This window comes from Nocardia sp. NPDC055053, from assembly GCF_053608285.1.
The window spans coordinates 73,586-130,469 of record NZ_JBSGVD010000003.1 but is presented as its reverse complement, the minus strand read 5'-3'; the positions used below and the strand labels follow the sequence as shown (position 1 = coordinate 130,469).

Genomic DNA, 56,884 nt, shown 5'->3' with positions numbered 1-56,884 from the left:
GAAGCCGCCACCGCGGTCTGAACACGGAAGACATCACACTATGTCGACAGCACGTTTCGAAACCCTCTGTGCCGCATTCCAGTACAACGCCACCATTGATCCCGACGCTGTCGCATTGCGCACCCCGGGTGACGCGCAAACCCTGACCTGGCGCGAATACGCCGCCGGCGTCCGAGACGCCGCGGCCGGTCTCGCGGCACTCGGCGTGCGGCGCGGCGACACCGTCGCGTTGATGATGAGCAACCGCGTCGAGTTCTACCCCATCGAGGTGGGTGCCCAGCATGTGGGCGCGACGTCGTTCTCCGTCTACAACACCCTGTCCGCCGAGCAGCTCGCGCATGTTCTGGGCAATGCTGGTGCGCGCGTGGTGATCTGCGAGGCGCAGTATGTGCGGCGGCTTCGTGACAGCGGAGTCCCGCTGGATCACATCGTCTGCATCGACGACGCCGTCGAGGGGACGGTGCCGGTGGCGGAGATGATCGCCGGTGGCGCACCCGATTTCGATTTCGACGCCGCCTGGCGTGCGGTCGAACCGGGCGATGTGGCGACCCTGATCTACACCTCGGGCACCACCGGAAACCCCAAGGGCGTCGAGACGACCCATGCGAACCTGATGTTCCAGGCCTACGGCCTCGGCGAGGTGCTCGGCTTCGAGTTCGGTGACTCCATCACCTCGTTCATGCCCAGCGCCCACATCGCCGACCGGCTCACCGCGCTCTACCTTCAGGAAGTGTTCGGCACGCAGGTCACCGCGGTGCCGGATCCGAAGCTGATCGCCGCCGCGCTGGCGGACCTGCGGCCGACCATCTGGGGCGCGGTGCCGCGGGTGTGGGAAAAGCTGAAGGCCGCCATCGAATTCGTCGTCGCGAACGAACCCGACGAGACGCGCAGGCAGGGCATGCAGTGGGCGTTGTCGGTGGGCGCCAAGCGCAGTGAATACCAGCTGGCCGGGCAGCCGATCCCCGGCGAGGTGGCCGCCGAATGGGCCAAGGCCGACGAACTGGTGCTGTCGAAGCTGCGGGCCAAGCTCGGTTTCGACCGTCTGCGCTTCGCGCTGTCGGGCGCCGCGCCGATCCCGCCGCAGACCCTCGGCTTCTTCGCCGGGCTCGGTGTGCCGATCTCGGAGATCTGGGGCATGTCGGAACTGTCGTGCATCTGCAGCGTCAGCCATCCGAGCGACACCCGCCTCGGCACGGTCGGGCGACTGCTGGCCGGTATGGAGTCGCGGATCGCCGAGGACGGTGAACTGCTGGTCAAGGGCCCGCTGGTGATGAAGGGCTACCGCGGCGAGCCGGAGAAGACGGCCGAGGCCGTCGACGCCGAGGGCTGGCTGAGCACCGGCGACGTGGTGACCGTCGACGACGACGGCTACCTGCGGGTGGTCGACCGCAAGAAAGAACTCATCATCAACGCGGCGGGCAAGAACATGTCGCCGACAACGATCGAACACGCCATCAAGGCAGCGACCCCACTGATCGGCGCCATGGCCACGATCGGCGACGCCCTGCCCTACAACACCGCCCTGATCGTGCTCGATGCCGACGGCGCGGAACCGTATGCGGCCCAGCACAATCTGCCCGACGCCTCGGCCGCCGCGCTTGCCGTGAACCCCGAGGTGATCAAACAGATCGCCGCGGGCATCGCCACGGGCAACGCGAAACTCTCGCGGGTCGAACAGGTCAAGCGATTCCGGATCCTCCCGGTGTTCTGGGAAGCCGGTGGCGACGAGGTCACGCTGACCATGAAGCTCAAGCGGAAGGTGATTGCCGACAAGTACGCGGCCGAGATCGCCGAACTATACGCCGACAACCCGGCCGACCACGTCCAGGAGCCGGTCTGATCGACGCTGTCGTGGCGGGCAACGGGATCGTCATGTGGCTCTCGCGGTCAGAGGGGTAAGCGCCCGGCAGCGACACACTCACCGAGTGGGCGCGTGGGACAAGCGAGTGCATCGGGCCGCGGTTGTCCGCCGGCGAAACATGCGGCGGCGCAGCGGGTCCGGGGTGGTGACGAGAGGAGTTCGATCTCGTGGAGGAAATTCTTCGGCCGGTGACAGTCGTGTTCGTGACGATCGCGATCACGATGTCGGCGGGTCTGCTGTTCGACAGGCTGCTGCGCTACAGCGCGCGTCGTCGGCCCGGTACCCATTTGCCGATGGAATTGCGTCGTGTGCAACTGCCGCTTCAGGTGTTGCTCGGTGCGGTGGCACTGCACACCACCTATCCGCTGGCGGAGCTGGAGCTACGCCACGATGCCGTGATACGCAACATCCTTGCCGCGGCGGCGATCTTGGCGGCGGCGTGGCTGGTCGCGCGTGCTGCCGACGCGGTCGCCGAGAACCTGCTGCGCCGTTATGCCGAGCGCACCAGCGAGATTTCGCGGGTGCGGCAGTTGCGCACGCAGTTGGGACTCGTGCGCCGTGTCGTCACCTCTGTGCTGGTGGTGACGACCGCGGCGGCGGCCATCCTGTTGTTGTTCCCGAGTTTGCGCACGCTGGGAACCTCGCTGCTGGCCTCCGCGGGAGTGATCGGCATCATCGCGGGTGTCGCCGCGCAATCGACGCTGAGCAATCTCGTGGCGGGGCTGCAGATCGCTTTCGGGGATTCGGTGAAAATCGGCGACACCGTAGTGGTGGAGGGCGAATGGGGGACCGTGGAGGAAATCACCCTCGCCTTCTTGACGGTGCGGATCTGGGACGACCGCAGGCTCACCATGCCGGTGTCCTACTTCAACAGCAAGCCGTACGAGAACTGGTCGAGGGGCGGCCCGCAGGTCACCGGCACAGTGTTGCTGCATCTCGACCACAGCACACCGGTGCCGCTGCTGCGAGAGCACTTGCACGACTTCCTGCGGGGCCGATCGGAGTGGGACGGGCGCAGCTGGAACCTCCTGGTCACCGACTGCACGCCGACCAATATCGTGGTGCGGGCGGCGATGTCGACGTCGAATGCCGACGACGCGTGGGATCTGCGGTGCGCGGTCCGGGAGGAGCTCCTGGACTGGCTCGGCCGGCATCACCCGAGTGCCCTGCCGAAGATTCCCGCCTCGATCGTCTAGCTAATCACCGGCAGCGTGCGACTGGGTGGTCGAGGCGATGGTGGACGCGGTCGCCACGCGTTCGAGCGCCGCGAGATCCTCCTTGATGACGCCGAACAGCAAATAGGCGATGACGAAGCAGATGATGCCGCCGACGCACAGTATGCGGACCGCCCAGACAATGGAATCGATCTCGGTGCCGGGCAGGAAGGTGATACCGGTGACGCCCAGCATCGGTACCGCGGCCGCCACCGTGAGGTAGAAACCGGTGCGAGCGCCGAGCCTGCGCACGTGTTCGACATCGGCGGCGTCGGACCGTCCGTGCACAAGGAAAACGGGGTACAGGTACCGCACCACATACCAGGTGATCGCGAAGTTGGGATACGCCACCGCGATCGCGCCGCACACGGCCACCGACAGAATGAAATGGGCATAGGTGCCACCCGGAACCCCGCCGGCGATCAGATTCAGCAGCAACGGAAAGGTGATGCCGCCGAGAGCCCAGAAGGTGAAAGCGATCCCCGCCACCCGGTTGCCGAGGCGTAGCGCATCGATCCGGGCCCTGGCGAGAGTCTCCTCGGGAAATTTTCGTCCCATGTGCAAGCCGATGAGTACCAGAATGAGGCGGCGCGCGACGTAGAGAATCAATACCGTGGCAACCGCGATGGCGAGTGGATACAGAATCGCGGCGACATAGTTGAACGAATATTGGGCCTCGGTCGTGAGCGTACTGACGATGAGGGTTTTGTTGTAGTAGTAGTTGTATCCGGCCGCCACGACGTTCGGCACTCCGATCGCGATCACCAGGATCGGTATCGGCCACAGTGGCCCGGACGGCCGGTGGCTGCGCTGCGGCGGGTCGACCAGATCCCGGGCACGCGGGTCCAGGCACAGCTCGAATTGCTGAGCCAGCTCCGCGCCATGGGCCCACCGATCCTCCCGTTTCGGCGACATGCACGTCAGCAGCACCCGGCGCAGCGAGGCCGGGCAGTCGGCGGGGAGGTCGTCCAGGAATTCTTGCTCGATCGGGCGGCGACGCAGCTCCAGGAGCTGTTCGACGGCTGCCTGCGAATCCTTCGCATCGATCCGGGGAAAGGGCCGCCGCCCGGTCAGCAGTTCCCACAGCATGACGCCGAGGGCGTAGATGTCGCTGCGCGTGTCCAGGTCGTCGACCGTGCCGGGCAGGCCCGGGTGGCTCGCCTCGAGGTGCTCCGGAGACATGTAGGCGAGGGATCCGCCGAAGTACGCCACCGGATTGCTGCCCGCGAGATGATCGCTGAAGCTGATGTTGAAATCGGCCAGCTTCGGCACACCGTCGGCGGAGAGCAGCACATTGGCCGGCTTGATGTCGCGGTGCAGCACACCACGACCCTCGGCATAGTCCACCGCCTCGGCGAGCCGGCGACCCAGCCAGGCCACCGTCTCCGGCCACGACAGGGCGGCGATCTCGTCCCGCACCCGGGCGTCCGAGGTACGGATCTCGCCCTTGTCCGCCAGCGCTTCGTCGACGGCGTCCAGCAGGAGTTGTCCGCCGCGTTGTTCCGGAGCGGTCTCGCGGACCCGTTCCAGCACCGATGCCAGCGTTCCGCCCGGTAGGTACTGCATGTACAGCAGCTTCAGCGCGTGGTGGGGGAGCAGACGCTGGTCGTAGACCCGGACGATGTACTCGTGTTCCAGCCGGGCGAGGGTCTGGGGTTCGGTGCCGTGGTCGGCGGAGATCTTCACCGCCACCAGTCGCTGCATCGAGCGTTGCCGCGCCAGGAATACCCTGGCGAACGCGCCGTGGCCCAGCTCGAGCAGCAGGTCGAAGTCGTCGATCCGGTCCCCGGGTTCGAGTTCCTCGCCGGCGGCCGACGCCATCGCCCCCGGATCGACAGCGGCTGTGGCGTCCTCTGCCGGTTCGGTCATCGCACGTCACTCCGAGGCGAACTCCGAGACATGCTCAATGCTATCGCGGAGCCCCACCAGCACAGCGGTGGCGACCGGGGAGTCCCGGTCGCCACCCTCTGTGTGTCGAGGTAGAGGGGTTAGAACCCGGCGTCGGGGCGCGGGATGTCGCCGCGCCATGCGCCGGTTTCGAGGCCCTCGCTCTCGATGAAGTGCTTGAAGCGGTTCATGTCACCGTGCACGCGGTGCTTCAGCACGCCGAGCTTGTCGGCGGCGGTTTCGACGAACCCTTCCGGGTCGACCTCCATCTGCGCGGTGATCCGGGTATGGGTGTCGTCGAGTCGGTGAAAGGTGATGACTCCGGCGTGCTCGGGTCCACTGTCGGATTTCCACGCGACGCGCTCGTCCGGGTGCTGCTCGGTGATGGTCGCGTCGAACTCGCGCGTCGACGGGCCGACGTGGATGCGCCAGTGCGTGTGCCGGTCGTCGAGCTGACTGACCTGCTCGACTCCCTCCATGAACTGCGGAAATGTCTCGAACTGGGTCCACTGGTTGTAGGCGGTCCGGATCGGGACATCCACATCGACAGTTGCGGCTACCGTGCTCACTGGTACTCCTTCCCCAGCCCGGCCGCGTCGCCGCGACGGGCTGGATTCGGTTTCTCGTACAGTGCGGCCCATACCCGGCGCCGCACAGCGCAAACGAGAGTGCCTCGGCGGCGCACGGTTCGGGGACCGCGCATTGGTAGCGTGGCGGACGGGCGTGTGAGCACAAGGATGGACAGAAACTGGTAGCGGGCCGGAAGCTCCGCTGCGTTGGTCGATGTGGAATCGGTGTCCCCCCGGCGAGAGGCATCTTCGATGCGCGCGCAGATCAGTTTGACCATCGACGGACAGAACCGGACGGTCACCGTCGACACCAGAGCCACCCTGCTGGACGTCCTGCGTGAACAGCTGGGCGTGACGACCCCGAAGAAGGGGTGTGATCACGGGCAGTGCGGGTCGTGCACCGTTCTGCTGGACGGGCGCAGGGCCACCCTCTGCCTTGCCCTGGCCGTGGCCAACGACGGCGCGACGATCGTCACCGCCGACGGGCTCGCCGACGGTGACGAGCTGCATCCGGTCCAGCAGGCGTTCCTCGCGCACGACGGCTTCCAGTGCGGGTACTGCACGCCGGGCCAGATCTGCTCGGCGGTCGGCATGCTCGACGAGATGAAGGCGGGCGCGCCGAGCCTGGTGACCGCCGACGCGACCGCCGGGATCGCACTGAGCGCCGAGGAGATCCGCGAGCGGATGAGCGGCAATCTGTGCCGCTGCGGTGCCTATCCGAACATCGTCGCGGCGATCCTGGAGGCCGGGCGATGAGGGAGTTCGCCTACGAGCGCGCCGACGACGCGGCGGGGGCGGTCGCCGCGGTTCTCGCCCAGCCCGATGCCGTATTCCTCGGCGCGGGAACCAATCTCGTCGATCATCTCAAGCTCGGGATCATCGCTCCCGGCCGGTTGGTCGATGTCAGCAGGCTGCCGTTCGACGAGGTGACCGAGCGTCCAGGGGGGAGCGTGCGCATCGGCGCGGCCGTGCGCAATGCCGATCTGGCCGCCCACCCGATCATCCGGGCGCGCTATCCGATGCTGTCGTCGGCGCTGCTGGCCGGCGCGTCGGCGCAGCTGCGCAACCTGGCCACCACCGGCGGCAACCTGCTGCAACGCACCCGGTGTCCCTACTTCCAGGATCCGGCCACGCCGTGCAACAAACGGGAACCGGGCAGCGGTTGCTCGGCGATCGGCGGATTCGATCGGGAACATGCCATCTTCGGCGCGTCCGGCGACTGCATCGCCACCCATCCGTCGGACATGGCGGTGGCGCTGGCCGCGCTGGACGCGGTGGTGCGGGTGCTCGGCGCGAACGGCGAACGCGAAATCCCCGTCGTCGACCTGCATCGGCTGCCCGGTGCCGAACCCGAGCGCGACACCGTGCTCGAACACGGCGACCTGATCACCGCTGTCGACGTGCCCGCGCTGGACTGGGCAACCAGGTCCACCTACCGCAAGGTGCGCGATCGCGCGTCCTTCGCGTTCGCGCTGGTGTCGGTGGCGGCGGCGCTCGATATCGCCGACGGTGTCGTGCGCGACGCGCGGATCGCGTTCGGCGGGGTCGCGCACAAGCCGTGGCGAGCCCGCGCCGCCGAGGACGCGCTGCGCGGCACCGCTGCCACCGAGCGGAACTTCGCCGCCGCCGCGGACGCCGAGCTCGCCGCCGCGCGGCCACAGCGCCAGAACGCGTTCAAGATCCCGTTGGCACGCAATGTCCTCGTCGCGACGCTGCGCGCACTGACAGAGCAGGAGGCGCGATGAGCTCTCCGATTCGTCCACGGGCGATGGGTACTTCGCCCACCCGGATCGACGGCCCGGCGAAGCTGCGCGGTCGTGCGCCCTACGCGATGGAACATCCACAGCGGGACCCGCTGCACGGTTATCCGATCCAGGCGACCATCATCCGTGGCCGGGTGCGGGAGATCGACACGAGCGCGGCCGAGCGCATCGACGGCGTCGTCGCCGTGCTCACCCGGCACAATGCCGCGCGGTTGGCCGACGACGACGACAACGAGCTGTTCATCCTGCAGAACGACGACGTGGCCTTCCGCGGTCAGCTGATCGGCGCGGTCGTCGCGACCAGCCCCGAGGTCGCCCGTGAAGCGGCGGCGCAGGTGCGGGTGACCTACGACGAGAGCCCCGGCGATGTCATCCTGAGCGCGGACCGGGACGACCTCTACGCGCCTGACGACGTCAGCGGAGGCTTCGCCACCGATACCTCCATCGGCGACGTTGACACCGCGCTCGAGCTCGCACCGGTGACGATCGACCACACCTACACGACCTCGATGGTCCACAACAATGCGATGGAGCCACACGCCACCGTCGCGCGGTGGACCGGCGACACGCTGGTCCTGTTCGACTCCACCCAGGGCCCGCATGTCGTGCGGTCCACGATCGCGTCGTTGTTCGGGCTGGACCCCGAGCAGGTCCAGGTCATCGCGCCCTACGTCGGTGGCGGCTTCGGTTCCAAGGGCGAACCGCACGCCAATATCGTGCTCGCGGCGATGGCGGCGAAACTCGTCGACGGCCGACCGGTGAAGCTGCCGTTGACCAGGCAGCAGCTGTTCTCGCTCACCGGCTACCGCACGCCGACCATCCAGCGGGTCCGGCTCGGCGCGCATCGGGACGGCACCCTGACCGCGATCGCCCACGATGTGGTCGAACTGACCTCCACGGTCAAGGAATTCGCCGAGCAGTCCGCTGTCGCCTCCCGGATGATGTACTCGGCCACCAACCGTTCGACCTCCCATCGCCTCGCGGCATTGGATGTGCCCGTCACGTCGTGGATGCGCGCGCCGGGGCACTGTCCTGGCATGTATGCCGCCGAGACGGCGATCGACGAACTCGCGGTCGCCCTCGGGATGGACCCGATCGCGTTGCGCCTCCACAACGAACCCGAGGTCGACCCGGAGTCGGGGCGCCCGTTCTCGAGCCGCGGGCTGGTCGAATGCCTCCGCGCGGGAGCCGAGCGCTTCGGCTGGGCGGATCGCGATCCCGCACCGAGGTCGCGGCGTGCGGGGCGATGTCTGGTCGGGTCCGGGGTCGCGGCGGCGACCTATCCGGCCGATGTGGCCGGCGGAAACAGTGCCAGGGTGCGGTGGACCGGCGAGCGATACGAAGTCGCCATCGACGCCGTTGACCTCGGCACCGGCACCTGGACGACCCTCGGTCAGATCGCCGCCGACGCCCTCGGTATCGACCAGCACCGGATCGATCTGCGCATCGGCGATTCCCGCCTGCCCGCCGGATCGGTCGCGGGTGGGTCGAGCGGCATGGCGTCCTGGGGCTCTGCCGTGGTGGCGGCCGCGACGGCCTTCCGGGATCGATACGGGACCGAACCCGCCGACGGTGCCGAGATCACCTTGGCAGCTCCCAAAGATCCCGCGCGCGAGGACTATTCGACGCACGCTTTCGGCGCACACTTCGTCGAGGTCCGGGTGGACATCGACACCGCCGAGATCCGGGTGCCGCGCGTGGTCAGCGTGTTCGCCGCCGGCCGCATCATCAATCCGCTGACGGCGCGTTCGCAATTCATCGGCGGCATCACCATGGGAGTGTCGATGGCGCTGCTCGAACAGAGCCAATTCGACGAGCGTTTCGGGCAGGTGGTCAACCACGACCTCGCCGGCTACCACCTCCCGGCCAACGCCGATGTCGGCGACATCGACGTGAGCTGGATCGACGAATACGATCCGCACGTCAACCCCATGGGCTCCAAGGGAATCGGCGAGATCGGCATCGTCGGCTCGGCCGCGGCGGTGGGCAACGCGATCTATCACGCCACCGGTGTGCGTATCCGTGACCTGCCGATCCGTCTCGAAGACCTGCTCGGGGTGATGTGACACGGCCGCCCTGATCAGGCGCCGGACCTGGCCCGTTCGACTATCTTGAGTCCGATGTGCACCCCCGAGATCGTTCGTCTCGCCCACGACGGTGCGCCACGACCCAGCCGGCGAGCTCTGCTGGGCCTGGCGGGGCTCACCGCACTGGCCGCGGTGGCACCCGCGCCTGCCCTTGCCGCGCCCCGCTCCGGCGTCGTCGTCGATCTGACCCACACGCTGACACCCGAACTGCCGGTCTGGCCGGGAAATCCGCCGATGGTCAAGATCCCGGTGGCCTGGCACTCCTCGGGTGGGTTCGGCCAGTTCGCGCTCGGCTACTGGGAGCACACCGGCACCCACCTCGACGCTCCGGCGCATCGAATCCCCGGCGCCACCACCACCGATGCCCTCGCGGTCGACGACCTCGTCGCGCCGCTCGTCGTCATCGACATCAGTGCCGAGGCCGCCGCCGACGCCGACGCGATGGTGACTGTGGCCGACATCGACAGGTGGCGCTCGCAGCACGGGGAAATCCCGGAGCGCGCCTTCGTCGCGATGTATTCCGGCTGGGAAGGCCGCATCGCCCACCCGTCGACCTTCCTCAATCTCGACGAGCGAGGGAAGCCGCACGCGCCGGGATTCTCCGCCGAAGCCGCGGACTACCTTGTCGCGCACTGCGGAATCGTCGGTGCCGGCGTCGACACACTCAGCCTGGATTCCGGTGCCGACCCCGAATTCGGCGCGCACACAGCTATTCTCGGCGCCGGCCGCTACGGCGTGGAGATGCTCGCCAACCTCGCCGCGGTACCGGTGACGGGTGCGACGGTCGTCGTCGGCGCACCGAAACACGCGGGCGGCACCGGCGGACCGTGCCGGGTCCTCGCCCTCACCTGACCGGTGTCACCGGTCGGGGCAGCGTTCACCGATCGAAGCCGCGGAAGACTCCGTCGTCGTCGACGCTGCCCGCGTAGTCCTCGAAGTCCATGTTGGAGAGGGCGAAGTTGACCTCGACCTCTGCCATCGCGATCGGCGCGAGCCGGAAAACCGCGTCGCCGGCATCCTCGTCGCTGGTGTCGACCGCCAGCAGTGGATGCTCGGGATCGGTCATCGTGGTGGTGTCGGCGAGGAATACGTAGGTCTGGCCGTCGAGCAGATCACCCAGGTCGGCGGGGGTCAGTCCGTCGAAGGCCACGTCGTCGACGGGTGTCAGCTCGGTTGTCGTGTCTTCGTCGTAGGACGCCATGACCGCGGCGAGGGTGTGGGCCCAGGCCGCGTCGTCGGTGAAGTCCGTACGTACCAGAAGCGATTCGCCCTGGGGCAGAGATCGTGCCATAGGCCCGATTGTGCACTACGGCAGCCGAACCCGAGCAACCCGCGTGCACGTCACCAGTCCGGTCGGCCGATCGAAAGACTGTGCTGGAAGACATTTCTCGGGTCGACGGCCTGTTTGATCCGGAGCAGTCGCGGATAGTTGTCGCCGTAGTAGAAGGCGTGCCACGGTAGGCCGGAGGTGTTCCACGCGGCGTCGGCCAGATCGGGGTCGGGATAGTTGATGTAGCTGCCGCCGTAGATGTCGTTCGGTATCGGAACGCCGCCGGTTCCGGAGTGGACGTCGCGGTACATCTCGCGGGCCCAGCGCAGGTACCGGTCGTCGTCGAAGGCGAAGCGCCAGGATGCGTGGATCAGCATTGTCATGAACGAGTTCCGCGCGGGCATGGCGGTCGCGTCGGCGGGGACGGCATTGATCGCGCCGCCGAACGGGAGGAATTCGAGCTGGGATTCGCCGAGGAAGCGGAGGTCGGTGAGGTAGCGGTAGAAGATCCGGAGTTGATCGGGGGAATAGGACTTGCGCAGGTAGGCGGCTTTTACTTTGACTCGCGTGGTGTTCAGGCTCTTCGCGTAGTACACCTGGTTCACCGTGTCCGCGTAGGAGAGTTCGGTGACCGGGGTGACGAAAGGTGGGGGAAATACGCCGTCGCTCACCATGGCGACGAAATCGTCGAAACGGATTCGCGCATCCGGGGTTTCGGCATCGAACAGGATCAGCATCTCGGCCGCGCCGGTGCCGGTCGTCCTGATCATCAGTGGCGCGTAGAGGCCCGCGAATGCAGTGCCGGGTGCGCTGTGACGTTCGAAGAAGCCGAGGTAGTTGCCGAGGAAACGGACGAACGAATCCTCCGTGGCGATGGGCAGGATCAACCGCGCGTTGAGCATGGTGCCCGGGGGTTTCGGCAGCGTGTTCGCCGGGTCGGAGCCGGCGGAGCCGGGGGATCGGAGCAGGAACCGGGTCACCACACCGAAATTTCCGCCGCCACCACCGGTGTGCGCCCACCACAGGTCGTGGTCGGGCCCGTTCCTGGTCGCGACAACGACTTTCGCGCCGCCGTCGTCGTCGACCGTGACGACCTCCACCCCGGCCAGATGGTCGGCGACGAGCCCGAATTTCCGTGACAGCGGACCATAGCCACCACCGCAGATATGACCGCCCATCCCGACGCCGAGGCAGATCCCACCCGGCACCGTCACGCCCCAGCGGTGCAACGCGTTGTATACCGTGCCGATATCGGCGCCCGCGTCGACCGAGAAGGCGCGGTGGTGCTCGTCCCAGTACACCGCGTCGAGCCCGCCGAGGTCGATGATCGAGCGGGTCTGCGCGTTGTCGACGAAGTCGTCGAAGCAGTGCCCGCCCGAGCGCGCCGCGATCCTCGAGTCCTCGGCGACCGCCCTGGCGACCGCGCTCCGCACCTCTTCGGTACTGGTTGGCGCGTAGATCTTCGCCGGTTGGGCCTGGAATCGCCGGTTGTAGCCGCGCGCGGCGAGCGAGGCGAACTCTCCCGCACCGAGAACAGGATCCTGCGCGTGGCCGACCGGCATTCCGAGCGCGGCGAGCGATCCGCCGACCGCGGCCGCGGTGATCAACTGTCGACGCGAGAGCGACATCGGCTTCCTTCCGACCGGCGCCATGCGAGGCGGATCTGCTCGGACACTAGCGGAACCGGCGATCCATCGGTGTCGCGGCGAGAAACACAGTCGACGCGTGTCCGCGACCTTGTTATCGTCGACACCGTGCATTTGTACTTTCTCTGAGAGCTTCGGGCCCGCGTCCGCACCGACGGACAGCTGACGGCCCCGCCATCGATGTTTCCTCGCGCACGCTGTGCGCGTTCATCGACCACGGCACATCCCGTACCCCCCGCAGTGGGTGACGAGTGCCCGGAGGAAGACATGACCAACCGAATTCGGCTTGCCCGTGCGCGGGCACAACTGGCCTGCCGGCACATTCGTGTCCAGCGCGGTGAGCGCACCGTGCTCGACGGCGTCGACATGACGGTGTCACCGGGATCACGGTGGGGGATCGTCGGCGAGAACGGGCGCGGCAAGTCCACGCTGCTGCACGTCCTCGCAGGGCTGCTCACCCCCGACGACGGCGCGGTGCGGCGCGTCGGCACGCTGGCGCTGGCCACCCAGGAGATGCCCGACCACGACGAACGCACCGTCGGCGCCGTCATCGACGAGCACCTGGCCGCCGCCCGCGCCGCGATGCGGCGCCTCGACGAGGCGACCGAGGCCATGGCCGCGGGCCGTCCCGGCGCCGACCAGGACTACAGCGAGGCGCTCGACCTCGCGCAGCTGCTCGACGCCTGGGACGCCGACCGACGCGTCGACATCGCCCTCGACGGGCTCGGCGCCGTCACAGGCCGCACCCGTCCGCTGTCCACGCTGTCGGTGGGGCAGCGCTACCGGGTGCGGTTGGCGGTGCTACTCGCCGCCGGGGACGACTTCCTGCTGCTGGACGAGCCGACCAACCATCTCGACCGAGCCGCGCTCGACTTCCTGACCGCCCGGTTACGGGCATTCCCGGGTGGCGTGATCGTGGTGAGCCACGACCGTGCCCTGCTCTCGGATGTGGCGCAGACCTTCCTCGATCTCGATCCCACCCGCGACGGCCGTCCGCGCGTCTACGGCGGTGGCTACGCGGGATATCGCGACGGGCGCCGGGCCGAGCGGGAACGCTGGGCCGAGGAGTACGAGCAGCAGCAGGGCGAACGGTCCCGGCTGGCGCAGGATCTGTCGGCGGCCCAGAACCGCCTGATCACCGGCTGGCGACCGGACAAGGGCACCGGCAAACACCAACGGGCGACGCGGGCAGGCTCGGTGGCGCGCGCCGTGCACCGCCGCCAGGACGAACTGGAACGGCACCGCATCACCGCACCGGTGCCACCGCAGTGGTTCGCCATGCCCGAACTGCCTGCCCGAGCCGGGGTCACGCTGGTGCGCGCCGAGCAGGTGACGGTCGCGGGTCGATTGACCGCACCGGTGGAGCTGTCGCTGGATTCGGGGGACCGGCTCGTGATCAGCGGCGCCAACGGCGCGGGCAAGTCCACCCTGCTGAGCGTGTTGACCGGATCGCTCGCACCGACCACCGGGCAGCTGCACCGCGCCCGCAAGGCGCGAATCCGCTTGCTGCGGCAGGAATCTCGATGGCCGCTGCGACGCAGGGCCCGCGAGGTCTACGAGGCGCACACCGCCGAGCTGGTCACCGCGGGACTACTCGCCGAGAGCGAGCGGGTCGCTCTCAGCTCGCTGGGCTTGCTGTCCTCGCACGAGGCGAACAAGCCGATCGGCGACCTGTCGATGGGCCAGCAACGCCGCCTCGATCTCGCCTGCGCCCTGGCCGCCCGCCCGCACCTCCTGCTGCTCGACGAGCCGACCAACCACCTGTCCGGCACGCTGGTCGACGAGCTCACCGAGGCCTTGCGGGCCACCACGGCCGCCGTCGTCGTGGCCACCCACGACCGGCAACTGGGGCGTGATCTGCGGGACTGGCGTCGGCTGGACCTCCAGGTCCCCGCGGCGCACTGCGGATGAGGGCCGTCACGACTCCGTGCGCGCGCCCCAGCTGGCCGCGCGTGCGGAGATCGCCGGATCGGTCAGGCGCCGGGTGTCGGTGCCGTCGCCGCAAGGGCAAGGACACGCCCTACGTGCGGGGCGCCGGTCGGCGTTTCCTGGGTCGTAGGCTTGTCCCATGGCATCCGATACCGACCCGTCGATCGACATCAAGCCGCGCTCCCGCGATGTCACCGACGGACTCGAGAAAACCGCTGCCCGAGGCATGCTGCGCGCTGTCGGCATGGGCGACGAGGACTGGGCCAAACCGCAGATCGGTGTCGCGTCCAGCTGGAACGAGATCACCCCCTGCAATCTCTCGCTCGACCGTCTGGCCGACGCGGTGAAGGAAGGTGTCCACGCGGCGGGTGGTTATCCGCTCGAGTTCGGCACGATCTCGGTGTCCGACGGGATCTCGATGGGCCACGAGGGCATGCACTTCTCGCTGGTCAGCCGCGAGATCATCGCCGACTCCGTCGAGACCGTCATGATGGCAGAGCGCCTCGACGGGTCGGTGCTGCTCGCCGGGTGTGACAAGAGCCTGCCCGGCATGCTGATGGCGGCCGCGCGGCTGGACCTGGCCAGTGTCTTCCTCTACGCGGGCTCGACCCTGCCGGGCAATGTCGACGGCAAGGACGTCACCATCATCGACGCGTTCGAGGCCGTCGGCGCCTGCATCAAGGGCCTGATCACCCGGGACGAGGTCGACCGCATCGAGCGGGCGATCTGTCCCGGCGAAGGCGCCTGCGGCGGAATGTACACGGCCAACACCATGGCCTCGGCCGCCGAGGCACTCGGCATGAGCCTGCCCGGATCGGCCGCCCCGCCCGCTCCCGACCGTCGCCGTGACGACTACGCCCGCAAGTCCGGTGCGGCCGTCGTCGAGTTGCTGCGGCGTGGCATCACCGCGCGCGACATCATGACATTGGAGGCGTTCGAAAACGCCATCACGGTCGTCATGGCACTGGGCGGGTCAACCAATGCCGTGCTGCATCTGCTGGCCATCGCCCGCGAGGCCGGGGTCGACCTGACCCTCGCCGACTTCAACCGGGTCGGCGACAAGGTGCCGCACCTGGGCGACCTCAAACCGTTCGGCCGCTACGTCATGAACGACGTCGACCGGGTCGGCGGCATCCCCGTCGTGATGAAGGCCCTGCTCGACGCGGGCCTCATGCACGGCGACGTCATGACCGTCACCGGCAAGACCATGGCCGAGAACCTCGCGCACCTCGAGCTGGGCCTCGACGGCGAGGTCATCCGGCGGCTCGATCGGCCGATCCACAAGTCCGGCGGGCTCACCATCCTGCACGGCTCACTGGCACCCGAAGGTGCCGTGGTGAAGAGCGCGGGCTTCGACTCCGACGTCTTCCGCGGGACAGCGCGGGTATTCGACGGCGAGCGCGCCGCGATGGACGCGCTCGAGAACGGCACGATCGTGGCCGGTGACGTGGTCGTCATCCGCAACGAGGGACCCAAGGGCGGCCCAGGGATGCGCGAGATGCTCGCCATCACCGGCGCGATCAAGGGCGCCGGCCTCGGCAAGGACGTCCTGCTGCTCACCGACGGCCGATTCTCCGGCGGCACAACCGGTTTGTGCGTCGGCCATGTCGCTCCCGAAGCCGTGGACGGCGGCCCGATCGCCTTCGTCCGAGACGGTGACCCGATCGTCCTCGACGTCGCCAACCGCATCCTCGACGTCGAGATCGACGCGAACGAACTCGCCCGGCGCGAGGTCGGCTGGGAGCCGCTGCCGCCCAGGTACACCTCCGGTGTACTGGCCAAGTACCGCAAGCTCGTCAGCTCGGCCGCGCACGGAGCGGTCACCGGGTAGCACCTCGGCGACCGCCCGCGCGACGCTTACTCGGTGAGGCGATGGGTTCCGTCGCGCACGGTGCCGACGAACTCCTCGATCAGGTCCTCCATCGCCACCACACCGACGGTGTTGCCCCGGCTGTCCACCACCCGGCCGAGGTGACTGTTGGTGCGGCGCAGCCGGGCCAGCGCCTCGTAGAGGGTGGTGCCCGAGCTCACCGTCGGCAGCGGCCGGATATCGGTGCGCGGGATCTGCGTCTCCGGGCCTGCGGTGTCGTCGGCGACCTTGTCGAGGACATCCTTGACGTGCAGGTAGCCGACCAGCGACCCGTCGGAGGCGCGCACCGGATACCGGGAGAAACCGGTCTCGCCGACCGCGGCCTCGATGTCACCGAGTGTGGTTCCGTTGCCGCGCAACGGCACCGAGCGCGCCAGTGCCAACGGCACCATCACATCGCCGACGATCCGCTCCGAGGTGCCCAGCGCCTGGGTGAGCCTGCGGTGTTCCTCCTCGTCGAGCAGACCCTCCGAGCGCGACTCGCCGATCATCTCGGCCAGTTCCACCGTCGACACCGTCGCGTCGAGCTCGTCCTTCGGCTCGACCCGCATCGCCCGCAGCGAGATGTTGGCGAGGAAGTTGTACAGCGCGATGAGCGGGCGCGCGATCCGCAACCAGACCAGGTGGATCGGCACCAGCAGCAGCGCCGAGCGTTCCGGACCGGCCAGCGCGATGTTCTTCGGCACCATCTCGCCCAGCAGGATGTGCAGGATCACCACCACCGAGAGCGCGAGGGTGAACGCCACCGGATGCAGCAGCTGATCGGGCAGGCCCGCCAGTTCGAACGGCCGCTCGAGCAGGTGCGCCACCGCGGGCTCACCGACCCGGCCGAGCAGGATCGAGCAGATGGTGATGCCGAGCTGGGCCGCCGCCAGCATGATCGACAGGTTCTCGCCCGCCTCGATGACGGTCCTCGCGTTCTTCTTGCCCTGGGCGACAAGGGCTTCCAGCCGGTCACGGCGGGCGGAGATCAGCGCGAACTCGGCGGCCACGAAGAACGCGTTGCCCGCCAGCAGCACGAAGGTCAGCACGATGCCGAACAGGTCACCCATGATTGTGCTCCCGTGCCGCCAGGTACGCCGCGTCGACGGGGACCAACCGCACCCGGTCGATGCGCCGCCCGTCCATCCGTTCCACCCTGGCGATCCAGCCGCCGCCGGAACCGCGGGATTCGGGCAGCACCACCTCGTCGCCGGTGGCCGGAATCCGGCCGAGCTGGGTCAGCACCAAACCACCCAATGTCTCGTATTCACCTTCCGGCGCTTCGTATCCGGTCGCCCGCGACACCTCGTCGATGCGCATCAGGCCCGAGCAGTCCCAGCCGTCGGAGACCCGGCGCACATCGCGTTCCTCCTCGTCGTGCTCGTCGCGCACGTCGCCGAGGATCTCCTCGATCAGGTCCTCCATGGTCACCATGCCCGCGGTGCCGCCGTACTCGTCGACGACGAGCGCCACCTGCATGCCGTCGGCGCGGACCCGCTCCATGACGTCGTCGCCGTCGAGGCTCGCAGGCACGATCGGCACGGCGACGGCCAGCTTGCTCAACGGGATCTGCTTGCGCAGATGCGCGGGATGGATGAACGCCTGCTTGACGTGTACGACGCCGAGCGCGTTGTCGAGATCGCCGTCGATGACCGGGAACCGGGAGTATCCGGTGCGGGCGGAGGCGGCGATGAGGTCGGCGATGGTGTCGTCGCGATCGAGCGACTCGACCTTCACGCGCGGTGTCATCAGATCCTCGGCGCTGCGCTCACCGAACTCCAGCGAGCGGTCCATCACCTGCGCGGTGCGCTGATCCATGGCCCCGCGCAGGGCGGAGGTGCGCACCAGCGAACCGAGCTCCTGCGGTGAACGGGCCGAGCGCAGTTCCTCGGCGGGCTCGATGCCCAGTCTGCGCACGATCCAGTTGGCGGCGCCGTTGAGGAAACGGATCAGCCATTTGAACATGGCCGAGAACCCGACCATCGGGCCGGCGGTGAACCGGGCCGTCGCCATCGGCTTGGCGATGGCGATGTTCTTGGGCACCAGCTCGCCGTAGATCATCGACAGCGAGGTCGCCAGGATCAAGGCGAGGACCAGCGCGACACCGTGCGCGGCGGTCGGGCTCAGCCCGGCCGCGTCCAGCAGCGGATCGAGCAGCCGGGCCAGCACGGGTTCGGCGATGAAGCCGGTGACGAGCGTGGTGATGGTGATGCCGAGCTGGGCGCCCGAGAGCTGGAACGACAGGGTGTGATGGGCCTGCTTGACCAGCCGGGACCGGACATCACCCGCGCGGGCGGCCGCTTCGACGGTGCTGCGTTCCAGCGCGGTGAGGGAGAATTCGGCGGCGACGAACAGTGCGGTGCCGAGTGTGAGGGCCACGAAACCGATGAGGCTGAGCACGGTCAGAACGATGGACATCCTCAGCACCACCCGAGCGGTGTGGCGGGGAAATCGAGAGATCGAACGGACGCTGCAGAAAGGAGGACGCCGGGTTGGTCACCCGGCTCCGTAGAGGAGCCCTCCTGTGTGGCGCCCTTGGACGCGGGTGACAACTGGATCCTTTCGCGGTGGGGAAGAAAGCGCTGCCGAGATCGGCAACTCCATAGTAATCGGTCCCCACCGATGATGTGTCAGCGGCGCGGTCGGCTCACCCGCGTGCGCGTCGAGCATGATCAGACCGGTCCGCGTCCGGCGGCTACGCGACCCGCGACCGGGCGGACGTCGCGGTGGGCGATGAGCCACTCGCCCTCGTACTGCTCGAACTCGTCGCGCACCAGGCCGATGACGGTCCAGTCGGCGGGCCGGTTGTCGTCGGTGGCCGAGTACCAGTGCCACACGGTCGCGTACGCGGTGAGCAGCGGTCGCGGACCGGTCCATTCGATCGAACTCTGCCCGATGACGTGGGCGACCAGGCTGCGCCGCGCCTTGGGCACCCGGCACATGTGCGCGGTGAACGCGTCGCGGCCGTGGAAGCGCTGGACCGGGCCGGGCATGATCCGGTACTCGATCAGCGCGTCCGGGGTGAAACATTCGACGAACCGCTCGTGCTCGTTGGTGTCGGCGACCCGGAAGAAGTGGTGGAAGGTGCGGTAGATCGCCCGCTCGGCTTCGATGGTCGCGAGCAGGCCTTCAGGTGCAGTCATGTCGTGTGCCGCCACTCCTGCACGGTAAGGGATCTCCGGGACAATCCAGCGGGTAAAGCTCAGCGTGAACGAATCCCGGTCGGGGAGGCCCGAAAACGACGGTGGCCGACCGGAACACGAGTTCCGATCGGCCACGGTCAGGCAGCGATCACCAGCCGCTGGGCAGGGGACGGCCCTCGGCGAAACCGGCCGCGGACTGCACACCCAGGATTGCGCGCTCGTGGAATTCGGGCAATGTGCGGGCGCCGGCGTAGGTGCAGGAGCTGCGCACGCCCGAGCAGATGTGGTCGATGAGGTCCTCGACGCCGGGGCGCTCGGGGTCGAGCCGCATGCGCGAGCTGGAGATGCCCTCTTCGAACAGGGCCTTGCGGGCCCGGTCGAAGCCGCTGTCGGCGGCGGTGCGCGCGGCGACGGCGCGCTTGGAGGCCATGCCGAAGCTTTCCTTGTAGGCGTTGCCGTCCCGGTCGACGCGCAGGTCGCCGGGGGATTCGTAGGTGCCGGCGAACCAGGAGCCGATCATCACGTTCGACGCGCCCGCCGCGAGCGCCAGCGCGACATCGCGCGGATGCCGCACGCCGCCGTCGGCCCAGACGTGCACGCCGAGTTCCTTGGCCGCCGTGGCACATTCGGCCACCGCGGAGAACTGCGGGCGGCCGACGCCGGTCATCATGCGGGTGGTGCACATGGCGCCGGGGCCGACACCGACCTTGATGATCGTCGCGCCCGCCTCGGCCAGATCGCGGGTGCCCTCGGCCGAGACCACATTGCCAGCGACCAGCGGCAGTCCGAGCCCGAGATCGGCGACGGTACGCAAAGATTCGAGCATTTTGGCCTGGTGGCCATGCGCGGTGTCGAGGACGAGCACGTCGGCGCCCGCCTCGGCCAGCGCCTTCGCCTTGGCGGCCACGTCACCATTGATGCCGACCGCGGCCGCGATGCGCAGCTGCCCCTCGGCGTCGACCGCGGGGGTGTAGATCCCGGCGCGGATCGCGCCGGTGCGGGTCATCACGCCGGCCAGGGTGCCGTCGGTGTTGGTCAGCACGGCGAGCCGGGCGTGTGCCTCGGCGAGCCGGTCGAAGATCTCGCGCGGGGACAGATCCACTGCGGCCTGGACGAAATCGGTGACCGCGACCTCGCGCAGGCGCGCGAACCGGTCGACATCGGCGCAGGCGGCCTCGGTGACCACACCGACCGGCTTGCCGTCCTCGACGACGACCACAGCGCCGTGCGCGCGCTTGTGCATCAGCGCCATCGCGTCGGACACCGACCGATCGGGATCGAGAGTGACGGGGGTGTCGGCGGTGAGCGAGCGGCTCTTCACGAACGCGATGGTGTCGGCGGCCGCGGGGATCGGCAGATCCTGGGGCAGGACAACGATGCCGCCGCGCCGGGCGACGGTCTCGGCCATCCGCTTGCCCGCGACGGCGGTCATGTTCGCGACAACGAGGGGGATGGTGGTGCCGGACCCGTCGACGCTGGCCAGGTCGACATCGAACCGGGACGCGACATCCGTCCGGTTCGGGACGAGGAAGAGGTCGTCGTAGGTCAGGTCATACGGCGGCTGGGGTCCCGGAAGAAAGCGCACTTGGCCGATGATAGCCCTGTGAGGGTCGGCGTGTGCGGCCTCTCAGCGCACGGGTTCTCCCGGCTCGGACAGCGGCGCCGCCTGGGTCCGGCACAGCGCGACCGTGGCCACACACATCACCACGACACTGACGGCGACGACGATCAGACCGGCGCCGTCGGTGCGTAGCTGCTCGTCGAGGGCGGTGAGACCGAGGAACGCGGCGGCCAGTGGTTCGGCGACCGCCGCGGCGGGTAGCGACGCGGCCAGCGGTCCGGCCTGGTAGGCCCGCTGTTGCAGGTAGAAGCCGAGCAGGCCGGCGGCGACCAGCGCCCAGGTCTGCCAGCCGCTGAGCACGGCGCCAGGTCCGTCGCCGAACAGGGTGACCACGCGGTCGGTGAGCGCGGCGGCCAGACCGAACAGCGCGCCACCGGCGAGACCGAGGGCCAGCGCCCGCCCCGACGGGTTGGGAACGAGGAACCCGGCCAGGGTCGCGAGGGCGACGATGCTCAGCAGAATCGTCAAGGGCACCAGCCACTCTCGCAGCGGCGCGGTTTCCTCGCCTGCGGTCGGGTTGCCGACGATCAGGAATACGACAAGGGCGGCGACGAGGACCAGCGCGGTCGCCGCGGCCCGCCCGGTGATCCGCTGATGGTTCAACCGCGCCGACAGTGGCAGCGCGAAGACCAGCGAGCTCACCAGAATCGGTTGCACGATGAGGACCGCGCCGAGGCTGAGGGCGAGCACCTGCATGCCGTACCCGCCGACGTCACCGACGATCGCGGCCCACCACCGCTTGCTCCGCAGCAGAGACCGCATCAGCGCCGATCCCTCCGGGACGGCCGCGGCTGCCCGTTGCTGCGCCACCGAGGCCACCGCGAACAGGAGTGCGGCGACGACGGCGCACACGATCGCGGCGATCGGATGGTTCGTCACGAGGTCAGTGTGGCGGATTCGTGGGCGGCGGAGAGGGTCTGCCGTCGGTGAGTCGCCGTCGGTGTCCGCTCAGGGAGCCGCGATGCCCTGATCGATCGGACTGAGCGACCGGGCCGAGAAGCCTGGCGGCCGCTCGTCGACCGGCGCGCACGGTTCCGGATCAGACGTCCAGGAAAGAGCAGCGTGGCCGAACCGTAATCGGTTCGGCCACGCGATGATTCAGTTTGCCGAGCGGTTGCGGCGGGCTGCCGGAGCCGCCGGACGCGCGGCACGACGACGCGAATTCGTCGGCGTGTCGCCGCTGCGGGCGTGTCCGCCCGCACCCGCGGGCTTGCGGGTCCGCGACTCACCGGCCGGACGCTCCCGGCGCGGTGCGCCCGCGCCACGGCTGTGGCCCTGGGCGGCCTCGGAAGCAGGTGCGCCACCGGACCTTCCACGCCGTTGGCGGGCGCCGTTCGCCGACTTCGGCGCGCTGACCTGCGCCGGTGCGGGGGCGGCCAGCGCGATTCCACTGGGCTTGCGGGCGCCGGTGATCTCCACCAGCTTCCGGTCGCCGGAGCGGACCTCGACGCCGTCGGTCTGCACGCCCGCCTTGCGGGTCATCGCGGCGACGTCCTTGCGCTCCTCGTCGGTGACGAGGGTGACGACGACACCGTCCTCACCGGCGCGCGCGGTGCGGCCGGCGCGGTGCAGGTAGGCCTTGTGCTCGGCGGGCGGGTCGAAGTGCACGACCAGCGAGACGCCGTCGATGTGGATACCGCGCGCGGCGACATCGGTGGTGACCAGCACCGGCACCGACCCGTCCGCGAAGGCGGCCAGGGTGCGGGTGCGGTTGTTCTGCGCCTTGCCGCCGTGCAGCGAACCCGCCGCGACACCGGCACCGCGCAGCTGCTTGGCGAGGCGGTCGGCGCCGTGCTTGGTGCGCACGAACATGATGGTCAGGCCGTCGCGGGCGGCGATCTCGGTGGCCACGGTGCGCTTGATGTTCTTGTCGCGCACGTAGAACAGGTGGTGGGTCATGGTGGTCACCGAGGCCTCGGCGGGCGCCGTCGAGTGGGTGACCGGGTTGTTCAGGTAGCGCTTGACCAGCTTGTCGACGTCACCGTCGAGGGTGGCCGAGAACAGCAGGCGCTGGCCGCCCTTCGGGGTCCGGTCCAGCAGGCGGGTGACCTGGGGCAGGAAGCCCATGTCGGCCATGTGGTCGGCCTCGTCGAGCGCGGTGATCGTCACGTCGGACAGGTCAGCGGCCCGCTGCTTGATCAGGTCGTCGAGGCGGCCGGGGGTGGCGATGAGCAGGTCGACGCCGCGCGCGAGCCGGTCGGCCTGGCGCTTGATCGGCGCACCGCCGACGACGGAAGCCACGCGCAGGCCCAGCGAGAGCGCGGCCTCGTCGAGCGCGCGTTCGATCTGGGTCGCGAGTTCACGGGTGGGGACCAGCACCAGGCCACGCGGGCGGCCGGGCTTGGCGGACGCGCCGGTGAGGCGGGTCAGCATCGGCAGGCCGAAGGCGAGGGTCTTGCCCGAGCCGGTCGGGCCGCGGCCGAGCACGTCACGCCCGGCGAGGGCGTCGCCGATGGTCGCGGCCTGGATGGGGAAGGGCTTCTCGATGCCGGCATTGCGCAGGGTCTGCACCAGTGCGACGGGCAGACCGAGTTCTGCGAAGGTGGCGTCGGGACGCGGAGAGGTAGACAAAATGGCCTTTCGTTGGGCTGCGCATCGCGCTGGAAGATGACCGGCGCCGATGACCCGGATACGCGCAGGGCGTGCACGGGGTGCGGCCCAGCAGGAAGGACCGATCTCCCAGGATAGGCGGGATTGCGGTCACGTGGGTAAACACGCTGGTCAGGCGACCGTTTGTAGCGGTGATTGTTCGGCGGGCGAACGCGGGTGCGTCAGCGCTGCCCGAGACCGGCTACTCGGCTGGAAAAGAGGAGGCGAATCGCCAGGTCAGCCGCGGAAGAGCCGGTTGAGCTCCTGCAGCCACGGCACCGCGACGGCCAGTGTCGGCACGACCAGGATCGCGGCCGAGCCGAGGTAGGCGGCGGTGGCGACTCTCACGTCGCCGGTGTGACCCGCGAGCCGCTGGATGCGGATCAGCGTGCTCGGACCGCCGGCGGCGAGCGCGCCCTGCGGCGCGGTCGACTTCGCGCAGGCCACCAGCGCGCGGGCCAGCGGCTTGGGACCGGTGACCTTCACCGCGGAATCGTCGGCGAGCAGTTCGATGAGCAGCTTCACCGAGCCGAGCGCGGCCTTGCTGCGGACCACCCGCGGGAACGCCTCGTGCACGGCGGTGAACGCCTCGAGCACCAGGTCGTGGCGGGCCCGCAGATGCGAACGCTCATGGCTGACGATCGCGGTGACCTCGGCATCGTCGAGGCTGGTCAGCGTGCCTTCGCTGAGCACGACGCGCTGACGCAGCCCGGGCAGGCAGTAGGCGATGGGCTCGGTCGAGGCGAGCACGCGGATATCGGCGGCGCGGCGGACCGGGCCGCTCTGATCGAGCAGATCGACCAGCATGCGATGCCGGGATCTGCGGCGGCGGGTGTGCACGCCGACGCGCACGATGGAGAACATGAGCCGGGCGCCGATCATCAGGGTCAGCGCGAACACGGTGACATACACCGTCCACAGCGGCAGACCGAGCGCGTCGATCTCCTTGGTGGGGGAGGTGGTCGGCCTACCGTCGGGGCCGGGGACGAGCAGCAGGCTGGCGATGGCCAGCCCGGATCCGAAGGCGCTGAGCACGGCGGCCAGCGCGATCGCCTGCCACAACACCAGCGCCGCGCGCGGGGACCGATGCACCCACGTCGCGCGACTGAGCAGCGCTGGTACCGGCCCTGCGAGAAGCAAGGCGAGACCGGCGAAGACTGCCGCGGTTGCGTTCATCGACTCTGCTCACTGCGTTGTGGGACCAGGGGCGCTCACGTCGTTGTGAGAGCCGCCAGGGAGTCTAGCTGCTCTTCTCGTCGGATTCGAGCTTGGCGAGTGCCTCCCGCAGCGCATCGGCCTCGTCCTTGCCCACCTGTTCGACGAAGTGCACCAGGGCGGCGGCGCGGCTGCCCGCCGCGTCGGCCTGCTGCAATGCGTCGAACATCAGGCTCGCGACCAGTTCGTCGCGGCTGTGTACCGGTGCGTATCGGTGCGCGCGATCGTCGCGCCGCTGCACCACCAGATTCTTCTTCGCCAGCCGTTGCAGCACCGTCATCACTGTCGTGTACGCGAGCTCACGCCGCGCGGCCAGTGCTTCGTGGACCTGCCGCACCGTCTGCGGTTCGTCGGCCGACCACAACTGGTCCATGACCGCTTTTTCGAGTTCGCCGAGTCCTGCCATCCCACAATTTTACGGACACAACGACAAAGATGCGTACTACAGATTGTCGTAACGGGGGATTTGCTGGTGTGTTATTCGTCATACCCGGCTGCGCCGCGCACGTGCCTGGTGCCGATCGGGACGATCATCGGACGCCCGGAAACCGGATCGGTGAGGACGGTCGCCTCGAGGCCGAACACCTCGGCGAGCAGCTCGGCGGTGACGATCTCGGCAGGCTTTCCCTGCGCCACGATCCGGCCCGCTGACATCACGACGAGCTCGTCGCTGTAGCGGATGGCGAGGTTGAGATCGTGCAGGACCATCACCACGGTGCGGCCGTATTCGTCGTGCAGCCGGTCGACGAGGTCGAGGACCTCGAGCGAGTGCGCCAGGTCGAGGTAGGTGGTCGGCTCGTCGAGCAGCAGGATGTCGGTGCCCTGGGCCAGGGCCATGGAGATCCAGGCGCGCTGGCGCTGGCCGCCGGAGAGTTCGTCGAGGGTGCGCTCGGCCAGGTCGGCGATGCCGGTCTGGGCCAGGGCGGTGGCGACCTCGGTCTCGTCGTCGGCCGACCACTGCCGCAGCCACGACTGGTGTGGGTGCCTGCCGCGGGCGACGAGGTCGGCGACGGTGAGGCCCTCGGGCGCGACCGGGGTCTGCGGCAGCATGCCGATCACCCGGGCGACGTCCTTGGTCTTCATCGACGAGATCGCCTTGCCGTCGAGCACCACCTGCCCGTCGCGGGGGCGCAGCAGCCTGCCCAGCGATTTGAGCAGCGTCGACTTGCCGCAGCCGTTGGGCCCGATCACGGTGGTGACCACGCCGGAGGCGATCTCGAGGCTCAGCTCGTCGACGATCACCCGCTCGCCGTAGCCGAGGGAGACACTGTCGGCGGCGAGGCGATGCGCGGGGCTGGTCATGAGAGCGTGGCCTTCCGATTCATGCGGACGAGCAGGTAGAGCAGGAACGGTCCGCCGAGCGCGGCGGTCACGATGCCGACGGGCAATTCGACGGGAAGCATTGTGCGAGAGATGATATCGGCTCCGGCCACCAGTCCGGCGCCGGTGAGCGCGGAAGCGATGAGCGGTTCACCGGGTGTGCGCAGCGCCATCCTGGCGATCTGCGGCGCCGCGAGCGCGACGAAGCCGACCGGTCCGACGGCCGCGGTCGCCACCGACGCCGCCACCACCGAAGCCCCGATGAGCAGCGCCTGCTGCGCCTGGATGCGCACGCCGAGCACCCGCGTCGACTCCTCGCCCAGCCGTAGTGCGGCCAGCGTGCGCGCCGAGACCAGCGATACCACCGTCACCACGGCCAGCGCGATCACGGCCGAAACGACCCTGGCCATGTCGGCACCGTTGAGCGATCCGGTCAGCCAGATCTGCGCCCTGGCGGCGTCGGCGAGACTGGCCCGGGTGAGCAGCCAGCTGATCACCGACATCAGTACCGCGTTGACGCCGATGCCGATGAGCACGAGCCGGAACCCGGTGACCCCGCGTTCCCCGGCCCTACCGCGTCCCCAGGCGAGCAGATAGATGACGACGGCGGTGAGCAGCCCGCCCGTGAGCGCGGCCAGCGGCGCAGCGATCGTGGCGATCAGGCCGGTGGCCGCGCCACCGCTGCCGACCAGCACCGCGACCGCGCCGACACTGGCGCCGGTGGTGATTCCGAGTACATCAGGCCCGGCCAGCGGATTGTGCAGAATCGACTGCATCAGCGCACCGGCGAGCCCGAGCGCGGCGCCGACCACCACGGCCGTGAGTGCCCGCGGAAGGCGCGATTCGATGATGATGAATCGCTGCGACCTGGTGCCGCCACCGCCGAGAACGTCGAGCACCCGGCTCAGCGGGATGTTGGTGTCGCCCACGGCGATGTCGAGGCAGAAGAGCCCGAACACCAGCACGCCGAGCGCGATGACGACGCCGAACATCACCGGGCGCAGCACCAGCGACACCGGCCCGACGCGCAGCGCGGGACGAACCTTCCGCAGCTCGGCGCCCGCCTGCTCGTCCTGCTTTTCGGTATCGATCGTGCTCACAGCGTCACCAGCTTCTTCCTGCGCACCAGCGCGATGAAGAACGGCGCGCCGATCGCCGCCAGCATCACCCCGACCTGGAGTTCGCCCGGCCGTGCGACCACGCGTCCGGCGATATCGGCGACGACGAGCAACAGGCCGCCGATCAGTCCCGAGTAGGGGATCAGCCAGCGGTTGTCCGGACCGGTGATGGCGCGCGCGATATGCGGCACCACCAGCCCGAGAAACGCGATCGGCCCGACCGCCGCCGTGGCCGCGCCGCTGAGCAGCACCACCGCGAACAATCCGAAGGCCCGCGCCCGGCCGACATCGACGCCGAGACCACGGGCCACGTCGTCGCCGAGGCTCAGCAGATTCAGCCCTGGCGCGGCCGCGACCGCCATCGCCATGCCGACGACAAGGAACGGCAGCACCTGCCAGAACACCTCGGCCTCGCGCCCGTTCACGCTGCCGACTACCCAGAACCGGTAGGTGTCGAGTGCCGCGTTGTCCACCACGATGACCGCGTTGGTCATCGCCTGGAGGAACGCGGTGACGGCCGCACCGGCGAGGACCAGGCTCAATGGACTTGCCTTGCCACCGCCGATCGAGGACACCCCGAAGACGACAACGCCCGCGATCGCCGAGCCGGCGAACGCGAACCAGATGTACTGACTCGGCGCGGTGAACCCGAACAGGAAGATGCTGAGCGCGGACAGAAACCCCGCTCCCGCATTGAGTCCCAGCAAACCGGCATCAGCGAGCGGATTCCGGGTATACCCCTGGATGAGCGCGCCCGCGATCCCCAGCGCCATCCCGGCGATCAGGGCCAACGCGGTGCGCGGCAGACGCAGCTCACGCACGATTTCCTCGGCGGTGGAGCGGGCCGGGCATCGGAACGGGCCGCCGTCGCAGCCGAGAGCGTGTGTGACGGCGTCGAACACCGTGGCCGGTGCGAGCGAGCGGGTGCCGATGGCAATGCTCGCCACCACCGCGACGGTGAGTAGCAAGACGAGCAGCAGAAGCCCGGTCAGACGACGACGTCTGACGGTGCCAGGGTGGATCACGGCGACGAACTTCTCCTGCCTCGAAACCGGACACAACTTGTGAAGTCTGGTAAGCCTAACCTATGTTCCGTGACATCATCGTCACGGGAACCAACGTTCGAGGAGGTTCGATGTCCGAGCCCGTCACCACCGCCATGTCCCGCACCACCGCCGCGTTCGACCGCGCGTGCGCCCGGCTGCAATCGCTGCAACCCGAGCATCCGCGGGTCTATGCCGTGGCGGCGATGGCCGGTCAGGGCAAACGGCGGTGGTGGCACGTGCCGAACGGGCTGTCCGAGGGTCGTGTCGAGCTGATGTACCGCCGCCACGCCGCCGAGATGATCAACGACGACATCGCCGCCGAGGTGGTGGCGACCGCCCTCATCCACGCCGTGGTCGGCCGTGTCACCGCGCTGTTCGTGATGTCGGCCCAGGCGTGGGATCCGGGCCGGGACAACCTGTGGATCCATCACGACAACGACGGCGGCATCGACTGGGCGGGCTTGTCCGACACCACGATTCGCGTTGTCGACGGTGATCCCGAGGTCGACGAGCGCGACGCGGTCGCGTTACCGTGTGAGGCCGCGATGGCGGTCTGGCTGGCCCAGCGCTGCGCGTCCTCGCTGATTCCGCTGCAGTCTGTCCTCACCCGCTGCTCCGGCCTGCCCACGCGCCGATTCTGGTCCCTGGTCGGTGAATCCGTCGTCGGCGCCGCCACCTACGTGCCCGATCTGGCCCGCGCCGACAGCACCGCGGGTGCGCGCCGTGGTCAGCTGCTGCTCGGTGCGCTCGAGGATCGTGGCCTGCCGGTGCGGCGCACCAGCTGCCTGCAGCGCTAGTGCCCAGCCGGAACATCGTGGGCCAGTAGCGCGGTGGCGAGTTCGCGGAACGAGCGCAGCAGCAGCTCGCCGTAGTGCTCGGGGTCCGGCATCATCGCGGCATTCGTCGTGACCGCGATGACGATTTCGTCACCCTGCGACGTGATCAGATGGCGCAGGCCGTCGCCGTCCAGGATCGGCAGCGAGCCGACCGCGCGGCGAATCGGCCTGCCGCGGAAGGCGAGTGCGTCCGAGACCGGCGGCACATTGCTGATCGTGGTGTTGCACAACGGCACTGTCGCCTCGTCGTCGAAATGTCTTTGCGCGCGTGCCCATCCCGCCGCGCGCAACAGCAGTGCGGGCGCGGTCTCCACCCGGCGGTCGCCGCGCAGCACCACCGGGTCGGCGGTGCGCTGTTTGGCTCGGCTCGCCGACAGCTTGACCGCGGCCAGCCGGTCGAGCGGATCGGTGATGTCGGTGTGCAGGTCGACGATCATCTGGGTGAGCTGATTCGCCGAATCCCATGCGGCGACACCGCGCATCGACATCGGCACCATCGCGGCGAGTGATCCAGCGGGCACCTCGTCGTGCTCGGCGAGGTAGGCGGCCAGCGCGCCGGAAATCGTGGTCAGCATCAGGTCGTTGACCGTGACCCGCTGTGGCGCGGCGACTTTGGCCGCCAGGACTTCCGGCAGCGGAATCGGCAGCAGGTGAAAGGTCAGCTCCGCGTGGATGTCCCGATTGAATCGCGTCGCCGGGCGCAGTGTGACGGGTTCGTGCACCGCGCCCGCGTCGACGAGGCCGCGCAGTTCCTCCCGCGCCGCGCGGGACCGCAGCAGTCCGGTGGCGAAGCGTACGGGCTGGGCGACGAGCGCGGCCGCGGTGCGTACCGCGGCAGGTAGCGTTCGAGGCTCGTCGAGCCGGATCGCCGGCGCGGGTGCGTCGCCGAACAGTCGGTGCTCCAGTACACGAGTCGCGACGCCGTCGCCGACGCTGTGGTGGAACTTCAGCACCACGATCGTGGTTTCGCCGCCCATCGCGGGAACGCCCGCGACGCCATCCAGCACGTGGATCTCCCACGGCGGCCGGGTCAGATCCATCCGGGTGGAGGTGATCTCGGCGATGCGCGCGCGTGCGTCGTCCCACGTCCCCGCACGGTCGAGCACCACGTGCGCACGCACCGACAGTGCGGGATCGGGCACCCAGTACGGCAGGTCGAGGTCCAGCGGCACGCGCCGCAGCCGCCGGTGGAACAGCGCCGCGTGCCCGATGCCCGCCCGCACCCAGTCCAGCACCTGTTCGAAGGTGAGCGGCGGGTGCCCCGACGCGTCGGCGAAATACACCGCGACGATGTTCGACAGGTGCCGGTCGGTCTCGTCGTAGACGAAGACCGCGTCGCGCGGGCTCAGCTGTTCGGTGCCAACCCGGAGTTCGGCGCTCACAGGCCGAGCGCCGTCGCCATCATCGGCCAGGACGTGTGCAGGTCGTCCTCCCAGTAGCCCCAGGAGTGGGTGCCGGTCGGGCGGACGTTGACGGTGACATTCGTGCGGCCCAGTTCGCGTGCGCGCTGTCCCATGCTCACCGTGCAGTACGCGGCCGCGGCCTCGATGCCGCCACCGACGAGCATCTGATTCATCAGGATCGACTGGGGGTTCTTGCCGTTGATGTGCACCCGCGGATTGGAGAGCGTGTCGTGCGCGCCGGGCAATCCGGTTCCGCTGGAGATGTAGATGGGGATGTCGGGCAGCCGGTGCGCCTGCACATACGGGTCGTGCTCACGCCAGGCCGCGTCGGTGACCGGGCCCCACATGTTCTCGACATCGCCGCCGCCCATGCGCACGACGAGCGAGACGAACGCGCGCCCGATCGGGTCACTGGTCATCGCGCAGCCGCTGTAGGAGGCGACGCCGCGGTACAGCTGCGGTGCCTGGATGGCCAGATCGAGCACCGAGGTCCCCGCCATCGAGATGCCCGCCAGCGCGTTGACCCCGGTCGTGGCGAACGCCGCATCGATCACCGGCGGGAGCTCCTCGGTGAGAAACGTCGTCCACATGTTGTGGCCGTTGTTCTCGAGATTCTCGGCCAGGCCGGCGTCGGGCTGCCGCCAGTCGGTGTAGTAGCTGAACGCGCCTTCCATGGGGATCACCACGTTGACGTGCTTGCCCGCGAAGAATCCGGCCGCGTCCGTCTGCCCCGGCCAGTTCGCCGAATCCTCGCCGCCGCCTGCGCCGTTGAGCAGATACAGCGTCGGCGCTGGAACGGTCGTATCCGCCGGGCGCAGCACCCGCAGCGCGATCGTGCGGTCCATCGACGGCGAGTAGACGCTGATCTCGGCGACCTGCCCCGACCGGGTCTGGCTCACCAGTCGCGTACCGGGTTCGGCTCCCGCGTGCGCACCGTCGGCGAAGACGGGCGTCGTGGCCACTGCCGCGGCGCAGGCGGCCACCATGATGGCGCGGAGGAGGTGATTGTTCATCGTGATACGGGCCTGCTGACTTCTCTCGGGGGCGAAATGGGAAGGGGGGCGGGCCGTCGAACGGCCCGCCCCTTCGTCGTCGGCGACGATTACTTACCCGGTGTGGGAGTTCCGCCGCTCACCGTGATCAGTGCCTGAATGAATGGCAGGGCGGCTTCGCTGAGGCTACCGGCGCCGGTCTGCAACAATTCGTAGAGAGAACCCATTGTTTACTCCTGGATATGCTGGTGAATCAGCCCGAATAATCGGGTGTTGCGGGAAAGTGTGCGATTTACGGGAAGAACGCTTCCACCGAGCCGAGGAAGACGGCGAGGAGGCCGTCGCCCTCGGCCGCGGAACCGAGTCCCGCGATCGCCGCCTGCATGATCTCGGTCAGTGAACCCATGATCGATCTCCTTGCGTGGTCATGACTCGCAGTCTGTGATGCCGGTAACGTAGCGTCACTTCCATTATGTGGCAAGCCCGTGTTTCACACACTGCGATTTGTTAATATTGTTCTTTCCAGATGGAAGCGGCTCGCTGATTGCCGCACCGTGCAACTGCAAGCCATGTGACCTGCATTTACCTCGACCGTCTGGGGCAACATGATCGCGGTAGCGGTGAACCGGCTCGTTGCTGGATGGTTCAGCAGACCCTAGTTTTGGGGGATCGGGACGACTCGCCCGCCCTCCCTTCGGGCCTGCCGGTGCTCCGATATCATGTTGTACAGCTATCAATGGAGCGCATTGACAGCTCGGCGGTCTCATGAAAATGGTCCGGATGCGGGCCGTGAATACACCTTCTCCTTACGGGAAGAATGCCTCGACCGAGCCCAGGAATACGGCGAGTAGTCCATCACCCTCGGCTGCGGAACCTATTCCCGCAATGGCGGCCATCATCAACTCGGTCAATGAACCCATGGTGAATCTCCTTGCATGATTGGTAAGCATCCCGCCGGAATAGAGGGGAACCCACGGCCGGGATGTGGGTAACGTAGCTCTGCTCATTTCCGTCGGCAAGGAAATCGTCCGATTCGGCGAATTCGGTGCCACATCCTTCCCGGTGGAAGTACCGGCCGGTGTTGGTACCCGTCACAGTGGATCTCGCCGTGACCTGTACAGACGTCCAGTCCTGTCGGATTCGCCAGCGAACGACCACGTTCGCCGTAGGTGCTGTCAATCCCCCTGGAGTGCGTCGCGCCAGATCCGCGCCGGAATCCCACTGACCAGATCGCGCCGTCGCAGGATCTGGATGCGCCACGGAGACAGGCGAAGGACCTGGAAGGCGGGATCGTCCGGGCCCTGCCAGAACTGGCCGGGGTCGTAGCCCGCGCCGGGCGGGCTGCCGTGCCGGTACAGGTTCCACACGTGCGCGCGTTCGTCCGGATCGTCGGTCCACTCGGCCACGGTGTCGACGGCGACGGTGTTCTGCGCCGGACTCCAATAGGAGAACGTCACGTGCGGATTTCCCGCGATATGGGCGGCTTTCACCGGGGTGCGGTAGGTCCCGAGCCAGCCGATCGGCTGCTCGGCATCGGTCTCCCAGACCGGGATCAGTACCCGCGACCTCGGCCGTCCCTTGGCGTCGACGGTGGTCATGGTGGCGTAGTTGATCGAGCCGACGATCGCGTCGAAGTCGGGCTTGATGTCGGCGAAGGTGTGGACCTGGGCGCGAGTTCGGTTGCTCACCGCTGCTCCTCGATACGGTCGAGCCCGACGACCGGGATCGGCCGCGTGGCCAGGCGTGCGTAGTGCCGGTAGCGGCGGACATGGTCGGTCACCGAGGGGTCGGGACCGTCGGTCACGGTGTGGTTCATGGGTTCACCGTGACCGGGCGGACTTCGGATGGACTCAGGGTCGACTCGAGGCCACCGGTTGGCTCGGCGTCTGCGCCGGATGCGGGCCCGCGGTCGCCGCGAGGTTCAGGGTCGAGTCGAAGCGTCGGCGGGGTGCAGTGTGTGCGGGTCGGCTCGGCGCCCTTCGGCGAAGTCGGCCGTGAACCGGTCGGCGCCGATGTCGGCAATGATGCGCGCCTCGATGCGGGCGACATCCCCGCGTTCGGCGTCGGGCAGCGGTGCGCCTGCTGACCGGCGCAATGTGTCGGCGGCGCCGAGTGACCGGGCGGCTGACGCGGAATCCCCAGCGAGCGAACGTGATCCGGCGAGACCTTCGAGCGCGAGTGCGTGGGCGCGTGGATCGCCGGTGCGCAGCGCGGAGTCCAGCCCGCGCCGCTGGAGCCTTTCGGCTTCGCTTGCGTCACCGGCCAGCTCGGCGGTGAAGCCCAGTTCGGCGAGGATCAGCGCGGCGCCGAAATGTGAACCGGCGCGCAGGTGCCAGTCCAGCCAGGCGCCGAGGTGTTCGCGAGCGGCGTGCAGATCGCCGCGGCGCCGGGCTACCAGGCCGAGCCCCAGCACCGCCGATTCCTCCCCGACGAGGTGACCCTGCTCGACCGCGACCTGTCTGGCTCGTTCGTGCAGCTCGGCGCTGTGCTCGAATTCGCCGCCCAGCAACGCGATCCGGCCCAGCGAGGTGAGCCGCTCACCGACCTCGGTCCACAGCCCGAGCTCCTCGGCGGTCGTCAGTGCCGCCCGATGGTGTTCGCGGGCGGTGGCGTGATCCCCGGTGACCTCGGCGTGGCTGCCGAGCAGGTAGCCGGCGATGCCCTGTCCCCAGCGATCGCCGATCCTGGCGAACAGTGCGCGGCTGCGCTCGGCGTGCTCGCGCAGGCCGGCCAGATCGCCACGCCCGAAGGCGTCCCGGGCCAGCGAGGCCGAGGCCGCGGCGACACCCCACTCGTCGCCCGCGTCGGCGAAGGCGGTGCGCAGGTCGGCGGCGCTGTCCATGCGCTGCTGCGCGGAGAAACCGGTGTGCGCGTGCGCGAGATACCAGCGGGCGCGCAGTTCGTCCGGCGTGGGCCTGGCGCCGACGGCGGGCAGTGTCTCGACGGTCTGGCCGCGGCCCAGTTCGAGCGCGCTGCGCCAGAGCAGGGCGATCCGGCGCGCGGTCGAGCCGGTCTCGCCGGGTAGCGCCAGCGCGATACCGATCGACCGGATGCCCTCGGCCAGCCGTCCGCGCATCACCCAGTACCAGGCCAGCGCGTTGACCAGGCGCAGCGCGTCGGCGGATCGTCCCGCGGCCCTGGCGGTTTCGAGTGCCCGGCGCAGATCGGCCGACTCGGCGTCGAGCCGGGCCAGCCACCTGCGCTGATCGGCGGTGCGCAGCTGCTGATCGGCGCGTTCGGCCAGGTCGAGATAGTACGCGAGGTGACGCAGCCTGGTGTCGAATTCCTCACCGCTGTCACGCAATCGGTCGACGCCGTACGCCGCGACCGATTTCAGCAGCCGGTAGCGCGGCCGGGCGTCGGCGGCGGGCGTGATGATCAGGGACCGGTCGACCAGGCGGGCGAGTAGTTCCGCGACATCCGGCGGGTCGACGTCGCCGTCCGCGCACACCGCCTCGGCCGACTCCAGCGTGCCGCCGTCGGCGTGCGCCGAAAGCCGCCGCAGCACAGCGCGTTCCGGCTCGTCGAGAAGTTCCCAGCTCCAGTCGATCACCGCGCGCAGCGTGCGCTGCCGGTCCGGCGCGTCCCGGTACCCGGCCGAGAGCAGCGTGAACCGGTCTTCGATCCGTTCGGCCAGGGTGTGGACGCCCAGCGCGCGGACCCGGGTCGCCGCCAGTTCCAGCGCCAGCGGCACACCGTCGAGGTGGGCGACGATGGCGGCGACCGCGGCGGCATTCTCGTCGGTGACGGCGAAATCCGGTGCGGCGGAGCGGGCGCGATCGGCGAAAAGCCTTGCGGCAGGTGACTTCTCCACCTCGGTCGCGGTGGCGTCGGCGGCGGGCACCGCCAGCGGCTGCACCGGCCAGAGGTGTTCGCCCGCGATCGACAGGGGCACCTGACTGGTCACCAGGACCCGCAGCTCGGGAGCGGCGCCGAGCAACCGCGATACCAGCGCGGCGGCCGCGTCGGCGACGTGCTCACCGTTGTCCAGCACGAGCAGCACCTGCTTGGCGCGCACCGCCTCGGCGAGCCGGGCCAGCTGAGTTCCGTTGTCGGGTACCGGGAACGGACTCGACCCGGCGGAATCGTCGCGGACCTCGAATGCCGCGGCCACCACCTCGGTGAGGGCGGTCAGCGCACTGTCCTGCTCGGCGCCGAGGCACAGACCGGCCAGCTCGACGAACAGGACACCGTCGCGCGCCGGATGGGTGGCCGCGGCGGCCAGCGCCAACCGGGTCTTCCCGACCCCGCCCGGCCCGGTGAGCGTCACCAGCCGCTCGGCGCGCAGCAGCGCATCGATCCCGGCGAGGTCGTCTTCGCGTCCGACGAGTGTGGTCGGCGGAACCGGCACGGTCGGCCGCGGCGTCACCGGTACGACGGGCGCGGGGCGCACCGGGGCGCCGAGGGCCGGATCCTGTTCCAGCACAGCGCGATGCAGGGCGGCCAGCTCGGGACTCGGATCGAGACCGAGTTCCTCGGCCAGATGCGCACGGAGCCGTCGATAGGAGTCCAAGGCCTCGCCGTGGCGTCCCGACCGGTACAGCGCCAGCATGTGCGCCGCGCGTAACCGTTCCCGCAGGGGATGCTGTTCGGTGAGCGCGCCGAGTTCGTCGGCGACCTGATCGTGTTCGCCGAGCGCGATCCTGGCCTGCGCGAGTTCCTCGACGGCGGTCAGCCGCTGTTCCTCGAGCCGCACCACCGGAATTCGCGCGAAGTCGTGATCGGCCAGGTCGGCCAGGGCGGGCCCCCGCCACAGCGCCAGCGCTTCGGTGAGCAGTGGTGCGCGGGTGGCGGCGTCCTCGGTGGCGCGCGCCCGGCGCAGCAGGTCCTGGAACACCTGCGCATCCACCGCGTCGGCGGCGACGTCGAGCAGATAGCCGGGGGAGCGCGACACCAGCAGATCGCGACCGCCTGTTTCGGCGTCACCGAGGACGCGCCGCAACTGGGAGGCGCGGGTCTGCAAGGAGCCGGCCGGATTGGCAGGCATCGCCGCCCCGCCCCACAGGTCCTCGACGAGCCGGTCGGCGGGCACGATCCGGCCAGGTTCGGCCAGCAGCGCACCGAGCAGCACCCGGACCTTGAGCTCGGGTACCCGGACGGGTTGCCCATCGTCGGTCCACACCGCCAATGGTCCAAGCACCCCGAAACGCATGTCACCCACCCTAAACGGGGGCGGGGACACGGTGTGCTCGAGGCGATCCTGAGCCGATCCGAAGTGTTCCCGAAGGGCAGGTCGGCACGGTGGGTCCCGTTCGAATCCTCCTCGAAGGGAAACCTCCTGATGTCCGCGTTCACCGATGTCCCCGAGCGGGCCGGAGCCCGCCAATGGCTGGGGCTGGCGGTCCTGCTCCTGCCGACGGTGCTGCTGTTCCTCAGCATGACCGTCCTGTTCCTGGCCACCCCGTATATCGCCGCCGACCTGTCGCCGAGCAGCGGTCAGCTGTTGTGGATCAACGACATCTACGGCTTCGTGATGGCGGGTTTCCTCGTCACCATGGGCACACTGGGTGACCGGCTCGGCCGCCGCAGACTGCTGCTGGCCGGTGCGGCACTGTTCGGCGTTGCCTCGGTCGTCGCCGCGTTCGCGCCGAGCCCGGAACTGCTCATCGCCTCGCGTGCGCTGATGGGTCTCGGCGCGTCCGCCGTCATGCCCGCCACCTTGTCGCTGATCACGACGATGTTCCGGGACGATCGGCAGCGCGCCACCGCCATCGGGCTGTGGGCGGCGTCGGTGTCGGCGGGTGTGGCGCTGGGTCCGCTGCTCGGCGGGCTGATGCTGGCCTCGCTGTGGTGGGGCGCGTCCATGCTGATCGGCGTGCCGGTGATGCTGCTCGTCGTGCTCGCGGTGCCGGTCCTCGTGCCCGAATACCGTGCGCCGGAGGCCGGTCGCCTCGATCCGGTCAGCGTCGCGCTGTCGCTGGCCGCCCTGCTGCCGTTCGTGTACGGCGTGAAGAAGCTCGCCGAGACCGGACTCGCCGCCGAATCGGTGCTCACCCTGCTGGCCGGTGTGCTGTTCGCGGTGGTCTTCGTCCGCAGGCAGCTGCGCCTGGCCGATCCGCTGCTCGATGTGCGGCTGTTCGCGAACCGGACCTTCAGCGGTTCGCTCGGCGTCTACATGCTCGCCGCGATCGCCCTCGGCGGGGTGTATCTGCTGTTCACGCAGTACCTGCAGCTGGTCGCCGCCCAGTCGCCGCTGCGGGCGGGCCTGTGGATCCTGCCCGCCGCGATCGGCCTGGTCATCGTCTCCACCGTCACCCCGGCCATCGCCCGCCGGGTGCGCCCCGCCTACCTGATCGCCGCGGGGCTCGCGGTCTCGACCGTCGGCTACCTGGTGCTCACCCAGGTCGACAGCGTCGCGGGCCTGCCGCTGCTCATCGTCGGGTTCTACGTCCTGTACCCGGGCATCGCGCCCGCCATGGCGCTGATCCCCGGCCTGGTCATCGGCGCGGCCCCGGCGGAGAAGGCGGGTGCGGCGTCGGCGGTGAACAGCACCGCCAGCGATCTCGGTGTGGCACTGGGTGTCGCGCTGCTCGGCAGTGTGGGTGCGGCGGTGTACCGCGGCGGCATGTCGGATGCCGAGGGCGCGGCCGCGGAAACCCTGCCCGGAGCGCTGAGTTCGGCCGGGTCGCTGCCCGCCGAGGTCGCCGAATCCGTCGTTGCGGCGGCGCGCGCGGCCTTCACCGACGGACTCAATGCCGCGGCTTGGACCGCCGCCGTGCTGTCGGCCGCTGGTGCGGTACTTGCGGTCGCGCTGCTGCGCCGGATCCCGGCTGGCGCGACGTCGGTGCCGGATTCCGGAGTGGCAGTGGATATCCCGGGTGACGGTGTTGCCGAGCGCGCCACCGCCGGAATCTGATCACGGCCGTCCGTCGTCCTACCCGCCCACCACGCGATCCGCGGCGCCGGCCCTTTCGGCGCCGCGGATCGCGTTCGATCTGCCCGTCCGTGATCACCGCGGACGCCGAAACCTAGCGGTCCGGCGCGATACGCCCGGTCACGACCATCAGCAGTTCCGCCGCCGTGCCGGTGAGTGGGGTGCCGGAGCCCGCGGTCCAGCCGGTATCGGTGGCGGTGAGGGCGTATCCGGCGAGGCGCTTGCGGGCGTGGAACGGCGCACCCATCGTCCACACCCGTTCCAGCGACCACTGCGCGGCCGCCGTCGGCATGACCCGGTCGATGCCGAGCGGGATCGCGATGTCCTGCCCGTGCACCAGCAGATCCATCAGCCGGTCGATCGGTGTCGTCCCGATCGGGGTGATCCGGGAGTCCACGGTGCCGCGCAGGTCGTCCAGCAGATCGGCGGTCGAGGTCCGGTCGGCCAGCCGGACGGCGGTGTCGTGGATGAGGCGATCGAGGTTCCCGCGGGCCCTGATCAGATTCACGACGAGCGAACCGATCGTGACCTGCGTGGCCAGCACGAGATGCGCGACCACATCCCGGACCCGCCAGCCCTCGCACAGCGAGGCGGTGTCCCAGGCGTATTCGGGCAGGTCACGCAGCACTTCGACGAGGCTCGCGCGTTCCGCGGCCACCGCCTCCCAGATGGTCTCGGCGGTGGTGTGCTGTTCAGTCATGTGGGTACCGTAGGAACTCCACCGAGGTGGAGGTGCCAGCGACTGTGACCGACAGCACATGTCTGACGATCGGTGAACTCGCCACGCGCACGGGCGTCGCGGTCCGCACGATCCGGTTCTATTGCGACGAGGGACTTCTCGATGTGCGGCGCACCTCGGCCGGTCATCGCGTGTTCGACCCGTCGGCCGCCGAGCGCCTGCTGCTGCTGCGCCGCCTGCGCTCGTTCGGCATCGGCTTGGCCGCGATCGGTGACGTGCTGGCCGGGGCGCGGTCGATCGACGAGGTGATCGCGGCCGAACGCGCCGCCCTCGACCACGAACTGGACGCGCTGACCCGCCGCCGATCGCTGCTCCGCGCGGTCGAACACTGCGCGCCCGGCAGCATGAATCTGCTTGCCGCCGTAACGGATCCGCAGGCGGCCCGCGACGCGCTCGGCCGCTTCTGGCGCCGCCAGCTCACCCCGCTGCCCGCCGCGGTGATCGACGACTTCATCGACATGAATGTCCCCGAACCCGCCGCCGACGCGCGCCCGGAACATCTCGTCGCCTACGCGGAACTCGTTGCCATCGTGACGAATCCGGCACTCGGCGCGGCCATGTTCGACACCATCCGGCACCGCGCCACCCCCGGCGTCCGCGACGAACGCCGCCTGCTCACCGAGGTGGCCGACGCCTGCCTGGCGGCAGCGCCGCTGGTCGCCGCGGGCCACGCGCCCACATCCGGCGCCGAGCTCGACCACTACGTCGACGCCCACGCCACCGCACGTGGTCTCGCCGACACCCCCGCCTTCCGGCGGCAGCTCCTGGCGGATGCCGACGGCGCCGGCCGGCTCCGGCGGTACTGGCAGCTCACCGCGACCCTCACCGGCGAGACGGTGACCTCCGGCGCCGCGCACCTGTGGCTGTTCGACGCGCTCGCCGCCTCGACCCATGAAACCGCCTCGACCCCATGAAAAAGGGGAGGCCGGCGATCCGGCCTCCCCTCGCTCACCGTGACGAACTCACGGCACAACTTCGACGATGTCGCCCGGCTCCAGCCACTCGTAGTGCGCCTTGGCGCCTTCGGGCGTCAGCCGGATGCAGCCGTGGGACTGCTCCTCGGTGGGCCCGATGTGGTAGGCGATGTCACCGTTGAAGAACACCGCGTACTCCATCGGCGCGTTGTGCAGGGTGCTCCAGTGGAACGGCTTCTTGAACGCGACCTTGAAGACGCCGGGCGGGGTCTCGTACCCGGGCCTGCCGTGCGACATCGGGCTCGGCCCGAAAGTCACCTTGCCGCTGTCCATCAGCCAGGCATTGTTGGTGGACAACTGCAGACAGGCCCGCGCCTTCTCACTGCACGGCGCGACAACCGGTTCCGGCGGCGGCGCCGGAATGATGGCCGGAACACCGGGAACATCGGGACCGCCGGGCCACAGTGGTTCGGCCTGCACCGGTGCCGCGACGGCCGCACCGGCCACCGCCGCGCACATCGCCGCCCGCACAGCCCAGCGGGGGATACGACTACTACTCACGAAATCTTGCCTCTCTCGCCGCGCCCACCCCTGGCCGTCGTGCGCCCAGAACATGAGCTTTCAACATCGACACAAGCCTCGGAAACATAGAGGTATCAGTGATCATGAAGTATTGCGATCGTGTTGAGCAAGCCCGCGGCGCCGCTTTCGGCGTGGCACTTGACCACTTAGGTAAGCCTGACCTATGCTCATCTCGGCGTATGGATGAGCCGGTGGTCCCGAGGGCTGCGGTCGACCCCCTCATTCCTGCCGCGGCGGGCTCCGTCCTCAGTGACGGGGTCCGCCGCTTCGTCTCCCGGGGTGCCGGGCGCCGAATGCGATGGTGTAGACCGGAGCGTATGACCGACAACACCCTGTCTCTGGCCGAGATCACCCCGGAGCTGATGACCAAGGCCAGCGAAGGCACCTTCACCGATCTCATCGGATTGCGGTACACGGAGGTGAGCCCCGACCGGGTGCGCGGCGAATGGGCTGTGCGCCCGCAGCTGCACCAGCCCGCGGGCATCCAGAACGGCGGCGTCTACTGCACCGTCATCGAAACCCTGGCCAGCGTCGGCGCCGGTGTCTGGTTCGGCGAGCGCGGCTCCGTCGTCGGCGTCAACAACAACACCGACTTCCTGCGCGCGGTCCGCGAGGGCATCCTCACCGGCGAGGCCACCCCCATCCACCGCGGCCGCAGCCAGCAGCTATGGGTCGTGGTGATCACCGACGCCGAGGGCCGCACCGTCGCCCGCGGCCAGGTCCGCCTGCAGAACCTCGCCGCCTGACTCAGTCTTCGGTGGTGATCCGCCACCCGTCGCGGCCGAGGACGTCGACGACCAGCGCGCCGATATTCCAGGCGTCGTCCTCGCCGCGATGGTGACAGCCTTCCAGCGGCAGACCCGCGATATGCAGCGCACCGGCCATCCCCTGCCGTTTACGCAACCCGTACGACTCGGCGAAGACCTGCTTGGCGTTGGTGTGCACCCGTCCGAACGGATACCGCACGCCCGTCGCCGCGCACTGGGCGCGGAACTGCTTGCGGTCGTAGTCACCCCAGCTCGCCCATGGCCGCGAACCCGCCCCGAACTCGGTCGCCAGCAGCCGGCAGGCCTCGGCGAACTCCACCCCGCCCTCGACCTGTTCCTGCGTCAAGCTGGTCAGCTCCGTACAGAACTCACTCACCGCGGACCGGGCAGGCCGCACCAGAATCCCGTGCCTGCTCACCCGCGTCCGTGCCGCGAGATCGACCACGGTCAGTCCGATCTCGATGATCTCACTGCTCTGCCCCGCAGGCACCGCGCCCGCCCAGCACGTCGCCTCCACATCGACCACATTGAGCAGCCCGGTCCATTCGTTCATGAATGGCGACGCTAGAGCGCTGATCCCCGCCCATGCCACCGAATTTCGTCCTCGTCGCCGCTCGCCGGACAGGCGAGCGGTCGGCGGGCATGCCAGAATGTCGGACACCTGTCCACGATCTGTGAGGAGACCCGATGCGCCTGTCGCCGCACGAGCAGGAACGGTTGCTGCTGAGTTATGCGGCCGAACTGGCCCGCCGCAGGAAGGCGCGGGGACTCGAGCTCAACCATCCCGAGGCGGTCGCGCTGATCACCGATCATGTGCTCGAGGGCGCGCGCGACGGGCGGACCGTGGCCGAGCTGATGGCGTCTGGCCGGTCGGTGCTGAGCCGGGACGACGTGATGGAGGGCGTGCCGGAGATGATCCACGACGTGCAGGTCGAGGCGACCTTCCCCGACGGGACCAAGCTGGTCACCGTGCACCACCCGATCGGTTAGGCGAGGCCATGATTCCCGGTGAATACCTCTGTGCCGAGGGCACGATCGAACTGAACGCGGGCGCGGTCCGCATCGAACTCGAGGTCGTCAACACCGGCGACCGCCCGGTCCAGGTGGGCAGCCACGTGCATTTCCCGCAGGCCAACGCCGCCCTCGACTTCGACCGCGCGGCCGCGCGCGGCCACCGCCTCGACATCCCAGCCGGCACCGCCGTCCGGTTCGAACCCGGTCTGCCACAGCGTGTTTCGCTCGTCCCGCTCGGCGGCACCCGCGAGGTGTACGGGATCAGCGCCGACGCGCCGGGGCGCCTCGATGCGTGACCACACGAACCCTTCGGGAGAGATCCGATGACCGCACTGAGCCGTGCCCGCTACGCCGAACTGTTCGGGCCGACCACCGGCGACCGCATCCGGCTCGCCGACACCGACCTGATCATCGAGATCACCGAAGACCGCAGCGGCGGACCGGGTCTCGCCGGTGAGGAAGCCGTGTTCGGCGGCGGCAAGGTGCTGCGCGAATCGATGGGCCAGTCGCGGGCAACGCGCGCCGACGGCGCGCCCGACACCGTCATCACCGGCGTCGTGATCATCGACTACTGGGGCATCATCAAGGCCGACGTCGGCATCCGCGACGGCCGAATCTGCGGCATCGGCAAAGCGGGCAACCCCGACACGATGTCGGGCGTGCATCCTGACCTCGTCGTCGGCCCGTCGACGGAGATCATCGCGGGCAACGGGCGCATCCTCACCGCGGGCGCCATCGACTGTCACGTGCACTTCATCTGCCCACAGCTGATGGACGAGGCGCTCGGCGGCGGCATCACCACGCTCGTCGGCGGCGGCACCGGCCCGGCCGAGGGCTCCAAGGCCACCACCGTCACCCCCGGTTCCTGGCATCTGGCGCGGATGCTGGAATCCCTCGATCACTGGCCGATGAACATCGTGCTGCTCGGCAAGGGCAACACGGTCAGCCAGGAATCCATGTGGGAGCAGTTGCGCGCGGGCGCTTCGGGTTTCAAGCTGCACGAGGACTGGGGTTCCACCCCCGCCGCGATCGATGCGTGCCTCACCGTGGCCGACGCGGCGGGCGTGCAGGTGGCCCTGCACTCCGACACGCTGAACGAGGCCGGTTTCGTCGAGGACACCGTCGCCGCCATCGCCGGTCGCGGCATCCACGCCTATCACACCGAGGGCGCGGGCGGCGGGCACGCGCCCGACATCATCACCGTCGCTTCGCATCTCAACGTGCTGCCCAGCTCCACCAATCCCACCCGGCCGCACACGATCAACACCCTCGACGAGCACCTCGACATGCTCATGGTCTGTCACCATCTGAGCCCGTCGATCCCCGAGGATCTGGCCTTCGCCGAATCGCGGATCCGCCCGTCCACCATCGCCGCCGAAGACCTGCTGCACGACCTGGGCGCCATCTCCATGATCGGCTCCGACTCCCAGGCCATGGGCCGCATCGGCGAAGTGGTGCTGCGCACCTGGCAGACCGCGCACGTGATGAAACGCCGTCGCGGCGCCCTGCCCGGCGACGGCGCGGCCGACAACGCCCGCGTGCGGCGCTATATCGCCAAATACACCATCTGCCCGGCGGTGTCGCACGGTCTCGACGCCGAGATCGGCTCGGTGGAGGTCGGCAAACTGGCCGACCTGGTGCTATGGGAGCCCGCGTTCTTCGGTGTCCGCCCGCACGCGGTCCTCAAGGGCGGCATGATCGCCTGGGCCGCGATGGGTGACGCCAACGCGTCCATCCCCACCCCGCAGCCGGTCCTGCCGCGCCCGATGTTCGGCGCCGCTGCCCCCGCCGCCGCGGCCACGTCACTGCACTTCGTCTCCGAGCAGGCCATCGACGACGGCCTCGCGAACCGGCTGGACGTGCGCCGAAAGCTGGTGCCGGTCAAGAACGTTCGCCGGGTCACCAAGGCCGACATGCCGCACAACGACGCCATGCCGCACATCGAGGTCGACCCCGACACCTTCACCGTCCGCGTCGACGGCGAGGTGTGGACCGAGCAACCGGCCACCGAACTGCCGATGGCCCAGCGCTACTTCCTGTTCTGACGACGAAACCCCGCCGACCACGATGTCGGCGGGGTTTCGGGTGCGGCGCTCAGTCGAACGAGCAGCCGCCGACCGGCTTGTCCGCAAGCCGGTCGAGCAGGTAGGTCACCGCGTTGTCGGGACCGAAGCCGTCGATCAGTTCCGGGCCGAAGTGGTTCGGAATGGTCGTGCCCGGCAGGATCGGCGGCAGCTCGTTGGTGCGGAAGGTGACCGTCGCGCCCTGACCGCACCAGTCCTCGGCGAGGCGGCGGGCCTGCCCGTAGGGGACGGTGTCGTCGTTGCGGCCGCTGGTGATGAGGACCGGGGTGGCCGGCTTCGAGCTGCCGATACGCAGTTCCGCGAGCACCGGCGCCGCCTCGGGCATCTCGGCGAGATGCTCGGTGAGCGAACGGCCGTCCACCGTCAGCGAATTCGTCTTCAGGAACGGGTAACGGATGACCAGGTCGGCGACGCAAGAATCGCTCAGCGTCTCGAGCATGGCACGGCCCGAGGGGCTGACCACCCGATCCACGGCCCGCTGGAGGTCGGGGTAGCGGGCGAGCATGGCGTTGATCCCGAACCCGATCGCGCCGCCGATCAGCGCGCCGTCGATGCGGCCCAGAATGGCCGACAGGTCGGCGACCGGGCCACCGGCCCAGGTGCCCTTCAGGTTCAGTTCCGGCGCGTACTCGGGCTGCATCTCCGCGGCCGCCGCGGTCGCGCCGCCGCCCTGCGAGTAACCCCACAGCACCAGCGGCGTCTCGGGGCCGACACCGCCGAGCGCGTTGGCCGCGCGGGCGCCGTCGAGGATCGCGTGGCCGCTCTCGAACCGGTTGGCGTAGGTGTGGATGCCGGGGGTGCCCAGGCCGATGTAGTCGGTGACCAGCACGCGCGCGCCGAGCGCGCTCCACACCGCCGAGGACGGCAGTTCCTGATTCGCCGACAGCCCGAGCGGATCGGCGGTCACCGAGATACCGGTGGAGAACGCCACCGACATCGCGCACCGGTCGCCCTGACCGGAGGTGCCTGGCCCGATGACCACGGTCGGCCGCGGGCCCGCGCCCTGCCACGGATTCTTCGGCTCGATGTACGTGCCGCTCACCGCGACGGGGGAGCCGTCCTGCAGCCGCGAGGTGTACATGACGTGCTGGGCCTGCGTCGGCCAGCCCGCCGCGGTCGGCGGCGTCGCGAGAATCGTCATCGGCTGCGTCTTCACGATCGCACCCGGCGTCTCCGGAATCGCCGCGGGCGGCGTGTAGAAGGCGCTCATCGGGTCCGCCGCCACCTGCGGAGCGACCGCTCCGTGACCCGCCACCGCCGCCAGACACGCCACCGCCGTCAGCGCCGCCCGGCGCGCCAGCGATCGTGATTGCCGCATATCACTCCCATCGATGCCACCTCCGCGCCGTCGCGGATGTGTCCTGAGCCGCAGCGGGGATAGATCATGACCCAGGTCACGGCGCAGCGGCGTACCGAACGGTAACACGGTTACTGTTGCATCGGAAATACCGGCGTCAGCCCGGACGAAATCTGAGCCTGCGGGGTGAAACGGGTCCGAGTTCGGTACCGCGAAACAGTGGCCCGATGGTGGCACACTGGCGCTCATGACGGACAACGACTGGGCCGGTGTCGACCGCTATCTCGTGGACGCGCTCATCGGGGACGACGGCGCTCCGGCGCTCGCCGCGAACGCCGACGCGGGTCTGCCCGCGATCGATGTCTCGCCGCCGCAAGGCAAATTCCTGCATCTGCTCGCCCGGAGCGCCGGTGCGCGGCGGGTGCTCGAGATCGGCACGCTCGGCGGATACAGCACCGAATGGCTGGCGCGGGCGGTCGGCGACGAGGGCACCGTGGTGACCCTCGAATTCGAGCCGCGCCACGCCAAGGTCGCCAGGGAGAACCTGGACCGGGCCGGAGTCGGTGCGCGGGTGGACATCCGGGTCGGAGCGGCGCTGGACACCCTGCCTGAGGTCGCCGAGGACGCGACCGAACCGTTCGACCTGGTGTTCATCGATGCCGACAAGGTCAACAACGCCAACTACGTGCAGTGGGCGCTGCGGTTGACCCATCCGGGGTCGGTGATCATCGTCGACAATGTCGTGCGCGGTGGCGCGGTGGCCGACGAGCATTCCGAGGATCCGAACGTGCGCGCGAGCCGTGAACTCGTCGAGTTGCTCGCCGCCGAGCCGAGCCTGGACGCGACGGTCGTCCAGACGGTGGGCGCCAAAGGCTGGGACGGTTTCGCCTACGCGGTCGTCAACGGGCCACGCTCCTGAAGTCGGCGGGGCGCCGGCAGGCACGGTAGAGTGGGGAGTTCCCCGAGCAGGCGTGTCGACGTCGCGCCGCCGCGGCCACGCCGCGCCCGGGACGGGTTCACCCACCGGCAACGCGCGCGGCGACTACTGGGCGATCGGTATTCATCACCGGTTATCCGGCCTCGATAGCGTGGTGGTACTCGGAAGGAGCCCGGCGTCATGGAATTCCGACACCTGATTTCGTTCATCACCATCGCCGAAGAGTTGCATTTCGGTCGCGCAGCCCAGCGCCTTCATCTGACCCAGCCCAGTCTCAGTGCCCAGCTGCAGAAGCTGGAGAAGTCACTCGGCGTCCAGCTGGTCGCCCGCAACTCCCATGAGGTGCGGCTGACCCCGGCGGGGCGGGAGTTCGAACTCCAGGCCCGCCAGATCGTCGCCCAGCTAGACCGCGCCGCCCAGGCGGCCAGGGCGACCGCCGAAGGTCGCGCTGGCAGCCTCAATATCGGCTACAACCTGCCTGCCAGCCGCCATGTGCTGCCGGAGGCCCTGACCAGGATGACCGAACGGCACCCCGACATCGCGGTGTCGCTGTGGGAGAAGCGGACCGGGCCACAACTGGCCGCCCTCGCCGACGGCTCACTCGACCTGGCCCTGGTCTACGGTCACCCCAGCACCGCGGACTTCCGCTATCGCCGCCTGCTGCACCGGGTTCCGCTCGTAGCCGTCGTCGGAAGACGCCATCGCTGGGCGGACCGGCCCCGTGTGGCGTTCGCCGAGTTACGGGGCCAGGACTGCGTATTGTTCGCGCGGGAACAGTGTCCCGCGATGTACGACACGATTCTGCGCACCGCGGCCGAGACAAGGATCTCGCTCAGTATCACGCATTCGGCCGACGACCCCGGCGCCACCGCGCACATGGTATCGGTCCGCTCACTCGTCGGATTCGCCTCGCTCCCACGTGCGATTTCGATGGGAATGGGTGTGCCCGGCAGCAATTCGGTCGCGGTGAAATTATTCGATCCCGTGCCGACGCTGGATGTGCACGCGGTGTGGCGTGCCGGCGAACCGAATCCCGCCGTATCGCTGTTCCTGGAATGCATCGAATCAGCACAGTCCGACGATGCCCGGGCGTTGTCGGCTTGAACGCCGAGGTGGGTGCGGAATTACCCACCCCAGGGTTGCTATCCGGGCAGGACCTGGTTCCCGACACTTTATGTACCGCCGCACAACGCGACGGAACGAAGAAAGGGAACACCGAAATGCACACCATCGAACTTCACGACACCGAAATCGCCGTCGAGCTGGACGCGCTCGAGGAACTCTTCGCCATCCCCGCGGTCGATTCCGATCGGTCCGGCTTCATCTACGCCTACCGGTACTGATCACCCGTTCGGTCGTCGCCGGGGGCGAAGCAGCCGGCTTCGCCCCCCGACCGTGGAGGTGGGAATTCCTATGAGCGTCAAGCATATCGAATCGGTTCACGAGCTGGCGGACAACCGATATCTCGTCACCGGATACGAGGCGGCGATACAGCTCCTCGCGGACCGCCGGATGTCGAATGATCCGGCCAACGGCACGGACCTGCATTCGGATATCGCCGCGCAATCGGCGGTGAATCAGCGACACAGTACGAGCATGCAGATGTGCGACGGGGCGCGGCACACCCGGCTCCGCCGCGCGGTGGCGCCCACGCTCACGCCCCGCCGCTACGACGCCCCCGTGGAGCGCATGCGGGCGCGGGCCACGGACCTGCTCGACGCGCTGTTCGCCCGCGGCGGCGGAGACCTGGTCGGCGAGTTCGTGCTTCCACTGGTGTTCTCCGTGATCTGCGAACTGCTCGGGGTGCCGGAATCAGACCGTGACCGCGTGCTCGCCTGGGCCGAGGACTCGACCATGCCGGATCCCGAGGTCAGCTCGGCCGGCGCCGCCGCGCTGGACACCTACCTGGCCGCACTGCTGGCCGCCAGGGCGGAGCAGCCCGGCGACGATCTGTGCGGCGAGCTCGCCGCGGCCACCGCGGCAGGCCGGCTCTCGGCCGCCGAAGCCGTCGGCACCGCCGCGCTGATGATCGTCGCGGGCTACGAGACGACGGTCAGCTTCGTCAGCACGGCCACCCTCACCCTCCTGATGGCTCCCCGGCTCCAGTGCGCGCTGGCCCGGCGGCCGGAATCGCTGCCCTCGGTCGTCGAGGAGCTGTTCCGCTACCTCACCCCCACCGCGGGCACGTGGACCCGGTTCGCCATGGACGATGTGTCGGTCGGTGACGTCGTCATCCCGGCGGGCAGTGCCGTCGTGGTGGATCTCGTCGCCGCCAATCGCGACCCCGACCGTTTCGACCACCCGGATCGCCTCGACCCGTCCCGCACCGACACCAAGCATCTGGCCTTCGGACACGGCCCGCACTACTGCCCCGGCGCCACCTTGGCCCGCAAGCAGGCGCAGGTCATCCTCGGGGTCCTGCTCCCGCGCCTGTCCGAGCTCCGGCTCACCGTCCCCGTCACCGAACTGCGCTGGCACCGGAACCGCTTCAGCAAGCGACCGCGCGCGCTGCGGACAACCGTCGTCGACTCCCGCTCGGAGGTCATCGCGTGAACGCGACCGTCACCACACTCACCCGTCGCTACGTCGCGCTGAACGTCCTCGGCTGGCTGCCGACCGGGCTCTGCGCACCGGTCCTGATCCTGCTGCTGGCCGCGCGCGGGATCGACATGGCGACCATGGGCGCCCTGCTCGCGGCCTACGGACTGACCGCCGCCGCCCTCGAACTGCCGACCGGCGGGCTCGCCGATGTCGTCGGCAGGCGGCCGGTGCTGATCGCCGCCTCCCTGCTGTTCCTGGTGTCGGCGGTGTCCCTCGGGATCGGCACGAGCGTGCTCGTCATCGCCACCGGAATCCTGCTCGAGGCCGCGGGCCGGGCGCTGGACTCCGGGCCATTGCAAGCCTGGTACGTCGATGCTGTGCACGCGGTGGACGAGGACGTGGACCTGACGTCGGGATTCGCGCACGGCCGCACCGCCGGATCGATCGCCCTCGCCGTCGGCGCGCTGGTGGGCGGTGCGCTGGCGGGGTGGGCCCCGGTGCCGTCCACCGGGCCGGTCCTCGCGCTGTCGTTGCCCTACCTCGTGGCCGCGGGCGTCGTCGTGATCCGGATCCTGGTCCAGCTGGCCTGGGTCGGAGAGACGGTGCGCCGTCCGCGCGCCGATGTCCGCGCCGTGCTCGCCGATATCCCGCGGACGGTGCGGGTCGGCATCGGCACCTGCGCCCGCAACAGCGTGCTGCGCCGCATCACGGTGCTGTGCGGCGTCATCGGTGTCGTGCTCGCTGCGGTCGAATTGCTGGCACCGTTGCAGATCGCCGCGAGTCTCGGCGGGGACAGCCGGGCCGTCGGCGCCTTCGCCGTCTTCACCGCGCTCGGCGGCTTCGCGATGGCGGCCGGGTCGGCGGCATCACCCACGCTGTCGCGGCTGCTCGGGTCCGTCCGGCGCACAGTGGTCGTCGCGCTGGTTCTGACCGCCGTCGCCGTCGCCGCGCTGGGCACCCCGATCCTGCTCCTGGTGGCCGCCGGATACGTGGGCGTCTACCTCGCGCTCGGAGCACCGGAACCATTGCTGGACACGCTGACTCACCGCGCCGTGACCGCCCGGGAACGCGCCACAGTCCTTTCGGTCCAGTCACTCGCCCTGCGGATCTGCGGCAGTGCCGGCGCGTTGGCGGCGGGAATACTCGCGGCGAACACCTCCGCTGCCTACGTGTGGGCACTGGTCATCGCGGTGCTTACTGTCGGTGCGGTCACTGCCGCCGGGCTCTCCAGCAGCGATCGGTCGGCCGACGAGGCCCACCACCGGGTGGCGACTGGCGTCGGCCACCCGGCAGCAACGTGACCCGAGGTGCGGTGGGCCTTATACCACTGCGGGCCGGCGGGCCGCGTTTTCCGCGATGGCCGTGACGATTTCGTCGAACAGCGGCGCGGGGAGGTCGTGGCCCATCCCCTCGAGCGGCAGGTAGCTCGATCCGGGGATCGCGGCGTGAGTGGCCTCGCCGCCGGCGATCTTGATGAGTGAATCCTCTGCGCCGTGCATGACCAGCGTGGGCATCCGCAGCTGCTGCAGGCGTTTCCTGCGGTCGGGAGCGATCATGGCCGCGGTCACTTGGCGTGCCGGGCCATCGGCGTGGCGCGCGCGGTCATAGGCGTGAGTCGCGAGAGCGCGCCGGCGCTCGCGGTCAGCGTAGGTCTTCGAGCCGATGAGCGTGTACAGATCGACGATCTGCTCGATCGCCTCGTCACGCTCCGGTGGCAGCGGTTTCGTCAGCTCCTGGAGCACGTCACCATCGGCCATGCCGATGATGACGTGCGGCGTGCTCATGATCGAGCACAGCGACCGCACCCGCGTGGTGTGCTCGATCGCGAGTAGCTGGGCGACCATCCCGCCCAGCGAGGCGCCGACGACGTGCGCCTGCTCGATACCGAGATGATCGAGCAACTCGACCGAGTCGCGCGCGATCGCTCTCAGGTAGTACTGCCTCGGCGTGATTTTCCATTCCGTCAGACCGCTGTCGCGATTGTCGGGACGGATCACCCGGTAGCCGCGCCGGCCCAGGTGGTCGACGATTTCCTGGGGCCAGTGGATCAACTGCGAACTGAGCCCCATGATCATCAGCAGCGGTTCCCCCGCCGGATCACCCTCGTCGCGGTAACACATTCTGACCTCGGACAGCTCAGCGAATCGATCGCGCTCATCGTTCATCGCAAACCTCCCGAATCTGTGGCCGATGATTTGCAGACATGCAGCAAGCCAGACAAGAAACGTGAAAGTACGGGAATTCAACGCAGATTCACCATCGACAGCTATCTCTGATCCCCTGCCGTCGACAAGAGACAATGGTAGAGCACCACGGGAATCGCCGTCCATCACCTGCCGGGATTCGCCCGATGACCAGGAGGTGCGATTCTTTCCGGACACGTGACCGATGGTCTTTCAGCCGAGGAACGCGCACCCTTCAGCCGTTCTCATGACGGCCAGGCCTTGTTTTCCGTGACTTACCGAGGCTCGGCGGGATCGAGGAGTTCCCTGGCGCCGCTAACGATTTCGGTGGCCTCGGCCAGGTCCAGCCGCAGTTCCCGGTCGGGCGAGGGTGCGGGGCCGTCGTGGTGGGTGATGCCGTCGGTGGTGATCACGTAGTGCAGCACGGTCTCACCGATGTGGACGGTCACTGTGCCCGCCGGGACGATCTCGGCGACCGCGTGGCCCAGCGGCAGCGCCAGCCAATGCGCGCGCATCGCGTCGGTCGGCTTGCGGTCGCCGAGCCGGGGCGTGCCCCAGACCGACAGCGCGTCGAGCACCGGGCGCAACGCCAGGCCCGCGTCGGTCAGCGCGTAGCTGGAGCGCATGCCGTTGCGGTGGTGGGTGAGCACGCCCTCGCGCTCGAGGTCCTTGAGCCGGGTGGCGAGCATGTCGGTGCTGATCCCGGGCAGGTCGGCGAACAGGTCGCTGTACCGGCGCGGTCCGGCACACAGTTCGCGGACCACCAGCAGGGTCCACCGGTCCCCGACGAGGTCGAGCGCGCGGCTGACCGCGCAGTAGTGGTCGTAGCTTCGGCGTGGCACGTGTACTACTTTAACCAGAGGCTTGGAAAAACCAAGTGAAATCTTGGAAATACCAAGTAGTGTGTGCGGCAACCACGGTTCGGAGGGATGTTCATGCAGGTCAAGCAGTCCAGCAAGCTGTCGGGAGTGTCGTACGAGATTCGCGGCCCGGTCGCGGAGGAAGCTGCTCGGCTCGAAGCCGAAGGGCACCACGTGGTCAAGCTCAACACGGGCAATCCGCTGATCTTCGGCTTCGACGCGCCCCCGGACCTGTTGCAGGACATGGTGCGTACGCTGCCGAGTTCCACCGGCTACTCCTCGTCGAAGGGCTTGCTCTCGGCCCGGCGCGCGGTGGTGCAGTACTACCAGACCCTGGGCGTCGACGATGTCGACGTCGAGGAGGTCTTCCTCGGCAACGGCGTCTCCGAACTGATCATGATGGCGATGACCGCGTTGCTCGAGAACGGCGACGAAGTCCTGGTCCCCGCGCCCGACTTCCCGCTGTGGACCGCCGCGACCGCCCTCAATGGCGGCACCCCCGTGCACTACCTGTGCGACGAAGGCGCCGACTGGTATCCGGACCTGGCCGACATCACCGCCAAGATCACCGATCGCACCCGCGCGATCGTGCTGATCAACCCCAACAACCCGACCGGCGCGGTATACCCGCCGGAGGTACTGCGCGAGATCCTCGAGATCGCCCGCAGGCACAATTTGGTCGTCTTCGCCGACGAGATCTACGACAAGATCTACTACGACGACCTCGAGCACACCGCCATCGCCTCGCTCGCCCCCGACCTGCTGTGCCTGACCTTCTCGGGTCTGTCGAAGAACTACCGCGCCGCCGGCCTGCGCTCGGGCTGGCTGGTGGTCTCCGGTCCCACCCAGCACGCCGCGAGCTACCTCGAGGGCCTGACGATGCTCGCCGGTCTGCGCCTGTGCGCGAATGTGCCTGCCCAGCAAGCGATCCAGGCCGCCCTGGGCGGACATCAGAGCATCTACGACCTCACGCTCCCGGGCGGCCGCCTGCGCGAACAGCGCGACCGCGCCTGGGAAGCCCTCAACGCCATCCCCGGTATCTCCTGCGTCAAGCCCAAGGGCGCGCTCTACGCCTTCCCCCGCATCGACCTGGACATGTACCCCATCCACAACGACGAGAAGTTCGTCCTCGACCTGCTCCTGCAGGAGAAACTCCACATAGTCCAGGGCACCGGCTTCAACTGGCCCCGCCCCGACCACTTCCGCATCGTCACCCTGCCGCACGCCGACGAACTCGAAGCCATCATCGAACGTATCGGCCGCTTCCTGGCGACCTACCGGCAGTGACACCTCGGGTGCCCGCGTGGCGCGGTGCCGGGGCAGTGATCCGTCCCGGCGTCCTCGCCTTCACCGGGACGATCGGCGGCACGCGAAGCCACGCGCACCACGCCGTGCAGATCGTGGTGGCCGACGCACCGGTGACCGTGCTCGACGGCGACGGCCGATCGCACACCGGGGCCGAGATCGTCGTCCCGCCCGACACCGAGCACCGCGTCGAAACCGGCGGTGCGACAGGGATTGTCGTATTCCTCGACCCCGATTCCGCCGCCGGTCGCGGTGCGGTGCGCCGCGTGGCGACCGCGGGGTGGTCCGGTGGTCCCGCCCTGCGCGATCCCGCCCGTCCGCTCACCTCGACGACGGACTTCGTCGACGGTCTGCTGAGCACACTCGCGACGGCGAGCGGCGGAGCCGTCGCCGTGCGGCATCCGGGTGTCGTGGCCGCGGTGGCCGCGCTGCCCGCGATGGTCGCCCGTGGCCCGGTGCGCCCAGGCGAGGTCGCCGCGGCGGTCGGCCTCTCGGCGAGCCGGCTCACCCACCTGTTCACCGCCCAGGTCGGGCTGCCGCTGCGCCGCTACATCCTGTGGCTGCGGCTGATGAATGCCGTCCACCTGGCGCGGGACGGACAGGATCTGACCACGATCGCGCACGCGGCGGGCTTCGCCGACAGCGCGCATCTCACCCGGACCTGCCGGGAGATCTTCGGTCTGCCGCCGTCGGCTCTGACCGGCGCCGTGGTCTGGGACGACGGGGCCAGCCGAATCGTTCAAGCATCGTCGGGGGACCGGCGCCCAGGCTGAGGGGCATGAACATCGCTCTGCGCAATCTCGCCCGCTACGGATACGTTCCGTTGATGCTGGTGGGGCTCAACGGAATCGGCATCGCCCTCGCCGCCGCGCACGCCCCGAAACCCTGGCTGCTGCTCGTGCTCGCCGTGGCGATCGCCACCTCGTTCGCGGTCGAACGCGTCATCCCGTACGAACCGGCCTGGAACGGCACCAAGGCCGACAGCGTCCGCGACCGCGTCCACGCCGTCGTGAACGAGACGCTGATCCTGGTGAGTGTGGCGGTGATCCCGCTGCTCGCCGCGATCGTGCCCGCCCCGGGCCTGTGGCCGGGCGGCTGGGCGTTCCCGCTCCAGGTGATCCTCGCCATCCTGATCGCGGATGCCGGAATCACGCTGGTGCACTTGGCCAGTCACAAGATCGGCGTGCTGTGGCGCTTCCATGCCGTGCACCACAGCGTCACCCGGTTCTACGGCCTCAACGGCCTGATGAAACACCCGCTGCACCAGACCGCCGAGATGGCCGCCGGTGTGGCCCCGCTGATCCTGATCGGCCTGCCCGTCGACGTCGCCGCCGCGCTGGCCCTGGCCGTGGCCATCCAGCTGCTGCTCCAGCATTCCAACGCCGACTACCGAGTCGGTCCACTGAAGTACGTGCTCGCCCTCAACGAGGGACACCGCTTCCATCACCTCAAATGGGCCGGCGTCGGCGACGTCGACTTCGGCCTGTTCACGCTGCTCTGGGATCACCTGCTGCGCACCTACAGCTACGATCCGCGGCGCCGGTTCACCTCCGAACAGCTCGGCATGGCAGCGCATCCCGACTATCCGGTCGGCTACCTGGACCAGCTGATCGAGCCCTTCCGCCGCCTCACTTGAGGCCCGACCGCACGAAGGCGTTGACGATGTGGCGCTGCAACACCAGGTAGAGCAGCAGAACCGGCAGGCAGGCCAGGCTGGCCAGCGCCATCATCGGGCCCCACTGGTCACCCTCGGTACCCATGAAACTGCGCAGGCCGAGCTGGAGGACATCGTTGGACCGGCGCAGAACCACTGCGGGCCAGAAGTATTCGTTCCAGGCGTTGATGAACAGCAGGATGGCGAGGGCGGCGAGGGCCGGGCGCAGGTTGGGGACGACGACCGTCCACAGGATCGCCCAGGAGGAGCGGCCGTCGATCTTGGCGGCGGCGATGAGCTCCTTCGGGAAGGCGTTCATGTGCTGGCGCAACAGCAGCACGCCCAGCGCCGAGCACAGGGTCGGCAGGACACAGCCGATCAATGTGTTGATCAGGCCCATCCGGTTGAGCAGGATGTAGTTGGGCAGCATGGTGACCTGGAACGGAACCAGCCAGACGCCAACGAACGCCAGGTACATCAGCCGCTGCAGCGGGAAGGTGTACATCGCGAACGCGTACGACGCCAGCAGCGCGATCAGCAGCTGACCCGCCGCGGACAGGATCGCCACGACGAACGTGTTGACGATCAGGCCCGTGACATCGACCTTGTGCGCCGCGTCGAGGTAGTTGTCGATCGACAGCGGCCACGGCAGCGGCGACAGCGAGGTGACGTCCTCGGGCCTGCGTAGCGCCGTCGCGAACAGCCAGTAGATCGGGAACACGCACACCAGCGCCGTCCCGGCGAGCAGCAGATGGCTGCCAGCCAGGCGGAGACGGTCAATCATCATGAACGGCAACCTTTTCCGAGATCCAGACCAGCACAGCGGCCAACGCGCCGAACCCGGCGAACAACAGCACACCCGCCGCGGCGCTCAGGCCCGCGTCGAAGCTGTGGAACGCGTAGTCCCAGAGCAGGTAGTAGATGTTGGTCGTGGCCTGCGACGGCCCGCCCTGGGTCATCGAGTCGATGAGCGGGAACGACAGGGTGGGACTGAGCAGCACGGTGGTCAGCACCAGGAACAGCAGGGTCGGTGACAGCAGCGGCAGGGTGATCCAGCGCCGGATCTGGCCCGGTGTCGCACCGTCGACCCGCGCGGCCTCGCTGTAGTCGCCGCTGATGCCCGCCAGCCCGGCCCACACCACCAGCACCGCGAAACCGAGCAGCTGCCAGCCGGTGATCACGATGATCACGGCCTGCGCGGTCGAGGCGTCGTAGACCCAGTTGTGGCCGGTACCGACGAGCTGGTCGACGAATCCGGAACCCGGATGCAGCAGCCACCGCCACACCGCCGCCGCCGCGACGGGCGCGACGAGGAACGGCGCGAACACCAGCGCCTGGTAGAACGTGCGGGCCCGGCCGTGCACCCGCCTGCCGGCCAGCGCGATCAGCACCGGCAGCAGCACCGTGAACGGCACCAGACCGAGGATCAGGGTGGCGGTGCGGCCCAGCGACCCCCAGAACGCCGGAAGATCCAGCAGCCGGGAGTAATTGGCCGTGCCGACCGGCGTCATGGGCGCGGTCGGCAGCAGATTCCACGAATACGTGGACAACCGCAGGGCCTGCACCAGCGGCTGGTAGGTCCACACCACCAGCAGGATCAGGGCAGGCGCGAGATACAGATAGGGCGCGATGAGCCGGGCGGCCTTGCGGCGGGTGAACCGGCGCGGACCCGGCGCGGGGGGGGGGCGGGCCCCCCCCCCCCCCGGCCGGCCGGGGGGGGCGTGGGCAAAATAGCCCCCGCCCGGGGGGGGGGGCCCCCCCCCCCGCGGCCC

Annotated in this window: 51 protein-coding genes and 1 pseudogene (1 of these 52 only partly in view); 24 read left to right on the top strand and 28 right to left on the bottom strand. The window is 69.1% G+C overall.

The window, feature by feature from the left end; translation table 11 throughout:
• The 3 genes from ACWF82_RS04405 to ACWF82_RS04395 form a co-directional block, all read left to right on the top strand.
• Positions 1 to 21, top strand: partial view of an alpha/beta hydrolase gene (locus ACWF82_RS04405; protein ID WP_452497898.1) — the final stretch only. 912 nt of this gene lie to the left of the window's left edge; the window shows 21 of its 933 coding nt (coding positions 913–933); the start codon falls outside the window, past its left edge; it ends in the stop codon at positions 19 to 21.
• A gap of 19 nt (positions 22 to 40) precedes the next feature.
• Positions 41 to 1,840, top strand: coding sequence for a fatty acid--CoA ligase FadD11 (fadD11, locus tag ACWF82_RS04400; protein ID WP_452497896.1), 1,800 nt, complete (start codon positions 41 to 43; stop codon positions 1,838 to 1,840).
• 224 nt (positions 1,841 to 2,064) lie between these two features.
• The gene (locus tag ACWF82_RS04395) at positions 2,065 to 3,057 is read left to right on the top strand and encodes a mechanosensitive ion channel family protein (protein WP_452497894.1); all 993 of its coding nucleotides are present in this window, start codon (positions 2,065 to 2,067) and stop codon (positions 3,055 to 3,057) included.
• Here ACWF82_RS04395 and ACWF82_RS04390 read toward each other — a convergent pair whose 3' ends face one another.
• Positions 3,058 to 4,944, bottom strand: coding sequence for a serine/threonine-protein kinase (locus tag ACWF82_RS04390; RefSeq protein WP_452497892.1), 1,887 nt, complete (start codon positions 4,942 to 4,944; stop codon positions 3,058 to 3,060). It abuts the gene before it with no gap.
• Positions 4,945 to 5,063: 119 nt separating this feature from the next.
• On the bottom strand, positions 5,064 to 5,531 hold the full coding sequence (locus ACWF82_RS04385; RefSeq protein ID WP_452497890.1) for an SRPBCC family protein: 468 nt from the start codon (positions 5,529 to 5,531) through the stop codon (positions 5,064 to 5,066).
• A 252-nt stretch (positions 5,532 to 5,783) separates the two neighbouring features.
• On the opposite strand from ACWF82_RS04385, the gene ACWF82_RS04380 reads away from it, so the two are divergent.
• From ACWF82_RS04380 to ACWF82_RS04365, 4 genes are read left to right on the top strand one after another with little or no spacing between them, the layout of a single operon-like run.
• Complete coding sequence (locus tag ACWF82_RS04380) at positions 5,784 to 6,287, top strand: 2Fe-2S iron-sulfur cluster-binding protein (protein ID WP_452497888.1); 504 nt, start codon at positions 5,784 to 5,786, stop codon at positions 6,285 to 6,287.
• A complete protein-coding gene (locus tag ACWF82_RS04375; protein WP_452497886.1) occupies positions 6,284 to 7,276 on the top strand; it encodes an FAD binding domain-containing protein in 993 nt (330 codons plus the stop codon). Before ACWF82_RS04380 ends, ACWF82_RS04375 begins: the two co-directional genes overlap by 4 nt.
• Positions 7,273 to 9,360: a xanthine dehydrogenase family protein molybdopterin-binding subunit gene (locus ACWF82_RS04370; RefSeq protein ID WP_452497884.1), complete on the top strand. Its 2,088-nt coding sequence runs from the start codon at positions 7,273 to 7,275 to the stop codon at positions 9,358 to 9,360. The genes ACWF82_RS04375 and ACWF82_RS04370 overlap by 4 nt, the downstream gene beginning before the upstream one ends.
• Positions 9,361 to 9,414: 54 nt before the next feature.
• Positions 9,415 to 10,233, top strand: a complete 819-nt coding sequence (locus tag ACWF82_RS04365) for a cyclase family protein (protein ID WP_452497882.1) — start codon at positions 9,415 to 9,417, stop codon at positions 10,231 to 10,233.
• Between the two features lie 25 nt (positions 10,234 to 10,258).
• On the opposite strand, the gene ACWF82_RS04360 is transcribed toward ACWF82_RS04365, so the two are convergent.
• Together ACWF82_RS04360 and ACWF82_RS04355 are read right to left on the bottom strand one after the other, a co-directional pair.
• Positions 10,259 to 10,672 (bottom strand): DUF6924 domain-containing protein, encoded by a 414-nt coding sequence (locus ACWF82_RS04360; RefSeq protein ID WP_452497880.1) that lies wholly within the window; start codon positions 10,670 to 10,672, stop codon positions 10,259 to 10,261.
• 50 nt (positions 10,673 to 10,722) lie between these two features.
• Positions 10,723 to 12,279, bottom strand: coding sequence for an FAD-binding oxidoreductase (locus ACWF82_RS04355; RefSeq protein WP_452497878.1), 1,557 nt, complete (start codon positions 12,277 to 12,279; stop codon positions 10,723 to 10,725).
• 285 nt (positions 12,280 to 12,564) lie between these two features.
• On the opposite strand from ACWF82_RS04355, the gene ACWF82_RS04350 reads away from it, so the two are divergent.
• Positions 12,565 to 14,208 (top strand): ABC-F family ATP-binding cassette domain-containing protein, encoded by a 1,644-nt coding sequence (locus ACWF82_RS04350; protein ID WP_452497877.1) that lies wholly within the window; start codon positions 12,565 to 12,567, stop codon positions 14,206 to 14,208.
• A gap of 157 nt (positions 14,209 to 14,365) precedes the next feature.
• Positions 14,366 to 16,057, top strand: a complete 1,692-nt coding sequence (gene ilvD / locus ACWF82_RS04345) for a dihydroxy-acid dehydratase (RefSeq protein ID WP_452497875.1) — start codon at positions 14,366 to 14,368, stop codon at positions 16,055 to 16,057.
• Positions 16,058 to 16,083: 26 nt separating this feature from the next.
• Here the strand turns inward: ilvD and ACWF82_RS04340 are convergent, their stop codons facing one another.
• The 11 genes from ACWF82_RS04340 to ACWF82_RS04290 all read right to left on the bottom strand — a co-directional run bounded on the left by ACWF82_RS04340 (position 16,084) and on the right by ACWF82_RS04290 (position 28,145).
• Positions 16,084 to 17,148, bottom strand: coding sequence for a hemolysin family protein (locus ACWF82_RS04340; protein WP_452497873.1), 1,065 nt, complete (start codon positions 17,146 to 17,148; stop codon positions 16,084 to 16,086).
• On the bottom strand, positions 17,141 to 18,496 hold the full coding sequence (locus ACWF82_RS04335; protein ID WP_452497871.1) for a hemolysin family protein: 1,356 nt from the start codon (positions 18,494 to 18,496) through the stop codon (positions 17,141 to 17,143). The genes ACWF82_RS04340 and ACWF82_RS04335 overlap by 8 nt, the downstream gene beginning before the upstream one ends.
• Before the next feature lie 254 nt (positions 18,497 to 18,750).
• Positions 18,751 to 19,221, bottom strand: a complete 471-nt coding sequence (locus tag ACWF82_RS04330; RefSeq protein ID WP_452497869.1) for a nuclear transport factor 2 family protein — start codon at positions 19,219 to 19,221, stop codon at positions 18,751 to 18,753.
• Positions 19,222 to 19,369: 148 nt separating this feature from the next.
• Positions 19,370 to 20,806, bottom strand: a complete 1,437-nt coding sequence (locus ACWF82_RS04325; protein ID WP_452497867.1) for a GuaB1 family IMP dehydrogenase-related protein — start codon at positions 20,804 to 20,806, stop codon at positions 19,370 to 19,372.
• 42 nt (positions 20,807 to 20,848) lie between these two features.
• Complete coding sequence (locus ACWF82_RS04320; protein ID WP_452497865.1) at positions 20,849 to 21,721, bottom strand: DMT family transporter; 873 nt, start codon at positions 21,719 to 21,721, stop codon at positions 20,849 to 20,851.
• Positions 21,722 to 21,940: 219 nt separating this feature from the next.
• Positions 21,941 to 23,413, bottom strand: coding sequence for a DEAD/DEAH box helicase (locus ACWF82_RS04315; protein ID WP_452497864.1), 1,473 nt, complete (start codon positions 23,411 to 23,413; stop codon positions 21,941 to 21,943).
• Between the two features lie 255 nt (positions 23,414 to 23,668).
• The gene (locus tag ACWF82_RS04310; RefSeq protein WP_452497862.1) at positions 23,669 to 24,607 is read right to left on the bottom strand and encodes a M56 family metallopeptidase; all 939 of its coding nucleotides are present in this window, start codon (positions 24,605 to 24,607) and stop codon (positions 23,669 to 23,671) included.
• 64 nt (positions 24,608 to 24,671) lie between these two features.
• Entirely contained in the window at positions 24,672 to 25,052 is a 381-nt protein-coding gene (locus tag ACWF82_RS04305; RefSeq protein WP_189023328.1) for a BlaI/MecI/CopY family transcriptional regulator, read from the bottom strand.
• Between the two features lie 71 nt (positions 25,053 to 25,123).
• On the bottom strand, positions 25,124 to 25,948 hold the full coding sequence (locus tag ACWF82_RS04300; RefSeq protein ID WP_452497860.1) for an ABC transporter ATP-binding protein: 825 nt from the start codon (positions 25,946 to 25,948) through the stop codon (positions 25,124 to 25,126).
• The gene (locus ACWF82_RS04295; RefSeq protein WP_452497858.1) at positions 25,945 to 27,066 is read right to left on the bottom strand and encodes a FecCD family ABC transporter permease; all 1,122 of its coding nucleotides are present in this window, start codon (positions 27,064 to 27,066) and stop codon (positions 25,945 to 25,947) included. Before ACWF82_RS04295 ends, ACWF82_RS04300 begins: the two co-directional genes overlap by 4 nt.
• A complete protein-coding gene (locus ACWF82_RS04290; protein WP_452497857.1) occupies positions 27,063 to 28,145 on the bottom strand; it encodes a FecCD family ABC transporter permease in 1,083 nt (360 codons plus the stop codon). The genes ACWF82_RS04295 and ACWF82_RS04290 overlap by 4 nt, the downstream gene beginning before the upstream one ends.
• Positions 28,146 to 28,219: 74 nt before the next feature.
• Here ACWF82_RS04290 and ACWF82_RS04285 point away from each other — a divergent pair, with 74 nt between their 5' ends.
• A complete protein-coding gene (locus ACWF82_RS04285; RefSeq protein ID WP_452497855.1) occupies positions 28,220 to 28,927 on the top strand; it encodes a hypothetical protein in 708 nt (235 codons plus the stop codon).
• Here ACWF82_RS04285 and ACWF82_RS04280 read toward each other — a convergent pair.
• From ACWF82_RS04280 to ACWF82_RS04260, 5 genes are all read right to left on the bottom strand, one after another.
• The gene (locus tag ACWF82_RS04280) at positions 28,924 to 30,348 is read right to left on the bottom strand and encodes a wax ester/triacylglycerol synthase family O-acyltransferase (protein ID WP_452497854.1); all 1,425 of its coding nucleotides are present in this window, start codon (positions 30,346 to 30,348) and stop codon (positions 28,924 to 28,926) included. The two genes, ACWF82_RS04285 and ACWF82_RS04280, sit on opposite strands and share 4 nt — an antisense overlap.
• Positions 30,345 to 31,382 carry an alpha/beta hydrolase gene (locus ACWF82_RS04275; protein ID WP_452497852.1) on the bottom strand — a complete coding sequence of 346 codons (1,038 nt, stop codon included), beginning with the start codon at positions 31,380 to 31,382 and terminating at the stop codon, positions 30,345 to 30,347. Before ACWF82_RS04275 ends, ACWF82_RS04280 begins: the two co-directional genes overlap by 4 nt.
• Before the next feature lie 1,154 nt (positions 31,383 to 32,536).
• Positions 32,537 to 33,049 carry a pyridoxamine 5'-phosphate oxidase family protein gene (locus ACWF82_RS04270; RefSeq protein WP_452497850.1) on the bottom strand — a complete coding sequence of 171 codons (513 nt, stop codon included), beginning with the start codon at positions 33,047 to 33,049 and terminating at the stop codon, positions 32,537 to 32,539.
• Complete coding sequence (locus ACWF82_RS04265) at positions 33,046 to 33,177, bottom strand: hypothetical protein (RefSeq protein ID WP_452497848.1); 132 nt, start codon at positions 33,175 to 33,177, stop codon at positions 33,046 to 33,048. The genes ACWF82_RS04270 and ACWF82_RS04265 overlap by 4 nt, the downstream gene beginning before the upstream one ends.
• A 105-nt stretch (positions 33,178 to 33,282) precedes the next feature.
• Positions 33,283 to 36,513, bottom strand: a complete 3,231-nt coding sequence (locus ACWF82_RS04260; RefSeq protein WP_452497847.1) for a BTAD domain-containing putative transcriptional regulator — start codon at positions 36,511 to 36,513, stop codon at positions 33,283 to 33,285.
• Positions 36,514 to 36,642: 129 nt separating this feature from the next.
• Here ACWF82_RS04260 and ACWF82_RS04255 point away from each other — a divergent pair.
• A pseudogene (locus ACWF82_RS04255) lies at positions 36,643 to 38,142 on the top strand (MFS transporter); the annotation flags it as partial.
• 187 nt (positions 38,143 to 38,329) lie between these two features.
• On the opposite strand, the gene ACWF82_RS04250 reads toward ACWF82_RS04255, so the two are convergent.
• Positions 38,330 to 38,935 carry a maleylpyruvate isomerase family mycothiol-dependent enzyme gene (locus ACWF82_RS04250; protein WP_452497845.1) on the bottom strand — a complete coding sequence of 202 codons (606 nt, stop codon included), beginning with the start codon at positions 38,933 to 38,935 and terminating at the stop codon, positions 38,330 to 38,332.
• 44 nt (positions 38,936 to 38,979) lie between these two features.
• Here ACWF82_RS04250 and ACWF82_RS04245 point away from each other — a divergent pair, with 44 nt between their 5' ends.
• Entirely contained in the window at positions 38,980 to 39,888 is a 909-nt protein-coding gene (locus ACWF82_RS04245; protein WP_452497843.1) for a MerR family transcriptional regulator, read from the top strand.
• Between the two features lie 48 nt (positions 39,889 to 39,936).
• Here the strand turns inward: ACWF82_RS04245 and ACWF82_RS04240 are convergent, their stop codons facing one another.
• The gene (locus tag ACWF82_RS04240) at positions 39,937 to 40,449 is read right to left on the bottom strand and encodes a L,D-transpeptidase (protein ID WP_452497842.1); all 513 of its coding nucleotides are present in this window, start codon (positions 40,447 to 40,449) and stop codon (positions 39,937 to 39,939) included.
• Between the two features lie 383 nt (positions 40,450 to 40,832).
• On the opposite strand from ACWF82_RS04240, the gene ACWF82_RS04235 reads away from it, so the two are divergent.
• Positions 40,833 to 41,216, top strand: a complete 384-nt coding sequence (locus ACWF82_RS04235) for a PaaI family thioesterase (protein ID WP_452498176.1) — start codon at positions 40,833 to 40,835, stop codon at positions 41,214 to 41,216.
• A gap of 1 nt (position 41,217) precedes the next feature.
• Here the strand turns inward: ACWF82_RS04235 and ACWF82_RS04230 are convergent, their stop codons facing one another.
• A complete protein-coding gene (locus ACWF82_RS04230; protein ID WP_452497840.1) occupies positions 41,218 to 41,790 on the bottom strand; it encodes an exonuclease domain-containing protein in 573 nt (190 codons plus the stop codon).
• 134 nt (positions 41,791 to 41,924) lie between these two features.
• Between ACWF82_RS04230 and ACWF82_RS04225 the strand changes: the two genes are divergently transcribed.
• The 3 genes from ACWF82_RS04225 to ACWF82_RS04215 are packed head-to-tail and all read left to right on the top strand — an operon-like array spanning position 41,925 to position 44,296.
• A complete protein-coding gene (locus ACWF82_RS04225) occupies positions 41,925 to 42,227 on the top strand; it encodes an urease subunit gamma (RefSeq protein WP_452497838.1) in 303 nt (100 codons plus the stop codon).
• An 8-nt stretch (positions 42,228 to 42,235) separates the two neighbouring features.
• Complete coding sequence (locus ACWF82_RS04220; protein WP_452497836.1) at positions 42,236 to 42,547, top strand: urease subunit beta; 312 nt, start codon at positions 42,236 to 42,238, stop codon at positions 42,545 to 42,547.
• 27 nt (positions 42,548 to 42,574) lie between these two features.
• Positions 42,575 to 44,296 carry an urease subunit alpha gene (locus tag ACWF82_RS04215; protein ID WP_452497834.1) on the top strand — a complete coding sequence of 574 codons (1,722 nt, stop codon included), beginning with the start codon at positions 42,575 to 42,577 and terminating at the stop codon, positions 44,294 to 44,296.
• 49 nt (positions 44,297 to 44,345) lie between these two features.
• Here ACWF82_RS04215 and ACWF82_RS04210 read toward each other — a convergent pair whose 3' ends face one another.
• Complete coding sequence (locus ACWF82_RS04210; RefSeq protein ID WP_452497832.1) at positions 44,346 to 45,653, bottom strand: lipase family protein; 1,308 nt, start codon at positions 45,651 to 45,653, stop codon at positions 44,346 to 44,348.
• Between the two features lie 226 nt (positions 45,654 to 45,879).
• Between ACWF82_RS04210 and ACWF82_RS04205 the strand changes: the two genes are divergently transcribed.
• From ACWF82_RS04205 to ACWF82_RS04185, 5 genes are all read left to right on the top strand, one after another.
• A complete protein-coding gene (locus tag ACWF82_RS04205) occupies positions 45,880 to 46,551 on the top strand; it encodes an O-methyltransferase (RefSeq protein WP_452497830.1) in 672 nt (223 codons plus the stop codon).
• A 198-nt stretch (positions 46,552 to 46,749) separates the two neighbouring features.
• Positions 46,750 to 47,673, top strand: a complete 924-nt coding sequence (locus ACWF82_RS04200) for a LysR family transcriptional regulator (RefSeq protein WP_452497828.1) — start codon at positions 46,750 to 46,752, stop codon at positions 47,671 to 47,673.
• Between the two features lie 116 nt (positions 47,674 to 47,789).
• Entirely contained in the window at positions 47,790 to 47,912 is a 123-nt protein-coding gene (locus tag ACWF82_RS04195; RefSeq protein ID WP_452497827.1) for a hypothetical protein, read from the top strand.
• 70 nt (positions 47,913 to 47,982) lie between these two features.
• Positions 47,983 to 49,122 (top strand): cytochrome P450, encoded by a 1,140-nt coding sequence (locus ACWF82_RS04190; protein WP_452497826.1) that lies wholly within the window; start codon positions 47,983 to 47,985, stop codon positions 49,120 to 49,122.
• Entirely contained in the window at positions 49,119 to 50,411 is a 1,293-nt protein-coding gene (locus tag ACWF82_RS04185; protein ID WP_452497824.1) for an MFS transporter, read from the top strand. The genes ACWF82_RS04190 and ACWF82_RS04185 overlap by 4 nt, the downstream gene beginning before the upstream one ends.
• Positions 50,412 to 50,429: 18 nt before the next feature.
• Here the strand turns inward: ACWF82_RS04185 and ACWF82_RS04180 are convergent, their stop codons facing one another.
• Complete coding sequence (locus tag ACWF82_RS04180) at positions 50,430 to 51,275, bottom strand: alpha/beta fold hydrolase (protein WP_452497822.1); 846 nt, start codon at positions 51,273 to 51,275, stop codon at positions 50,430 to 50,432.
• A 293-nt stretch (positions 51,276 to 51,568) separates the two neighbouring features.
• Positions 51,569 to 52,135: a winged helix-turn-helix transcriptional regulator gene (locus ACWF82_RS04175; protein ID WP_452497820.1), complete on the bottom strand. Its 567-nt coding sequence runs from the start codon at positions 52,133 to 52,135 to the stop codon at positions 51,569 to 51,571.
• A gap of 87 nt (positions 52,136 to 52,222) precedes the next feature.
• On the opposite strand from ACWF82_RS04175, the gene ACWF82_RS04170 reads away from it, so the two are divergent.
• The 3 genes from ACWF82_RS04170 to ACWF82_RS04160 are packed head-to-tail and all read left to right on the top strand — an operon-like array spanning position 52,223 to position 55,094.
• Entirely contained in the window at positions 52,223 to 53,440 is a 1,218-nt protein-coding gene (locus tag ACWF82_RS04170) for a pyridoxal phosphate-dependent aminotransferase (protein WP_452497818.1), read from the top strand.
• 35 nt (positions 53,441 to 53,475) lie between these two features.
• Positions 53,476 to 54,231: a helix-turn-helix transcriptional regulator gene (locus ACWF82_RS04165; protein ID WP_452497816.1), complete on the top strand. Its 756-nt coding sequence runs from the start codon at positions 53,476 to 53,478 to the stop codon at positions 54,229 to 54,231.
• A gap of 5 nt (positions 54,232 to 54,236) precedes the next feature.
• Positions 54,237 to 55,094, top strand: coding sequence for a sterol desaturase family protein (locus ACWF82_RS04160; protein WP_452497814.1), 858 nt, complete (start codon positions 54,237 to 54,239; stop codon positions 55,092 to 55,094).
• Here ACWF82_RS04160 and ACWF82_RS04155 read toward each other — a convergent pair.
• Both ACWF82_RS04155 and ACWF82_RS04150 read right to left on the bottom strand, forming a co-directional pair.
• Complete coding sequence (locus ACWF82_RS04155) at positions 55,087 to 55,899, bottom strand: carbohydrate ABC transporter permease (RefSeq protein WP_452497812.1); 813 nt, start codon at positions 55,897 to 55,899, stop codon at positions 55,087 to 55,089. The genes ACWF82_RS04160 and ACWF82_RS04155 overlap by 8 nt on opposite strands.
• On the bottom strand, positions 55,889 to 56,743 hold the full coding sequence (locus tag ACWF82_RS04150) for a carbohydrate ABC transporter permease (protein ID WP_452498174.1): 855 nt from the start codon (positions 56,741 to 56,743) through the stop codon (positions 55,889 to 55,891). Before ACWF82_RS04150 ends, ACWF82_RS04155 begins: the two co-directional genes overlap by 11 nt.
• Between the last annotated feature and the right edge of the window lie 141 nt (positions 56,744 to 56,884).

What these genes read in the sequence shown, in the direction of transcription:
- fadD11 (WP_452497896.1), top strand. Translation starts at nt 41, where the DNA reads ATGTCGACAGCACGTTTCGAAACCCTCTGTGCCGCATTCCAGTACAAC.
- ACWF82_RS04390 (WP_452497892.1), bottom strand. Translation starts at nt 4,944, where the DNA reads ATGACCGAACCGGCAGAGGACGCCACAGCCGCTGTCGATCCGGGGGCG.
- ACWF82_RS04380 (WP_452497888.1), top strand. Translation starts at nt 5,784, where the DNA reads ATGCGCGCGCAGATCAGTTTGACCATCGACGGACAGAACCGGACGGTC.
- ACWF82_RS04375 (WP_452497886.1), top strand. Translation starts at nt 6,284, where the DNA reads ATGAGGGAGTTCGCCTACGAGCGCGCCGACGACGCGGCGGGGGCGGTC.
- ACWF82_RS04370 (WP_452497884.1), top strand. Translation starts at nt 7,273, where the DNA reads ATGAGCTCTCCGATTCGTCCACGGGCGATGGGTACTTCGCCCACCCGG.
- ACWF82_RS04365 (WP_452497882.1), top strand. Translation starts at nt 9,415, where the DNA reads ATGTGCACCCCCGAGATCGTTCGTCTCGCCCACGACGGTGCGCCACGA.
- ACWF82_RS04360 (WP_452497880.1), bottom strand. Translation starts at nt 10,672, where the DNA reads ATGGCACGATCTCTGCCCCAGGGCGAATCGCTTCTGGTACGTACGGAC.
- ACWF82_RS04355 (WP_452497878.1), bottom strand. Translation starts at nt 12,279, where the DNA reads ATGTCGCTCTCGCGTCGACAGTTGATCACCGCGGCCGCGGTCGGCGGA.
- ACWF82_RS04350 (WP_452497877.1), top strand. Translation starts at nt 12,565, where the DNA reads ATGACCAACCGAATTCGGCTTGCCCGTGCGCGGGCACAACTGGCCTGC.
- ilvD (WP_452497875.1), top strand. Translation starts at nt 14,366, where the DNA reads ATGGCATCCGATACCGACCCGTCGATCGACATCAAGCCGCGCTCCCGC.
- ACWF82_RS04340 (WP_452497873.1), bottom strand. Translation starts at nt 17,148, where the DNA reads ATGGGTGACCTGTTCGGCATCGTGCTGACCTTCGTGCTGCTGGCGGGC.
- ACWF82_RS04335 (WP_452497871.1), bottom strand. Translation starts at nt 18,496, where the DNA reads ATGTCCATCGTTCTGACCGTGCTCAGCCTCATCGGTTTCGTGGCCCTC.
- ACWF82_RS04330 (WP_452497869.1), bottom strand. Translation starts at nt 19,221, where the DNA reads ATGACTGCACCTGAAGGCCTGCTCGCGACCATCGAAGCCGAGCGGGCG.
- ACWF82_RS04310 (WP_452497862.1), bottom strand. Translation starts at nt 24,607, where the DNA reads ATGAACGCAACCGCGGCAGTCTTCGCCGGTCTCGCCTTGCTTCTCGCA.
- ACWF82_RS04305 (WP_189023328.1), bottom strand. Translation starts at nt 25,052, where the DNA reads ATGGCAGGACTCGGCGAACTCGAAAAAGCGGTCATGGACCAGTTGTGG.
- ACWF82_RS04300 (WP_452497860.1), bottom strand. Translation starts at nt 25,948, where the DNA reads ATGACCAGCCCCGCGCATCGCCTCGCCGCCGACAGTGTCTCCCTCGGC.
- ACWF82_RS04285 (WP_452497855.1), top strand. Translation starts at nt 28,220, where the DNA reads ATGTCCGAGCCCGTCACCACCGCCATGTCCCGCACCACCGCCGCGTTC.
- ACWF82_RS04275 (WP_452497852.1), bottom strand. Translation starts at nt 31,382, where the DNA reads ATGAACAATCACCTCCTCCGCGCCATCATGGTGGCCGCCTGCGCCGCG.
- ACWF82_RS04265 (WP_452497848.1), bottom strand. Translation starts at nt 33,177, where the DNA reads ATGAACCACACCGTGACCGACGGTCCCGACCCCTCGGTGACCGACCAT.
- ACWF82_RS04260 (WP_452497847.1), bottom strand. Translation starts at nt 36,513, where the DNA reads ATGCGTTTCGGGGTGCTTGGACCATTGGCGGTGTGGACCGACGATGGG.
- ACWF82_RS04250 (WP_452497845.1), bottom strand. Translation starts at nt 38,935, where the DNA reads ATGACTGAACAGCACACCACCGCCGAGACCATCTGGGAGGCGGTGGCC.
- ACWF82_RS04235 (WP_452498176.1), top strand. Translation starts at nt 40,833, where the DNA reads ATGACCAAGGCCAGCGAAGGCACCTTCACCGATCTCATCGGATTGCGG.
- ACWF82_RS04230 (WP_452497840.1), bottom strand. Translation starts at nt 41,790, where the DNA reads ATGAACGAATGGACCGGGCTGCTCAATGTGGTCGATGTGGAGGCGACG.
- ACWF82_RS04225 (WP_452497838.1), top strand. Translation starts at nt 41,925, where the DNA reads ATGCGCCTGTCGCCGCACGAGCAGGAACGGTTGCTGCTGAGTTATGCG.
- ACWF82_RS04220 (WP_452497836.1), top strand. Translation starts at nt 42,236, where the DNA reads ATGATTCCCGGTGAATACCTCTGTGCCGAGGGCACGATCGAACTGAAC.
- ACWF82_RS04215 (WP_452497834.1), top strand. Translation starts at nt 42,575, where the DNA reads ATGACCGCACTGAGCCGTGCCCGCTACGCCGAACTGTTCGGGCCGACC.
- ACWF82_RS04210 (WP_452497832.1), bottom strand. Translation starts at nt 45,653, where the DNA reads ATGCGGCAATCACGATCGCTGGCGCGCCGGGCGGCGCTGACGGCGGTG.
- ACWF82_RS04205 (WP_452497830.1), top strand. Translation starts at nt 45,880, where the DNA reads ATGACGGACAACGACTGGGCCGGTGTCGACCGCTATCTCGTGGACGCG.
- ACWF82_RS04200 (WP_452497828.1), top strand. Translation starts at nt 46,750, where the DNA reads ATGGAATTCCGACACCTGATTTCGTTCATCACCATCGCCGAAGAGTTG.
- ACWF82_RS04195 (WP_452497827.1), top strand. Translation starts at nt 47,790, where the DNA reads ATGCACACCATCGAACTTCACGACACCGAAATCGCCGTCGAGCTGGAC.
- ACWF82_RS04190 (WP_452497826.1), top strand. Translation starts at nt 47,983, where the DNA reads ATGAGCGTCAAGCATATCGAATCGGTTCACGAGCTGGCGGACAACCGA.
- ACWF82_RS04180 (WP_452497822.1), bottom strand. Translation starts at nt 51,275, where the DNA reads ATGAACGATGAGCGCGATCGATTCGCTGAGCTGTCCGAGGTCAGAATG.
- ACWF82_RS04170 (WP_452497818.1), top strand. Translation starts at nt 52,223, where the DNA reads ATGTTCATGCAGGTCAAGCAGTCCAGCAAGCTGTCGGGAGTGTCGTAC.
- ACWF82_RS04160 (WP_452497814.1), top strand. Translation starts at nt 54,237, where the DNA reads ATGAACATCGCTCTGCGCAATCTCGCCCGCTACGGATACGTTCCGTTG.
- ACWF82_RS04155 (WP_452497812.1), bottom strand. Translation starts at nt 55,899, where the DNA reads ATGATGATTGACCGTCTCCGCCTGGCTGGCAGCCATCTGCTGCTCGCC.